The organism is Burkholderia sp. BKH01, from assembly GCF_025685725.1.
Classification (GTDB): Bacteria; Pseudomonadota; Gammaproteobacteria; order Burkholderiales; family Burkholderiaceae; genus Burkholderia; species Burkholderia pyrrocinia_C.
The window spans coordinates 111,206-168,876 of the sequence record NZ_JAOTQT010000003.1; the positions used below are offsets into that span (position 1 = coordinate 111,206).

46 protein-coding genes and 2 pseudogenes (2 of these 48 running past the window's edge) are annotated in these 57,671 nt (G+C 66.4%); 21 read left to right on the forward strand and 27 right to left on the reverse strand.

The genetic code is table 11. From position 1 onward, the window contains the following. On the forward strand, positions 1 to 282 hold the final stretch of the coding sequence (locus OEJ37_RS06145) for a YebB family permuted papain-like enzyme (protein ID WP_175917326.1). 408 nt of this gene lie to the left of the window's left edge; 282 of the gene's 690 nt are visible here — the last part of the coding sequence; its start codon lies beyond the left edge, outside the window; it ends in the stop codon at positions 280 to 282. 83 nt (positions 283 to 365) lie between these two features. Here the strand turns inward: OEJ37_RS06145 and OEJ37_RS06150 are convergent, their stop codons facing one another. The 3 genes from OEJ37_RS06150 to OEJ37_RS06160 are packed head-to-tail and all read right to left on the reverse strand — an operon-like array spanning position 366 to position 1,558. Beyond that, positions 366 to 653, reverse strand: coding sequence for a helix-turn-helix domain-containing protein (locus OEJ37_RS06150; RefSeq protein ID WP_138849857.1), 288 nt, complete (start codon positions 651 to 653; stop codon positions 366 to 368). Continuing rightward, on the reverse strand, positions 640 to 894 hold the full coding sequence (locus OEJ37_RS06155) for a type II toxin-antitoxin system RelE/ParE family toxin (RefSeq protein WP_411859245.1): 255 nt from the start codon (positions 892 to 894) through the stop codon (positions 640 to 642). The genes OEJ37_RS06150 and OEJ37_RS06155 overlap by 14 nt, the downstream gene beginning before the upstream one ends. Before the next feature lie 31 nt (positions 895 to 925). Then, positions 926 to 1,558: a LysE family translocator gene (locus OEJ37_RS06160; RefSeq protein ID WP_175917327.1), complete on the reverse strand. Its 633-nt coding sequence runs from the start codon at positions 1,556 to 1,558 to the stop codon at positions 926 to 928. 429 nt (positions 1,559 to 1,987) lie between these two features. Between OEJ37_RS06160 and OEJ37_RS06165 the strand changes: the two genes are divergently transcribed. The 3 genes from OEJ37_RS06165 to OEJ37_RS06175 all read left to right on the forward strand — a co-directional run bounded on the left by OEJ37_RS06165 (position 1,988) and on the right by OEJ37_RS06175 (position 10,748). Then, positions 1,988 to 3,625 (forward strand): ShlB/FhaC/HecB family hemolysin secretion/activation protein, encoded by a 1,638-nt coding sequence (locus OEJ37_RS06165; protein WP_263343849.1) that lies wholly within the window; start codon positions 1,988 to 1,990, stop codon positions 3,623 to 3,625. 63 nt (positions 3,626 to 3,688) lie between these two features. Beyond that, entirely contained in the window at positions 3,689 to 7,054 is a 3,366-nt protein-coding gene (locus OEJ37_RS06170) for a GLUG motif-containing protein (RefSeq protein WP_263343851.1), read from the forward strand. A 589-nt stretch (positions 7,055 to 7,643) separates the two neighbouring features. Next, positions 7,644 to 10,748, forward strand: a complete 3,105-nt coding sequence (locus OEJ37_RS06175; protein WP_263343543.1) for a hybrid sensor histidine kinase/response regulator — start codon at positions 7,644 to 7,646, stop codon at positions 10,746 to 10,748. An 83-nt stretch (positions 10,749 to 10,831) separates the two neighbouring features. On the opposite strand, the gene OEJ37_RS35050 is transcribed toward OEJ37_RS06175, so the two are convergent. After that, positions 10,832 to 11,098 (reverse strand): hypothetical protein, encoded by a 267-nt coding sequence (locus OEJ37_RS35050; protein WP_411859239.1) that lies wholly within the window; start codon positions 11,096 to 11,098, stop codon positions 10,832 to 10,834. Between the two features lie 274 nt (positions 11,099 to 11,372). Between OEJ37_RS35050 and OEJ37_RS06185 the strand changes: the two genes are divergently transcribed. Both OEJ37_RS06185 and OEJ37_RS06190 read left to right on the forward strand, forming a co-directional pair. After that, positions 11,373 to 12,041, forward strand: coding sequence for a response regulator transcription factor (locus OEJ37_RS06185; protein ID WP_263343546.1), 669 nt, complete (start codon positions 11,373 to 11,375; stop codon positions 12,039 to 12,041). 181 nt (positions 12,042 to 12,222) lie between these two features. Continuing rightward, positions 12,223 to 15,315: a hybrid sensor histidine kinase/response regulator gene (locus OEJ37_RS06190; protein ID WP_263343547.1), complete on the forward strand. Its 3,093-nt coding sequence runs from the start codon at positions 12,223 to 12,225 to the stop codon at positions 15,313 to 15,315. A 253-nt stretch (positions 15,316 to 15,568) separates the two neighbouring features. On the opposite strand, the gene OEJ37_RS06195 is transcribed toward OEJ37_RS06190, so the two are convergent. Genes OEJ37_RS06195 through OEJ37_RS06235 form a run of 9 tightly spaced genes read right to left on the reverse strand, consistent with a single transcriptional unit; the run spans position 15,569 to position 26,117 of the window. After that, positions 15,569 to 15,820, reverse strand: coding sequence for an acyltransferase family protein (locus OEJ37_RS06195; RefSeq protein WP_317891520.1), 252 nt, complete (start codon positions 15,818 to 15,820; stop codon positions 15,569 to 15,571). After that, positions 15,817 to 16,959: a hypothetical protein gene (locus OEJ37_RS06200; protein WP_263343548.1), complete on the reverse strand. Its 1,143-nt coding sequence runs from the start codon at positions 16,957 to 16,959 to the stop codon at positions 15,817 to 15,819. Before OEJ37_RS06200 ends, OEJ37_RS06195 begins: the two co-directional genes overlap by 4 nt. Further along, positions 16,949 to 18,232: a polysaccharide biosynthesis protein gene (locus OEJ37_RS06205; RefSeq protein WP_263343549.1), complete on the reverse strand. Its 1,284-nt coding sequence runs from the start codon at positions 18,230 to 18,232 to the stop codon at positions 16,949 to 16,951. Before OEJ37_RS06205 ends, OEJ37_RS06200 begins: the two co-directional genes overlap by 11 nt. A 17-nt stretch (positions 18,233 to 18,249) precedes the next feature. Next, the gene (locus OEJ37_RS06210; RefSeq protein WP_174416755.1) at positions 18,250 to 19,404 is read right to left on the reverse strand and encodes a polysaccharide pyruvyl transferase family protein; all 1,155 of its coding nucleotides are present in this window, start codon (positions 19,402 to 19,404) and stop codon (positions 18,250 to 18,252) included. After that, on the reverse strand, positions 19,401 to 20,654 hold the full coding sequence (locus OEJ37_RS06215; RefSeq protein ID WP_263343550.1) for a glycosyltransferase family 4 protein: 1,254 nt from the start codon (positions 20,652 to 20,654) through the stop codon (positions 19,401 to 19,403). Before OEJ37_RS06215 ends, OEJ37_RS06210 begins: the two co-directional genes overlap by 4 nt. Further along, on the reverse strand, positions 20,651 to 22,948 hold the full coding sequence (locus OEJ37_RS06220; protein ID WP_263343552.1) for a polysaccharide biosynthesis tyrosine autokinase: 2,298 nt from the start codon (positions 22,946 to 22,948) through the stop codon (positions 20,651 to 20,653). Before OEJ37_RS06220 ends, OEJ37_RS06215 begins: the two co-directional genes overlap by 4 nt. Positions 22,949 to 22,952: 4 nt before the next feature. Further along, on the reverse strand, positions 22,953 to 23,483 hold the full coding sequence (locus OEJ37_RS06225; protein ID WP_263343553.1) for a low molecular weight protein-tyrosine-phosphatase: 531 nt from the start codon (positions 23,481 to 23,483) through the stop codon (positions 22,953 to 22,955). Further along, complete coding sequence (locus tag OEJ37_RS06230; RefSeq protein WP_263343853.1) at positions 23,480 to 24,649, reverse strand: polysaccharide biosynthesis/export family protein; 1,170 nt, start codon at positions 24,647 to 24,649, stop codon at positions 23,480 to 23,482. Before OEJ37_RS06230 ends, OEJ37_RS06225 begins: the two co-directional genes overlap by 4 nt. Positions 24,650 to 24,701: 52 nt before the next feature. Then, positions 24,702 to 26,117: an undecaprenyl-phosphate glucose phosphotransferase gene (locus tag OEJ37_RS06235; protein ID WP_263343554.1), complete on the reverse strand. Its 1,416-nt coding sequence runs from the start codon at positions 26,115 to 26,117 to the stop codon at positions 24,702 to 24,704. A 617-nt stretch (positions 26,118 to 26,734) separates the two neighbouring features. Between OEJ37_RS06235 and OEJ37_RS06240 the strand changes: the two are divergent. After that, positions 26,735 to 27,475 (forward strand): annotated as a pseudogene (locus OEJ37_RS06240) (response regulator); the annotation flags it as partial. Here OEJ37_RS06240 and OEJ37_RS06245 read toward each other — a convergent pair. The 7 genes from OEJ37_RS06245 to OEJ37_RS06275 form a co-directional block, all read right to left on the reverse strand. After that, the gene (locus OEJ37_RS06245) at positions 27,456 to 28,577 is read right to left on the reverse strand and encodes a fimbrial protein (RefSeq protein ID WP_263343556.1); all 1,122 of its coding nucleotides are present in this window, start codon (positions 28,575 to 28,577) and stop codon (positions 27,456 to 27,458) included. The pseudogene OEJ37_RS06240 and the gene OEJ37_RS06245 overlap by 20 nt on opposite strands. A 96-nt stretch (positions 28,578 to 28,673) precedes the next feature. Beyond that, positions 28,674 to 31,295 carry a fimbria/pilus outer membrane usher protein gene (locus OEJ37_RS06250; RefSeq protein ID WP_411859240.1) on the reverse strand — a complete coding sequence of 874 codons (2,622 nt, stop codon included), beginning with the start codon at positions 31,293 to 31,295 and terminating at the stop codon, positions 28,674 to 28,676. Positions 31,296 to 31,399: 104 nt separating this feature from the next. Beyond that, positions 31,400 to 32,140, reverse strand: coding sequence for a molecular chaperone (locus OEJ37_RS06255; RefSeq protein WP_411859241.1), 741 nt, complete (start codon positions 32,138 to 32,140; stop codon positions 31,400 to 31,402). Positions 32,141 to 32,254: 114 nt separating this feature from the next. Next, positions 32,255 to 32,839 carry a fimbrial protein gene (locus tag OEJ37_RS06260; protein WP_263343855.1) on the reverse strand — a complete coding sequence of 195 codons (585 nt, stop codon included), beginning with the start codon at positions 32,837 to 32,839 and terminating at the stop codon, positions 32,255 to 32,257. A 1,195-nt stretch (positions 32,840 to 34,034) separates the two neighbouring features. Continuing rightward, entirely contained in the window at positions 34,035 to 34,367 is a 333-nt protein-coding gene (locus OEJ37_RS06265) for a DUF2322 family protein (RefSeq protein ID WP_006749392.1), read from the reverse strand. A gap of 180 nt (positions 34,368 to 34,547) precedes the next feature. Then, positions 34,548 to 34,676: a hypothetical protein gene (locus OEJ37_RS06270; protein WP_263343559.1), complete on the reverse strand. Its 129-nt coding sequence runs from the start codon at positions 34,674 to 34,676 to the stop codon at positions 34,548 to 34,550. Continuing rightward, entirely contained in the window at positions 34,676 to 35,377 is a 702-nt protein-coding gene (locus tag OEJ37_RS06275) for a flavin reductase family protein (RefSeq protein WP_263343560.1), read from the reverse strand. Before OEJ37_RS06275 ends, OEJ37_RS06270 begins: the two co-directional genes overlap by 1 nt. A 283-nt stretch (positions 35,378 to 35,660) precedes the next feature. Here OEJ37_RS06275 and OEJ37_RS06280 point away from each other — a divergent pair, with 283 nt between their 5' ends. Next, a complete protein-coding gene (locus OEJ37_RS06280; protein WP_263343856.1) occupies positions 35,661 to 35,987 on the forward strand; it encodes a thioredoxin family protein in 327 nt (108 codons plus the stop codon). Between the two features lie 10 nt (positions 35,988 to 35,997). Beyond that, a complete protein-coding gene (locus OEJ37_RS06285; protein WP_263343562.1) occupies positions 35,998 to 36,417 on the forward strand; it encodes a secondary thiamine-phosphate synthase enzyme YjbQ in 420 nt (139 codons plus the stop codon). 75 nt (positions 36,418 to 36,492) lie between these two features. On the opposite strand, the gene atsR is transcribed toward OEJ37_RS06285, so the two are convergent. Genes atsR through OEJ37_RS06300 form a run of 3 tightly spaced genes read right to left on the reverse strand, consistent with a single transcriptional unit; the run spans position 36,493 to position 39,724 of the window. Continuing rightward, entirely contained in the window at positions 36,493 to 38,304 is a 1,812-nt protein-coding gene (gene atsR / locus OEJ37_RS06290) for a hybrid sensor histidine kinase/response regulator AtsR (RefSeq protein ID WP_263343564.1), read from the reverse strand. Position 38,305: 1 nt separating this feature from the next. Next, entirely contained in the window at positions 38,306 to 38,809 is a 504-nt protein-coding gene (locus OEJ37_RS06295; protein WP_174416741.1) for a molybdopterin-dependent oxidoreductase, read from the reverse strand. A gap of 42 nt (positions 38,810 to 38,851) precedes the next feature. Further along, positions 38,852 to 39,724, reverse strand: a complete 873-nt coding sequence (locus OEJ37_RS06300) for a helix-turn-helix domain-containing protein (protein WP_174416740.1) — start codon at positions 39,722 to 39,724, stop codon at positions 38,852 to 38,854. 398 nt (positions 39,725 to 40,122) lie between these two features. Between OEJ37_RS06300 and OEJ37_RS06305 the strand changes: the two are divergent. Further along, a pseudogene (locus OEJ37_RS06305) lies at positions 40,123 to 40,502 on the forward strand (hypothetical protein). 249 nt (positions 40,503 to 40,751) lie between these two features. Then, entirely contained in the window at positions 40,752 to 40,898 is a 147-nt protein-coding gene (locus OEJ37_RS06310; RefSeq protein WP_263343871.1) for a hypothetical protein, read from the forward strand. A gap of 199 nt (positions 40,899 to 41,097) precedes the next feature. Here OEJ37_RS06310 and OEJ37_RS06315 read toward each other — a convergent pair whose 3' ends face one another. Beyond that, positions 41,098 to 42,114 (reverse strand): 1-aminocyclopropane-1-carboxylate deaminase, encoded by a 1,017-nt coding sequence (locus tag OEJ37_RS06315; protein ID WP_174416738.1) that lies wholly within the window; start codon positions 42,112 to 42,114, stop codon positions 41,098 to 41,100. Between the two features lie 198 nt (positions 42,115 to 42,312). Between OEJ37_RS06315 and OEJ37_RS06320 the strand changes: the two genes are divergently transcribed. From OEJ37_RS06320 to OEJ37_RS06330, 3 genes are all read left to right on the forward strand, one after another. Continuing rightward, positions 42,313 to 42,813, forward strand: a complete 501-nt coding sequence (locus tag OEJ37_RS06320) for an Lrp/AsnC family transcriptional regulator (RefSeq protein ID WP_152861772.1) — start codon at positions 42,313 to 42,315, stop codon at positions 42,811 to 42,813. Between the two features lie 110 nt (positions 42,814 to 42,923). Further along, positions 42,924 to 43,427, forward strand: a complete 504-nt coding sequence (locus OEJ37_RS06325; RefSeq protein ID WP_263343568.1) for an antitoxin Xre/MbcA/ParS toxin-binding domain-containing protein — start codon at positions 42,924 to 42,926, stop codon at positions 43,425 to 43,427. Beyond that, the gene (locus tag OEJ37_RS06330; protein ID WP_263343570.1) at positions 43,424 to 43,897 is read left to right on the forward strand and encodes an RES family NAD+ phosphorylase; all 474 of its coding nucleotides are present in this window, start codon (positions 43,424 to 43,426) and stop codon (positions 43,895 to 43,897) included. Before OEJ37_RS06325 ends, OEJ37_RS06330 begins: the two co-directional genes overlap by 4 nt. 60 nt (positions 43,898 to 43,957) lie before the next feature. Here the strand turns inward: OEJ37_RS06330 and mdeB are convergent, their stop codons facing one another. Beyond that, a complete protein-coding gene (mdeB, locus tag OEJ37_RS06335; RefSeq protein WP_263343572.1) occupies positions 43,958 to 46,690 on the reverse strand; it encodes an alpha-ketoglutarate dehydrogenase in 2,733 nt (910 codons plus the stop codon). 149 nt (positions 46,691 to 46,839) lie between these two features. On the opposite strand from mdeB, the gene OEJ37_RS06340 reads away from it, so the two are divergent. The 6 genes from OEJ37_RS06340 (at position 46,840) to OEJ37_RS06365 (ending at position 54,012) form a co-directional block, all read left to right on the forward strand. Beyond that, positions 46,840 to 47,367, forward strand: a complete 528-nt coding sequence (locus OEJ37_RS06340) for an Lrp/AsnC family transcriptional regulator (RefSeq protein WP_006749407.1) — start codon at positions 46,840 to 46,842, stop codon at positions 47,365 to 47,367. Between the two features lie 248 nt (positions 47,368 to 47,615). Further along, positions 47,616 to 49,337, forward strand: coding sequence for a ubiquinone-dependent pyruvate dehydrogenase (poxB, locus tag OEJ37_RS06345; protein WP_263343575.1), 1,722 nt, complete (start codon positions 47,616 to 47,618; stop codon positions 49,335 to 49,337). 283 nt (positions 49,338 to 49,620) lie between these two features. Then, positions 49,621 to 50,211: a class I SAM-dependent methyltransferase gene (locus OEJ37_RS06350; RefSeq protein WP_174416732.1), complete on the forward strand. Its 591-nt coding sequence runs from the start codon at positions 49,621 to 49,623 to the stop codon at positions 50,209 to 50,211. 154 nt (positions 50,212 to 50,365) lie between these two features. Then, a complete protein-coding gene (locus OEJ37_RS06355) occupies positions 50,366 to 51,799 on the forward strand; it encodes an alkaline phosphatase (RefSeq protein ID WP_174416731.1) in 1,434 nt (477 codons plus the stop codon). 32 nt (positions 51,800 to 51,831) lie between these two features. Beyond that, on the forward strand, positions 51,832 to 53,223 hold the full coding sequence (locus OEJ37_RS06360) for an alkaline phosphatase (protein ID WP_263343577.1): 1,392 nt from the start codon (positions 51,832 to 51,834) through the stop codon (positions 53,221 to 53,223). A 33-nt stretch (positions 53,224 to 53,256) separates the two neighbouring features. Continuing rightward, positions 53,257 to 54,012 (forward strand): hypothetical protein, encoded by a 756-nt coding sequence (locus OEJ37_RS06365; RefSeq protein WP_263343579.1) that lies wholly within the window; start codon positions 53,257 to 53,259, stop codon positions 54,010 to 54,012. 153 nt (positions 54,013 to 54,165) lie between these two features. Here OEJ37_RS06365 and OEJ37_RS06370 read toward each other — a convergent pair whose 3' ends face one another. Then, positions 54,166 to 55,305, reverse strand: a complete 1,140-nt coding sequence (locus tag OEJ37_RS06370) for an acyltransferase family protein (RefSeq protein WP_263343858.1) — start codon at positions 55,303 to 55,305, stop codon at positions 54,166 to 54,168. A gap of 278 nt (positions 55,306 to 55,583) precedes the next feature. Continuing rightward, positions 55,584 to 56,735: a porin gene (locus OEJ37_RS06375; protein ID WP_174416728.1), complete on the reverse strand. Its 1,152-nt coding sequence runs from the start codon at positions 56,733 to 56,735 to the stop codon at positions 55,584 to 55,586. Positions 56,736 to 57,307: 572 nt separating this feature from the next. Between OEJ37_RS06375 and OEJ37_RS06380 the strand changes: the two genes are divergently transcribed. Further along, positions 57,308 to 57,671 carry the start of an ABC transporter substrate-binding protein gene (locus OEJ37_RS06380; RefSeq protein WP_174416727.1) on the forward strand. It continues 674 nt past the right edge of the window, so only the first 364 of its 1,038 coding nucleotides appear in the window; its start codon is at positions 57,308 to 57,310; the stop codon falls past the right edge of the window.

Below are 57,671 nucleotides of genomic sequence, written 5' to 3' on the forward strand. Positions count from 1 at the left end.
ACGGGCTTCAATCTCGCGTCGCGCCGGCAGTTCTGTTCGCGTTTCGTTCGAGAAGTGGTGCGTGACGCGACGCGGATCGCGCTCGGCGACGTCGAAACCTTCGACATGCTGCTGCACCGGAACCCCGATCATCCACTTGGTTTCTGGAAGATCTGGTACTTCGGCCGGATTCCGTGGCAGCGCCGCACGGTGACGCCGGCGAGCTTGATGGGCAGTCGGGAACTGCATGTGGTGGCGGATACGCGCGATCGTGCCGACGACGCGTGCGCGGGCGGGGATTAGATGGAACGCGCGGCAGGCGGGCCGTCAGTCGCTCGCTCGAGGAACCGACGGCCGGTTCAATCATGCCCGGGCCCTGGTGCGACTCAGGCGAAAGAGATCACGAGTTTCTTTCCGCAAGCAGCCGCATACTTGCGCAGCGTGTCGATCGATGGAGAGTGCTGGCCTGTCGCGAGCGCGCGTTCGAGCCGCGTGACGGCAGGCGCCTTCGTGCCCATGCGCTCTGCCACATCGGCCTGCGAAAGACCGGCGGCTCGCCGGGCGGCCAGCATTGCGTCGAGCAGCGCGAATTCCTCGCGGTTCAGCCGGTCGTATTCGGCGCGTACCTTCGGATCGGACAATGCGCGCTCGCGCAGTGCCTTATAGGTTGCCATATCGAATCTCCTTCAATCGGCGGCGCGCGGCTTCCAGCTCTTTCCGCGGCGTTTTCTGCGTCTTCTTCACGAAGCAGTGAAGCATGACGATCCGCCGGTCGACGGCCGCACAGTAAAACACACGGGCGATACCTTCCAGGCCCTTCAAGCGCATTTCATACAACCCGTCGCCCATCGGCCTGGTGTGATGTTCGTGTTTGCCTGTTGCCTGAATTCGACTAGTTGTCCGAATGGATATCAGGCCTGCTCATGTGCTTCGGGAGGCGGCGAGATCAGTTCCGTCCCGCCACCGCGAGTCGCGCCGCGAGCCCCACGAACACCGTGCCGAGCAGGTATTGCGGCAGCTTCGACGGACGGCGGCGCGCGCCGATCCGTTGGCTCAGCCGGCTCGCGGACAGAATCACCGCGCCGTTCACGACGAGCCCGATCAGGTTGAGCACCGTCGCGAGCACGAGAATCTGCACGGCGATCGAGCCGTGTCCGGGCCGCACGAACTGCGGGAACAACGCGAGCACGAACAGCGCCATCTTCGGATTCAGCAGGTTCGTCGTCAGGCCCTGACGGAAGATCGCGACGGTCGAGTGCCGGCGCTGCGACGCGACGGGCGATAGTGCGGTCGCGTCCGAGCGAAACGTCTTCCACGCCAGATAGAGCAGATAGGCAGCGCCGGCGAAACGCACGAGGTCGTATGCGATCGGTACCGCGAGAAAGAGTTGCGACAGCCCGAGCGTGGCGGTGAGCGCATGACAGTAGGTGCCGGCCTGAATGCCGGCGAGCGTCGCGAAGCCCGCGCGCCGGCCCTGGCTCACGCTGCGGGATGCGATCAGCAGCATGTCGGGGCCCGGCGTGGCCGTCAGCGCCAGACACGCGCCGGAGAACAACGCGAGCGTGGAGAAGTCGATCATGGGAATCCTTTTTGCGTGAGCGGCGTAAAAAGGAATGCCACTTTAGGCGTGCCGCTGCAGGTGGTCAACCGTGCTCGCGCCAGGATCCGACCGACGGCCGACTTGCTTCAATCCTTTCGATAAAGCGAAAGCCGTTTTTGCCATTCGGGCATGTCGCACGGTTGCGCCAGCAACCAACAATTCTGTCGCGAATTTTCGTACGTGATCTAAATACATGCGGAATGTCTGTCTGTAGCATTCGGCGATTGAGTCACAGCCGGCAAGTGCCTTGCCGGTCAGGTCCGAATGTATTCCATGTGGGTAGATCCTATGCAAGTCGTCGACCGCCGTCGGGCCGACATCGGTAGCGTCGAAGCGACGCGGTCGCGCGAGGCTGGTTCGCGTGCGGTGCTGCGCGACGTCGGCGTGGTCGTGTGGGTCCGCCGCGCAATGTGCGTGGCGCTGCTCTGCGGCGGTGCCGCGAGCCTGTTCGAGCCGGTCCATGCGCAAGTGCCGGATGCGGGGCGAGCGATGCGCGATATCGAGACGCCGCGGCCGGATCTGCCGCCGGAAACCGCGCCCGAGCTGACGATCGCGCCGTCGGAAGAGGCCGCCGGGAGCGCGCCCGAGTCGGGGCCTCGCGTGCTCGTTCGCGCATTCGCGCTCGACGGCAATACCGTGTTCGGCAACGACGAGTTGCAGTCGCTCGTCGCCGATCTCGCCGGCAGCACGCTGGGTTTCGCCGACCTGCAACGCGCCGCCGCGCGCATCACTGCCTACTATCGCCGCCATGGCTACGTGCTTGCGCGCGCCTATCTGCCTCGCCAGGACATCGACGACGGCGTCGTGCGTATCGAAATCGCCGAAGGACGCTACGGCGCAATCACGATCCAGAATCATTCGCGCGTGCTCGGCGCCGCGCTGCGCCAGCCGCTCTCGGCGCTGCATCCTGGCGATGTCGTACGCGGGTCCGATCTCGAGCGCAGCCTGTTGCTGCTCGACGATCTGGCCGGCGTCGCCGCGCGCGGCACATTGCGTCCGGGCGATATGCCCGGCACCACCGATCTCGTCGTCGACGCCGACAAAGGGCCGTTCGCGTCCGGATCGCTCGAATTCGACAACTTCGGCGACGCAGCGCTCGGGCGCTACCGTGTCGGCGGCAGCGTCGACGTCAATTCACCGCTGCGGCTCGGCGATCGCCTGAGCCTGCGCGGGCTCGTCAGCAACGAGTTGCAGCGCTACTACCGTGCCGGCTACCAGCTACCGGTCGGGCCCGCGTCGACGCGAGTCGGCGTTGCGTATTCGTCGCTGCGCTACCGGCTCGGCGGAGCGTTCTCGGATCTCGATTCCAGCGGGCGTGCGAGCGTGCAGACCGCGTACGTGACGCAGCCGCTCGTGCGCGCGCGAAACCTGAGCGTCACCGCGCAGATCCAGTACGAAAACAAGAACCTGCGCGACGACTATGGCGTGTTCGACATTCGGCGCGACAAGAACGTCGGCCTGTGGACCTTCGGCGTCAGCGGCAACAGTCAGGACGGCTGGCTGGGTGGCGGCCGCAACGGGTTCTCGGTGATGTTCGGCGTCGGGCGGCTGCGCAGCAACGATCCGTTCGAAGCGGATGCGCTGAAGAAATCGATCGGCAGCTTTACGAAGCTGAATGTGAGCGCGCTGCGGGTGCAGGCGCTTGGGCGCCGGTTCGAGTTGTACACGCAATTCAGCGCGCAGCTCGCGTCGCGCAATCTCGACGAATCGGAGAAATTCAGTCTCGGCGGCCCGTACGGCGTGCGCGCCTATGCGCTCGGCGCCGGCAGCGGCGACCAGGGCTGGCAGGCCAGCGCGGAGTTGCGTTATCTCGTCGCGCCGGGATGGCAGGTCAGCACGTTCGTCGATGCCGGGCGCGTGCAGGCCGACAAGTACCCGTGGACGCAAGGGCGAAACATGCAGCACATGCAGGCCGGCGGTGTCGGCGCGAGCTGGCTCGGCGCGAAGCGCCAGGTGACGCTGACGGCCGCATGGCCGCTCGGCGCGGCGTTCGGCTCGCCGACCCGCGCGCCGAGCGTATGGGTTCAGGCCGCTCAGTATTTCTGAGCGCGCATGATCGGTCCGTCCGGCAGGGCGGGTTTTATAAGGCAGATTGAAGAGGATACCAAAATGAACAAGGCCTATTCACTGGTGTGGAATGAAGCACAGGGTGGCTGGTGCGCAGTCGGGGAAACGGCGCGCCGTCGCGGCAAGTCGGGCAGTGGCAAGCGCCTGCTCGCGGCGGGCGTGTCGCTGCTGGGGCTGGCGGCGGCGTCGGGAGCATACGCGCTGCCGACGGGCGGCGAGATCATGTCGGGGCAGGCTGACATCGCGAAGTCGGCGGACAACAAGACGATGTCGATCAACCAGCACACGGACAAGCTGATCACGAACTGGCAGGACTTCAGCGTGGGCAGCGGCGAGCGGGTGTCGTTCCGGCAGCCGACGAGCCAGTCGATCGCGTTGAACCGGGTGGTCGGCGCGAACGGCAGCCAGATTCACGGCCAGCTGGACGCCAACGGGCGCGTGTTCCTGGTGAACCCGAACGGCGTGATGTTCGGCGCGGGCGCGCAGGTGAACGTGGGCGGTCTGGTGGCGTCGACGCAGAACCTGTCGGACGCCGATTTCCTGGCCGGTCGCTACCGGTTCGCGGGGACGTCGGGCCAGTCGGTGGAGAACGCCGGAACGATCACGGCGGCGGACGGCGGCAGCGTCGCGCTGCTGGGTGCGCGGGTGTCGAACACGGGCGTGATCCGTGCCCAGATGGGTCGCGTGGCGTTGGGCGCGGGCAATGCGTTCAACGTGAACTTCGACGGCAACGGGCTGCTGAACCTGCAGGTGGAAGGCGGGGCAGTGGACGCACAGGCGCACAACGGCGGCCTGCTGAAGGCGGACGGCGGGGAAGTGCTGATGACGGCGCGCGCGGCAGGCGATCTGCTGGGTTCGGTGGTCAGGAACAGCGGCACGATCGAGGCGAAGGGCCTGAGCAGCCGCGCCGGGAAGATCACGCTGGACGGCGGCGACGTTCAAGTCGGCGGGAAGCTGGACGCGAGCGCGCAGGATGCATCGACGGCGGGCGGCACGGTGACGACGCGCGGCGAGCGCGTGGCGGTGTCGCGCGACGTGCAGGTGGATACGCGTGCGGCGTCGGGCCGTACCGGCCTGTGGACGATCGAGGCGGCCAACGCGTCGGTCGGCGGTAACGCCGATGTGGCGATCGACGGCGAGACGCTGTCGCGCAACCTGGGCACGACGAACGTGGCGCTGACCAACACGTCGGGCGACCTGACGGTGGGCGACGCGGTGAACTGGGCGAGCGACAACGCGCTGACGCTGACGTCGAAAAAGGGCAGCGTCGACCTGAATCAGTCGCTGACGGCGAGCGGCGCGAACGCGGGCGTGACGATGAACGCGGCGCAACAGATCCGCGTCGGCAACAAGGTGACGCTGACGGGCGAAAACGCGAGTCTGGCGCTGAACTCGGGCAGCGGCCATACGCTGACGGACGACGCCGTGGTCACGCTGTCGGGGCGCAATGCATCGTTCTCGGCGAACGGTGAAGCGTATCGCGTGATTCACGATCTCGCGGGGCTGCGCGCCGTCGACGGCGACATGAAGGGCCGTTACGTGCTGGGTAACGCGATCAATGGCGGCGGTTCGCAATTCCGCAGCCTCGGCGGCGATCGTGCGGCGTTCGGTGGCGTGTTCGACGGCCTGGGCAATACCGTCCGCAACCTGTCGGTCTCGAATCCCGACAGTGCGGTCGTCGGGTTGTTTGCGGTCAACAGCGGCCGCATCGCCAACCTCGGGCTGGAGAAAATCACGGCGCGTGCGCCGGCCGGGTACACGAGGTCGCCGGTCAGCGTCGGCGCATTGGCCGGCTACAACACGGGTGACATCACCAACGTAAAGGCGAAAGATGTCGTGGTGACCGGTTATGGCCGCGCGATCCTCGGTGGTCTGGTCGGCAGCAACCTCAGCGGACGGATCGATCGCGCTTCCGTTTCGGGCCGCGTTGAAGGCGGCAAGGACGCGCTGTACGTCGGCGGTCTGGCTGGCGAAAACCGCACGTCCCTTTGGCCGGACTATCGCGACGCGACCATCAGCAACAGCCACGCCGACGTAACGGTCATCAGCGGGGCGAGCGGCGTCATCGGGTCGGGCGGCGATACGGGCGGTCTGGTCGGGATCAACCGGGGCGTCATCACGGCGTCGACGGCAGCGGGCAGCGTCAGCGCCCTGGCCCGCGGCGCGCGCGTCGGCGGCCTCGTCGGCTTCAACGAAGGCGGGGACAAGGCGGGGCGCATCGAGGCCTCTTCGTCGACCGCGAGCGTACGAGGCGGTCATGACGCGACGGCAGGCGGCCTCGTCGGCTACAACGCCGCGTTGATCGAGGCGTCCGCCGCGACAGGTGACGTGATCGTGGGCGACAACAGCACGGCGGGCGGCCTGGTCGGGGAAAACCGCGGCAAGATCGCCGCGTCGACGGCTGGCGGCAAAGTCGTTGCGGGTGCATCGGGTGTGGTCGGCGGGCTCGCCGGCGTCAACCGTGCGACGATCGTGGCGTCGACGGCAAACGGCAGCGTTCAGGCGGGCAACGCCGCGGTGGCAGGCGGGCTCGTGGGGTTGAACGAAGCCACGATCAGCGCCTCCACTGCGAACGGCAACGTCTCGACGGGCGCCGACAGCCAACTGGGCGGCCTCGTCGGCCGTAACAGGGGCGATGCCGAGATACTCGCATCGAGCGCACATGGCAGGGTGGACGGGCGTAACAACGTGAAGGCTGGCGGGCTCGTCGGCTCGAACCTCGGCAAGGTGGACGGTTCGTCGGCCGACGGCGCGGTCAAGGTCGGCGCGCAGAGCCAGGCAGGCGGTCTCGTCGGCGAAAACCACGGCACCGTGGCCGCCTCCTCGGCGGACGGCAACGTATCCGCGGGCATGGACAGCATCGCAGGCGGGCTCGTCGGCATGAACTTCGGCAAGGTGGCGAGCGCCCGCGCAAGCGGGGCCGTGAACGTCGCCGGAAGCGGGGGCAGGGCAGGCGGCCTGGTCGGACTCAACTGGGGCAGCGTGTCGTCGTCGAGCGCGTCGGGCGACGTCGTTTCGGGCGCCGGTAGCTACGTCGGCGGCCTGGTCGGCCATAACTTCACGATTGCATCGATCGATGCGTCCGACGCCTTCGGTTCGGCGAAGGGCGGCGATGGCAGTTCGGTCGGAGGCCTCGTCGGCAAGAACGACGGCAAGATCGCGGCGTCGTCGTCGTCGGGCGCGGTGTCCGGCGGGCGCAATGCACGGCTGGGCGGCGTGGCAGGCGAAAACTTCGGCAACGTCGATTATTCGAACTCGAGCAGCCTTGTTGCCTACACGGCCGGCTACGACCAGCTCTATGGCGGGCTGGCCGGCGTCAACTTCGGCCGGATGCGCGGCAATGGCGTGAGCGGAAACGCGGCGGCGGTGCCGCTCGCGGGCCGCAATTTCGGCTCAATCCGGAACTGATCGGTCCCGTTCCGGGAGGCTGGGTTCGTTGCAGTGACGCCCGCCTCCCGGGCGCGTCGCGTTGTCGCGACTTCGATCCGACGCCCGTTCGGCATAGGTGCCGGACGGGTTGGCCGACCGGCGATGGCGGCACGTGCGCCATCGCCGGTTCGGTCTTCGTCGCAACGATGCTTTTCAAGGGTTCTTCACGTCGATCCGCGAAGAACCCTTTCCTTTGGCGGCGAGCCGGGCACGGCCGGAAAATCGCGGGGCTGTCGGTATTCAGTGCCGTCGTTAGCATCAAGGTAGCCACGCGACCGGGCTATCCCAAAAAATTCCAGCCAATTGTGTCGCCTGAGCGGCTAACCCGCCGAACGATCTGTCAACGCAACGCGAAACGACCGACCCGGATTTACCGCGTTAAAGTTCGTTCAAGTCCGAAAGTGCTGAGCCTTTCGATTTGACGTGTACGAAATGGTTCGTACGATGCGGACACCCCGGCGGGCCTTTGGCATGATCGGAACTCCCCTTTTTCCAAGTGTTTCCCCTGACGATCACGGATGTCGGAACAGCGTTGTTCCGGCTGCGTTCGCGATCGTCGCCGCGCGCCATGTCGCAGAGCCCGCTTCAATCCCTTCGTCGTTACCAGAGCATTTCGGTGTTCGGTGGCGGCATCGTCGTCACCGTCCTTGTCCTGATCGCTTGCGGTCTCGGGATGGCGTCGATCGTCTCGGGCTATGTCGAGGGGGCGCGGCGCAGCTACCTGAACGGCGTGGAGCAGACGCTCAACGAAATCCAGGTGAGCGAAACCTCGTTCCGCAACGGCGTCGCGAACGCGCAACTGATCTGGCAGGAGGCCAGCGATGTGCCGGCGGCGGTCGTCGATGAATTCTTCCTCAACGACCAGCGCGTCGCGACCCGTCCGCATCCGTCGCTCGTCGTCGGCGTGCCCGGGCAAACCGGCGATCGGGCCGAGGTCGCGCGCTATCTGTCGCTGTCGGTCCTGCTGGCACGCATCTGCGCGGCCAGTTCGATCAATCGCGGGCGCACGCTGGAGGGCTACCACTACAGCACGCGCACCGGTTTGTTCGCGCTGATACCCCATCGGAACCGCGACGATCCGGCGCTGGTTTCGCCGGAAAGCCGCGCGCGCGTGCTGGACGCGCTGCGCGTCGATTTCGAGCGCCCGTATCCAGGCATCGCCGATGCACGCCCGCACGTGCGCTGGCTGGCGCCGTTCACCGATCCCGTGTCGGGGCAGCCGCGCATCCGGCTCGCGGCCGAGGCGCGCGACAACGGCAAGCCGTTCGCGGTGCTCGTCACCGAATATCCGACCGATTACCTGCTGTCCTGGCTCGCCGACTATCGCCCCGAAGGCATGTTCTACATCACGACGGCCGATGGCCAGCTCGTCACGATGGATCCCACGGCGGGCGAAACCGGCCGCGTGGAAAGCCTGCTGAAGCTGAACCCGTGGCGGGGCGGCGCGTCGTCGTCGAGCGCGCCGGTGTTCCGGGACGGCTTCCTGCTGTTTCACGGCAAGCTCGAATCGACGGGCTGGACGCTTGCCTATGCGCTGTCGTGGACCGACATCGCGGCCGGCGTCGCGCGCTCGGCCGGTACGCTCGGCGCCGCGACGCTACTCGCGCTCATGGTCATGTGGGGTTTGCTGCTGCGCTTTCATCGGCGAGAGTTCGTGCCGCTCTACGCGCACTCGCAACGCGTGTTCGACAGCGAAGCGCTGTGCCGCAGCGTGATCGAGATGGCGCCGATCGGGCTTGGGCTGATCGCGCGCGACGACGGGCGTTTCATGCTGGTGAGCCCGGCGCTGACGGACATGGTCGAGCGCATGGGCGGCGACTATCACGCGCTGTCGAGCCAGGTGGTCGACGCCTGGCAGGCGCGCGGCGATGAGGGCGGCGTGCAGCACGACGACCTGCTGCTGGGCGACGTGCAAGCCACGCGGCAGCACCTCGAATTCATTGCGTGCGGCGCTCGCTATCAGGGCACGGACGTGCTGATCGCCGCGGTTGCCGATGTGACTGCCAAGCGGCAGCTCGTGCAGCAGCTGGAAGAGGCCGTGCGCGCGGCCGATTCGGCCAATGCGGCGAAATCGTCGTTCCTCACGGCGATGAGCCACGAGATCCGCACGCCGCTGAACGTGATCCTCGGCAACCTGGAACTGCTCGAGCGCTCGGCGCTCGACGCGGTCCAGCATGACCGCGTGCACACGCTGCGGGCGTCGGCGACGAGCCTGCTCGCGCTCGTCGGCGACATTCTCGATTTCTCGAAGATCGAGGCCGGCGCGATGTCGGTCGAATCGATCGAGTTCGACGTGATCGAGACGGTCGAGCGCGAGTTGAACGCGTTCGCGACGATCGCGAAGGCGAAGGGCTTGCAACTGTTCTGCGAAATCCATGCGTGCAGCACGCAGCAAATGCGCGGCGATCCGACGCGGCTCGCGCAGGTGCTCCGCAATCTGGTGAACAACGCGCTCAAATTTACCGATACGGGCCGCGTGACCGTGCGAGTTGCTGTCGTCGCCGGGGGGCACGACGCCCCCGAATTGTCGATCGAGGTCGAGGATACCGGCATCGGCATCGCCGCCGAACATCGGTACAAGTTGTTCAAGGCATTTTCGCAGGTCGACACGTCGATCACGCGGCGTTACGGCGGCACCGGCCTCGGGCTTGCGCTGTGCAGCCGGCTCGTCGCTGCGATGGGCGGCCGCATCACGGTGGAGAGCGAGACGGGCGTCGGCAGCCGTTTCAAGGTGCTTCTGCCGCTCGGCATGGACATCGTCGCGCTCGACCGGCCGCGCGCGGCTCGCGCACACGCGCTGGCGCTGATTGCCGCGCATCCCGAATGGTGCGATTTTGTATTGCCGCATCTACATGCATGGGGATTCGACGTCAGCGTGTACGACAGCCCGTCGAGTCTGCCGGCCGGCATGGCACGACGCGGCGCGGTCGTGCTGTTCGGCGATTCGGACACGTGGTCGCGAGCGGATCTGAACAGCCTGAGCGATTGCGCACCGCTGATTCTCGCGATACCCGACGGCCCGCTCGAACCGTATCGCGCGGGCGACACGGTACGCGTGTCGAGTTACTCGCTCCGCGGTTTGCGCGCCGCGTTGGCGCTCGGCGGCCAGATGGGCGATGACCGCGGGATCGATGCCGTGTCGGGCGACGGCCCGCGGCGTGACGCTTCGCATGCTCGCGATTCGGCGACGGCCGCAACGTCGCGCGACGCGACCGCGCACGGCAGTCGCGCATTGCGCGTGCTCGTCGCAGACGACGAAACCATCAACGGCTCGATTTTCAGCGAGCAACTATACGCACTCGGCTGCACGGCAGCCGAGGTCGGATCGGGGCGCGCGGCGCTCGAATCGCTGGCCAGCGACGACTGGGACGTGCTGCTGATCGGCGGGGATCTGCCCGACATGCGCGCGCACCAACTGGCCGAGGCGGCACGCGGCGTCGATGCCGCGTGCGACGTACTCGTCGTGACGTCACATTTGACGCCCGAAGGCATGCACCGCTGCACGACGGCCGGTGTCCGGCGCGTATTGACAAAGCCCGTGACACTCCAGCACTTGCGCGGCGCGCTTGCGCATGCATGGCAGCGACGGGCCGCGACGTCGGCGCAGGACGCATGCGTGGCCGCTTGCCCGGCGGGCCAAACCCATCATGAAACGGAATTGCATGACAAGTAACCGACTGCATCGAACGTATCAACGCGTATTCGAGACAACAACAACGGCAGGGTGCCGACGCACGTCGCGCGGCAGATTTCAAATCAATACTGGAGGGGAACATCGTGCGCCATGTAGGGAAGATATTCGCACTGTTGCTCGATTTCGCCGCACTTTCTGAGAAGTCTCGTCGGGAATTCCTGACGATGATGAACGAGTTCTTGCTCATGTCGCCGGTTCAGCGGCGACGTACGCTTATCGAGTGGAAACATAGGGTGGATGGCAACCCGCATGACCTGCCCGGCGATTCGAACCGCCAATAGCGCGCCGGGTTGCAGCACGGCCGCGCTACGCGTGAGCGCGGCCGGCATCCCGTAACGGCGCCAAGCGGTCGTGCGCTTCGGCAAATCTGCGCGGCGCGGTCGCGCGGACACGTCGTGCGCGTCGCGCGCGCTGACGCCGGCGCACACCGTCCGCCGCGTGGCCCGCGCCGATTGCAGGGCAAACCGGGATTTATCTTAAAATTGAGGCACTATTTGTCCGGTGCGCCGAATACGGCCAGCCATCGACACGATGGCGCGAGCATGCTCCCCGTTGCGGCGGGGGACCGGATGCGTGACTGAAAAGCCTCGGGGAAACAGGAACATGGACGAATTTTTTGTGCGCGTGATGGTAGCCGACGATCATCCGGCGTCCGCGCTCGGCATGTCGCAGGCGCTGCAAGGCAACAGCACGATCAAGCTCGTGGGCACCGTTTCGAACTCGACGGACCTGGTCGCGGCGCTCGACGCGCAGCAGAGCGATGTGCTCGTGCTCGACTATGTGATGCCGGGCGGCAAGTACGGCGACGGGCTCGTGCTGCTGTCGTTCCTGCAGCGCCGCTATCCGGCGCTGCATATCGTGACGATCACGATGATCGACAATCCGAGCGTGCTGCGCGCGATCCACAAGCAGGGCGTGAGTTGCATCCTCAGCAAGTCGGACGCGATCTCGCACCTGATCGGCGCCGTGCATGCCGCGTACGTCGGTGCGAACTACATGTCGCCATTCATCAAGCAGGCCCTGCAGGACGTCGAATCCGAGCCCACCACTCGCGCGCTGACGACGCGCGAGATCGAGGTTGTCCGATTGTTCGGCGCCGGCTACACGGTGGGCGAGATCGCCGCGCAGCTCCATCGCAGCAAGCAGACCATCAGTTCGCAGAAGTCGAGCGCGATGAAGAAACTCGGGATCGTTCGCGACGCGGATCTGATCCGCTATAACGATGAGCAAAAGCTCGCGGGCGCGTCCGACGGCGATGCGTTGCCGACATGACGATCGCGGGGGCTGGCTGCCGCTCCGGATCGGCTTCGGGCCAGATGCCGCCGAAGTGACGCATTGCGCGTGGGCCGACGCCCGCGGCGCGACGCGGTTACTTTGCTTTTCAGGACGCCGATGCGCCGGTATCGGCGAATGATGCGGTATTCCCCGCCGCGAGCGACGAGATCGATAGAACATGCCTGCAAAGCTGAAAAGACTTGTATCTCACGCCGCCGTTGCGGTGCGCAAGCCATTCGATCCGGGGCGCGTCCGGCGGCAGCAGCAGTTCCTGCTGTACGCAAGCGGCGCGGCGATCTCGGTGTTCATTCTGGTGTGCGCGGCACTCGTTCTGCTGCTCGACGTCCAGGAGTCCCTCGAGCGTTTTCGTGTCGAGTTCATGGAGCGCAAGGCCGGGCTCGTGGCCGAACTGGAGGTCATGAAGGCATTGCAGAATCGCTATGTCGGCGACATGGAGCTGCATTGGGCGAGCGTCGCCGAAAATTCGCCGAGCCTGGCTGGGCCACTCGAGGGCAAACGCGGCAGGCAGATATTCGTCGGGCAAACTGGGCGAGTGGCGATCGCCGCATTCGCCGACATCCCGTCGACGGATGCGTCGAACACTCATTTGCCCTACCTCGCGCGTTTTTTGGAACCGGTCGAAGTGACCGGCGTCCTGCCGCCGCCGCAATCGGCCGATCCGGGGTTGTCCGCTTATCTGATCGATCCGAACGGCGATTTTCTCATTGCGACGGGGTACCCGCTGGCAAAGCGAGCACTCGCGCTGCCGGCCGGTTTCGACATTAAGGCGCTGATCAGGCAACTGCGGCCGAAGAACGACGGCGAGTCCGTGCCGGCGACGCTCGCCACCGCTCCCGGCAGCGACGCGATCGTGCTTGATCGGCGATTCGATCCGGTGCTCGGGCGCTCCTTGCTGCGGCTTGTGAAAGGCGTGCATGGCGCGCACGGCGGGCTGGTCGCCTCGTTCGTCATCAACAGCCGGCCGCAGATCGACGAGATGCTGCGTTCGCCGGAAGCCGGCAAGGACTATGCGCTCATCGATTCCGCGGGCAATCTCCTGATCGGCCGGCAACCCGCCAGCACGATGGTGGCCCGCGCGCTCGAACTTGCCCGTCAGCAGCGTGACTGGAAAACGGCCGCACATCGCGTCGGCGTGAACTTCCTCATCAGCGACCGGATACCGGAGTCGGACGAGGTCGTGATGGCGACCTTCTCGTGGCGCAGCGTGCTGAGCGACATCGCGCTGAGCCTGAGCGTAACGATCGGTTGCGGGCTGTTCGCAATCGGGCTGCTGTGGGTTGCAATCGTGACGTTCGACAGGCGGGCGCTGCGCCCGGCGAATCGGCGGGCGATTCGCCTGATCGAAAGCGAGGCGCTCAACCGGACGCTGATCCGCACGGCGCCGGCCGGGCTCGTGCTGCTGTCGTTCGTCGACGGCGAAGCGATCGTGCGCAACGACGCGCTGATCGCGTACGAGCGGGACGTGTCGGGCGAGCCGCTCGGCAAGCGCTTGTGGCGCGCGTACCGGGACGGCGCGCCAGCCGGCAACGCGCGTGGGCGCGTCACGCGAGAGCTGGCCGTCGAGCGCGCGGGATCCGGCACCGTCTATCTCGACGCGCACATCGTGCGCACCCGGTATCGCGGGATCGACGTGCTGCTGTGCACGCTGCTCGACATCACGGCCCGCAAGCAGGCGGAGGAGAAGCTGCGCGAGGCGAGCGAAGCCGCCGAGCTCGCGAACAAGGCGAAGTCGACGTTTCTCGCGACGATGAGCCACGAGATCCGCACGCCGCTCAACGCGATCATCGGCAACCTGGAATTGATGGAGCGCGCACAGATGGCGGCGCCGATGCGGCGCCGTCTGGGGACGATCATGTCGTCGTCCGATGCGCTGCTGCGCGTGATCAACGACGTGCTCGACCTGTCGAAGGCCGAGTCGAACCAGATGGTGCTCGAAAGCATTCCGTTCGACCTGCGTCGTGTCGTGAACGACGTGGCCGCGATCTTCCGCCCGCTCGCGGATGCGAAAAACCTGGCGCTGACGTGCCGCATTGCCTCGGATCTCGCCGACGGTTACGTGGGAGACTCGACCCGGCTGCGGCAACTGGTCTCGAACCTCGTCAGCAACGCGATCAAGTTTACGAAGCGAGGCGGCGTGACGATCGACGTGCGGCTTGCACAGGCGGGCTCGGCCGGCCGTGGCGTCGAAATCGCCGTCAGCGATACGGGTATCGGCATTCCTCAAGACAGCCTGCCGACCCTGTTCGACGTCTATGTCCAGACCGATGCGTCGATCTACCGGCGCTTCGGCGGCACGGGGCTCGGGCTGCCGCTGTGTCGGCGCATCGTGACGCTGATGGGCGGCGAACTGAGCGTCGACAGCCGTCTTGGCGAAGGCACGGTTTTCGTGGCGGCGTTGCCGCTGCCCGAAGCGCCGTCCGGCTGGCGACACGAAGCGCCGGAACCCGGAACATTCGCGGATACCGCGCGCGGGTACGAAGCAGACGCGGAATCCGAAGCGGGTGCGGAGGCTGGCGCGGAGGCCGACGATGACGAACCGCTGCGCGTGCTCGTTGCCGAGGATCATCCGGCAAGCCGTGCATTGCTGCGCGACCAGCTCGACGCGCTGCGCTACGACGCGACGATCGTATCCAACGGCATCGAGGCGATGCGCGCGTTCTTCGAGCGGCCGTACGACGTCGTGCTGACGGATCTGGGCATGCCGGAACTCGATGGCTTTGCGCTCGCGAACTTCCTGCGCGAGCAGGGCGCGCGCGTGCCGGTGATCGCGATGACGGCGCACGCGACCGACGAGGATCGCCGGCGCTGCGAACAGGTCGGCGTGGCGGAGGTCGTGCTCAAGCCGCTGTCGATCGAGACGCTCGATGCGACGTTGCGGCGGCATGCGGGACGCGACGCGGTATCGCCCGCACCGGCGCACGAGCGAGTGCTGGTCGCGCCCGCGATGACCGACGAAGTGCGGCGTACGCTGCACGACGCGACGCTGCATTCGCTCGCGGCGATCGGCGACGGGCTCGCGAGCGGCGACGCCGATACGCTTCGCATCGAACTGCATTCGATGCGCGGCGGCTTCGCGCTGGCGGGCGACGCCGGCGCGCGCGACGCGTGTGCACGCGCCGAACACGCGATGCGGGACGGCGGTCCGGAAGCATTGAAATGCGTGTGGGATTCGACCGAGGAAGCAGTACGGCTGGCACTCGGACGGCTGTTGGCGGATGACGAGCCGGGCTCGCGCGTGGCGGGAAAATAGGCCGGAGTATCGATCGTCGGTTCGAAGGTGCCGGGCTTCGCGCCGTGCAGCGCCTTTTCGACATGCCTGCACCGTCCGGGCAAACGTAGTCACGAACGCATGGCTCGGCCCCTCGCTGCAACAGTCGCACGAAATGTCGTGGAAGGATTCTGTCGCCCTAATTGATCATTTGGACATGCTGGCGATTCGCGTCATTTGCTCGGACGGATCGGATTTCAGGTTTAGTATTTATCACGTTTCTATAGGACGTCCTTTAGTTTTCGCCCCATATTCGTTTTCGCACCAACCCTGGCACGATCCGGATCAGGCGCTTCACGAGGAAATCGCGCCCATCGTGCGGCGCGACGCACGACATGATGAACCCGCTGATCACGAAGAAAACGTCGACACCGGCCTGCCCGGGCGGCAGCACGTGCAGGTGATAGGCGACAACCGCGAGCGCGGCGAGCGCCCGCGCGCACTGGATGTTCAGGTAGATGGGCTGGCGTCGCGTGTTCGCGCTCACATGCCCCCCCGGACCGAGCGTCGCGAAGGCAAGGTTGCGGACGGTGGCGCGTCCGCTTCGACGCCGCTTGCGACGACGCCGCCGGCGCCCGGCATGGACGCCGGGCGACCCGGCCGGCGTACCAGGCGCGCGACGCCGGCGAACTGCATCGCGCACAGCAGCGACACGCTCGACAAATGGCGGGTGTAACTGCCGAGATCGGGCTCGAACAGCATCGACACGGCGACATGGCCGATGACGAGCGACGCGAGCACGTCGCAGGCTAGCTGGCCTTCGCCACGCGTGCGACGCCACACGGCGGCCAGTGCGATCCAGACAAACCCCTGCATCGCGATTTCCTTCGGCCCGGGCGAGAACAGCACGGGCAGGTTCAGCCGCAGCGTCGCGTACAGGTAATCGATGCAGAACGCGAGAAACGACGTCGGGGCGACCGGATTGTGGAAGCTGGTGCGCGCGCCGTACGGCGAACCGTACGCGAGGTAGTCCGCGGCCATGTCGCGCGGATGCAGCAGCAGGTAATACGCGTCATTCGGCAGCAGCACGAGCACGAGCGGCGCGGCGAGCGTCAGCAGCGTCCTGCGGCGCCACGTGCCGCGCCGGAACAGCAGCACGGCGAGCGCGATCACGAGAATCAGCGCGAAATAGCTGCGCACGATTGCCGCATAGGCGCCGTACAGCACGACCGCAGCCGCGATCGCGACGAGCGCCGGGCGGCGTTGCGCGACCCTGGCCAGCACGATCGCGATCAGTACGACGAGCGTGTCCTTGCTCGCGACGAACAGGTTGAAGAACACGCAGGGCACGAGCAGCACGAGGCTCGCCGCGAGCGAACCGATGCGGCGCCCCTGCGCGATCATCAGGCAGATGAACAGCGCGCCGACCGCGGCGGTGAACGCGTGGGTGCCGCCGATGCCCAGCATCGCGTAGAGCTTCGCGACGGCGTCGAACGAGGTGCCGTCGTAGCTGCTCGATCCGCTGATCTGGCTCTGGATCTTCTCCGCGTCGCGGAACACGTATTCCGGCAGGAACGTGCCGGCCTTCGCATAGACGATCCAGTAGAGCAGCACGGCCAGCGCCGCGATCGCGCGGGTCAATCCGCGGCTGAGGATCGGCCCTGCGTCAATCAGCTTATGCAGCATCGGATACGCTCCTCCGGATCGCGCCGGCCGCGTGGATTCGCTCGCCGCGCGGGACGATCGTCGCCAGCGCGGCGACGATCGCGATGCTGGCCGTCAGATGCGCGAGTGCCGCGCCGGTCGTGCCGTAACCCGCGATCAGGTACCACGCGGCCGGCACGCAAACCACCGCGACGCCTGCCATCGCCAGCATGACGGCGACGCCGGCCCGCAACGCGATCGCGGCCGCCCACAGCACGTCGACGGCCGCGCGCAGCACGAACGACGCGAGCAACACCGCCAGCAACGCGACCTCGTGCGCGCCGGGCCGTTCGTTCGCGAGCCGGAACAGGTCGTCGTGCACGATCAGGATCGCGACGGAAAGCAATGCCGCCAGGCCCGCACTTGCCGCCACCGCACGGCGAAGCCGACGACGGAATTCGGCGGGATCGACCGCGAGCACGCGCACGAAACCGGGCGCGGCCGTGGCGACGACCGCCGCGAATGCGACCGTCTGCACGCCATTGGCGACCGACCACGCGAAAACATAGCGGCCGAGCGCGTCGGCATTCACGTGGCCGCTGGCGACGAAGCGTTCGGCATACTGCAGGATCGACAGCAGCCCGCCTGCCACGTAGAACGGCAGGCCGCGCAGCCAGACCTCGAACATGGCGCGGGCCGCCGGCGCGCGCGCGATTTGCCCCGCGTGGCGGGCCCGGCGCGCAAGCACGCCGATGCGTTGCCACGACACGGCCACGACGCACGCATTGCACGCGAACCACAGCGCGCATACGGCTTCGATCGAGCGCACTGCGCCGGAAAGCAGGCCGGCGCATGCGATGCCTGCCCATGCGCCGGTGCGGACGAACAGCAGCAACGAGCCCATGCGCGGGCGGTGCAGCGAAAACATCCATGCATTCGTTTCGAATGCCGCGTGTTCGGACAGCGCAACGAGCAGGACGCACCAGAGTACGCGCGTCGACAGGCCGAATTCGCCGGCCGGAAAGACGGCGAGCGATGCGATCGCGAGCGACGTGCAGGCCAGCAGATAAAGCCCGCCGAACAGGGTGCCCAACCTGCGCGCCTCGCCGATCGCGGGCAGCGGGTCGCTCGCGCTCAGTCGACGGTTGAGTTCCGTGCTGAAGCCGAGCCCGAGCACCTTCGATGCGACGACGGACACGGCGACCGCGAGCCCGTAGACGGCGACCGCATCGAAGCCGAGCGTGCGCGCGATGACGATCGTCAGGCCGAATTTCAGGCCGAGCGCGGCGAATCTGAGGGCGAGTCGAATGAGCATGGGCAGCGTCCGGATCGTCATGCGTATCGAGCCGCGCGCAACGCGTCGACCACGTGTTCGCGCGCGGTGCGAATCCGGTCGAGCCCTGTCCGGGCCGACTGCCAGAATGCGGTTGCCGAGCCGTCGGCGAGGATCTTGTCGGCGACCGCGTCCGGATCGAACGCCGCGCCGTTGACGACCCAGTCGTCGAGATGCAGGTCCGCATAAGCGCCGAAGCCCTTGCGCTCGTAGCTGACGTGGAACGCCGGCACGCCTTGCAGTACGGATTCCAGCGCGCCGTGCAGGCGCACCGAGACGACCCAGTCGGGCACGTCGTGCGCGAGCAGCGTCTTGAGCGGCACGAGCGCGTCCTGGATGCCCATGTCGCGGTAGTACGCGGCGTCGTCGTTGCCGCGGCAGGCACTCTGCACCGCGAACGAGACGCGGCAGCGCGGGCGGACGCGCTCGATCAGCCGCGCGACCGACGCGGCGTAACGCGCGCACTGCAAGCGGCTCCACGCCGGTGGACGACGCAGTACGAATGCGATGTGGCGCACGCCGTCGCCGGTGCGTGCGGCCCGCTGCAGGATCGTGTCGCTGCGGCGCTCGAAATCGAGCACCGCGAGATCGGGCGCGCGCCGCGTGTTCGCATTGGCCGACAGGAACGCTGACGAGCGGTCGTCCCGCACGAATACCGTGTCGAACGACGCGAGCAGGCGGCGCAGGTGCGTGCCCACGGGCCACGCCGGCCGCGCGGGGCCGATGCTTTGCGGCAGGTACACGGCCGGTTTGCCCGAGGCCTTCGCCGCGCGCATCTGCAGCAGGTGGCCGGCCTCCAGCTTCAGCGCCTCGCGGCAATTGCGTGCGCGCAGATAGCCGCCGCCGACGCCGACGATCAGATCGACGCGGTCGAGCAGGCGTCGCAAGTCGTGCAGCCGCCCGTTCGCGCGGACGGGCAGCACGAAGCGGGCCGCGCCCGTCATCCGGCTCGCGCCGTGGTCGGCCAGCACGGGCGCTCCGCTGACGTCGTCATGGGCGGGAAACGAAGCCGGATCGGCCGCGACGATCGAGATCCGGATCGCATCGCCGAATGCGTCGCGCAGCAGCCTGACGGACAGATCGACCAGCAGGCCGTCGCCGGAATTGCGCGCGCTGTACGCATGCAGCAGCGCAACGTGGGTAGTCGGGATCATTTCGGCTCCTGGTGAACCACGCTGCGGTAGAGCGCGAGCGTGCGCCGGACCATCGCGGCGGCGGAATAGTGTTCGAGTGCGTGCGCGCAATTCGCGCGCATTCCACGTCGCAACGCCGGGTCGTCGGCGAGCGTGACGACGGCACGCATGAAGTCGGTCGTATCGTCGTCGTTCGGCACCACGAGGCCGATGTCGTGCGAGCGGATCAGCTCGGCCGCGCCGGCCACGTTCGACGCGACGATCGGCACGCGCGCGGCCAGCGCCTCGAGGCAGACGTACGGAAAGCCTTCATAGCGACTCGGCAGCGCAAAGAGGTCGAACGCGGAGAAGTAGCGATTCGCGCCGTCCACGGCGCCGACGACGCGCAGGTTCGGCGGCACGTCGTCGGCGTCGGGGCCGGCTGCCGTGTCGAAATCGCCGGGGCCGATCGCGACGAACTGAACCGCGTGGCCGCACCGTCGATAGACGCCGCGCGCGATGCGCACGAGCCGATCGACGCCTTTTTGATGCTCGAGGCGGCCGACGAAGCCGACCACGACCGCATCGCGCGGCAGGCCGAGCGCGCGCCTCGCGTCGTCGCGCGGTATCAGCCGCGGCTGCGTCACGCCGTTGACGATCGTGTCGATGCGGGCGTCCGGAATGCCGAGCGCGTCGTGCAGATGCGCCGCCTCGTCGCGCGAGACCGCGACGATCCGGCTCGAGAGCTGGCCGCCGAGCACGCGTTCGACCGTGCCGTAGAAGCGGCGGCGCCAGCCGCGCAGCGACGGATTCAGCGTATACACCGCGTGCGGCGTATAGACCTGCCGCCAGGGGCCGATACACAGGCGTGCGATCGCGCCGGCCTTCGAACTGTGGCTGTGCACGATGTCGGGACCGATGCGCAGCAGATGCCGGTAGAGCCTGGCGACGGCAATCGCGTCGCGCCACCCGACCGCGCGCCGCATCGGCACCGCGTGAACGGACCGGCAATGCGCGAGCACGCCCGCATCGAGAATCGATGCGTCGAATCGCGGGCCTCGCGGAACGATCAGATGCAGCTCCACGCCGTCGCAAGCGCTCAGGCCGCGGATCAGATCGGCAAGATGGGCGGCGACGCCGCCGCCCGCGGCTTCGACGACAAGCGCGATGCGAAGGCGCGGATGCTGGCCGGGCGCCGTGCGTGCGGGGCCGGGCGGCCGTGCGAGGGCGGGCGCTCGAGGGGCGTCCGTGGCGGGACGCGCGTTGCGCCCGAGATCGATCGTGTCGCTCATCGTGAGCCTCCTTGGCGAAGCCGTGCCGTCAGCGCACGCAGTGCGCGGCGTGCCGGCGATGCATGGGTTTCGCGACGCGGCGCGTCGCCGTATCGCGTATAGCGGTAGGCGCCGTAGCGGCCGCCGTAACGGCCCGCGCGCGGGATGACGCCGTTGAGCAGCACGCCGGCTGTCGCGATGCCGTTGTGCGCGAGCTGTCGCGCGGCTTCGCCCAGTTCGGCGAGACGCGTCGCGCCGGCGCGGGCGACCAGCAGCACGGCGCCGGCATGCCGGCCGAGCACGACCGCGTCGGCGACCGCGAGAATCGGAGCGGAATCGATGACTACCGCGTCGTAGCGCGCCGACCATTCGTCGAGCAGCGCGGCGATCCGCTCGTCGGCGAGCAGCACGTCGGGGTTCGGCTGCAACGCGCCGGTCGAGATGAAGTCGAGGTTCGGCACGACGCTCGCGTGAATCGCGTCGTGCGACACGATGTCGCCCGACACGATCTCGGCGAAGCCGCGCTCGCGCCCGACGCCGAAATAGTCGTGCAGATAGCCTTTGCGCAGATCGCCGTCGACGAGCAGCACACGTGCGCCGTTCGCGGCGAGCAGCGCCGCGAAATTCGCGGACACGAACGACTTGCCCGCGCCAGGCGCCGGGCCGCTCAGCAGCAGCACGTTGTTGCGTGCGCCCTGCATCGCGTAGCGCAGCGCGGTGCGCAGGCTGCGCAGGCTTTCGATCGCCGCGTCGTGCGGTTCGCGCACGCTCAGCAGATGCGGGCCCGGCGCGTGGGCGGCCATCCGGCGTGCGACATGCCGCTGCTCCTGCGAATCGGGAATCGTCGCGTAGACGTTGATGCCGAGGTGCCGCTCGATTTCGTCGGCGCTGTCGACGCCGCCGAACAGGAAATCGCGCGCGAACGCGAGCCCGACGCCGAGCACGAAGCCGAACAGCGCGGCCGCGCCGATCACGATGGTCCGCTTCGGGCGAACGGGCTCGTCGGGCACGGTCGGCGCGTCGACGAGCCGCACGCTGCCGGTCCGGCCCGCCTTCACCAGCTCGAGCTGCTGTGCGTTGCCGAGCAGCGCGGTATACAGATCCGTGTCGACCTTTACGTCGAGCATCAGCCGCAATGCGTTCTGCTGGAGATCGGGCAGGCGCTTCACCTGCTGTTCGACGTCCTGCTGCTGGCGGCGCAGCGTGCCGATCTGCGCGTCGATCGCGATCATGTCGGGGTGGCCGGACGCGAAGCGCGTGGCCATCTCGTCGCGCTTCTGCTGCAATTCCAGCAGGCGCGTTTTTGCGTCGGCCGTCTGCTGCAGCACCAGCTTCGCTTCCTCGGTCAGGTCGACTGCGCCGTGCGCGTTGCGCATGTCCGTATAGCGCTGCTCGGCTTGCTGAAGCTGCTTCTTGAGGATCGGCAGCTGAGTGTTGAGGAACGCCAGCGACTGCGCGGCATCGGCGGACCGGCGCTCGATGTGCTGCCGGACGTAGTGGCTCGCGATGGCCTGCAGCGTGGCCTGCACGCGCTGCGGATCGGGGCCGCGCAGCGTCGCGACGATCACGCCCGACTGCTTGACCTTCTCCTGTACGTCGAGCGTGCGGCGCAGCGTGTCGATCGTCTCCGCGCGCGACTGGCGCACGATCGTGAAGCGCGTGCCGGGTTGCGCGTCGACGCGAGCGAGCTCGACGACGAGCGCGCCATCCGCCGTGCGGAACGTTTCCGTCCGGCCATGCTGCCCGACGACAGGCGCGGAGAGGCCCGGCCCCGACAGCCGGTAGCGCCCGCCGTCGAGCACCGTCAGTTCGAAACGGTCGCCTTCGAGCGGCTTCGGCACGTCGAAGCGGGGGAGATCGGCGCGCTCGTTGCCCCATGCATAACCGCCGAGGCCCAGCACGCCGGGGCGCGAGACGTCCGGGTTGAAACGCGAGATGAAATCGCCGACGACCGGAAAGCGCTTCGGCTGCACGTCGATATAGCTGCGCAGATCGTCGACGGCACGCGTGACGACTAGCCGCGAAGCGAGGATCTGCGCTTCGGCCGCGGCCGTCGACTTGACGTCGAACAGCGACGACACGTCGCCGAGCAGGCTCTTTGCGGCGGACGTGTCGCCGCTGTCCTCGATCTGCAGCAGGATGTCGGCCTGGTATTGCGGATGGCTGAGGAATGCGTACAGCGTGCCGGCGCCGACGCATGCGGCGGTGACGCACGCGATCAGCCAGCGATGGGAGACGAACGTGTCGATCACGCCGGCCAGCGTGATCTCGTCGGCATGCTCGGGCATGCGCGGAGGGGGAGAGCTTGACATCATCGGTTCAGTCCGGAAATCGTGAGGAAACGGCAGGCGGCTGCGAGGTGGCGTCTGCCGAGGCGATGGGCTGCGTGGCTGACGCGAGGCGCGCACACCAGTCGTCGACGCCGTGCTCGATGAGCCGCAGGCTCTGCTCGAACAACGGGCGCGTGCCGCAATACGGATCCGGCACGTCGAAGCCCGGACGTGCGTGGCCCGGCGCCGGGCAGAATTCGCCGAGCATGAACACGCGGCCCAGCAGCGACGGATGACGGCGCTCGAGCGCGCGCTTCTGTTGGCGCTCCATCGTCAGGATCAGGTCGGCTTGCGCGCAGAGCGGCGGGGTCAGCAGGCGCGCGCGATGCGTGGCGATGTCGAGGCCGCGCTCGCGCATCAGCGCGACGGCGAATGGCTCGGCGGGATGCCCGACGAGCGCGCCGAGGCCGGCCGACTGCACGTCGACGCCCGGCAGGCGCGCGCGGAACAGCGCCTGCGCCATCGGGCTGCGGCAGATGTTGCCGACGCACACGACGAGCAAGGTGGCGAGCGCGCTCATTTGATGGCGAGCGCCGCGGCCATGGCGCTGGAGTTGACACCAGGCAGCAGCAGGCTCAGCACGCGGCTGAAGCGCACGAGGCTGTTGCCGTCGACATAGACGATGTCTTTCGGCTGCAGCTCGAACTCGTTCGCGAGGACCATCGACACCGGCGAGCGCGCGTCGAGGTGGAACACTTGCGGGCTGTCGGTCTGCGAGCCGCGGATCACGAACAGTTGTGCGGCGTCGGCCGTGTTCGGATTCACGCTGCCGGCCTGCGACAGCGCGTCGGACAACGTGAGCCCGCCGTCGCGCAGCGGCAGCGCTAGCGACGGCTTGTTGACCTCGCCCATCACGTAGACGCCGTAATCGCTGCGGCTCGGCACATGCAGCAGATCGCCGGCGGCGAGCACGATGTCGGCCGGATTGCGGCCCTGGCGCAGCATCTGCGTCAGGTCGAGCGGATGCGAGACGCCGTCGCGCACGAGTGTCATCCGGCTCTGGTCCGCTGCCGGATTCAGGCCGCCCGCGCGGCCGAGTGCTTCGTAGAGCGTCATCGGCACATCGTTGACGGGCTGGTTGCCGGGCGCGCGAACTTCGCCGTCGATGTAGACCTGCTTCGAACGGAACGACGCGACGCGCAGCGTGACCTGCGGATTGCGGTAAGCGCGCGCGAGCGCATCGACGACGCGCGTTCGCGCGGCGTCCGCGGTGAGGCCCGCGACGTGCACCCGGCCGGCGAACGGGAACGCCAGGTTGCCGGCCTGATCGACGACGAACCCGGTGACGGGATCGGCGGCGTGCGGCGCGTTCGGCGTCGCCGCGCCTTGCGCGGCTGCCAGCTCGGGGTGATCCCATACGGTAATTTGCAGCACGTCGCCCGCGCCGATCCGGTATGCGCCGGGCGATGTCGTCAGCAGATCGACTTGCGCGGCCAGTTGCTTTGCCGCCTGCGCCTTCAGTTGGCGAATCAGGTCGGGGCGGATTTTCCGGATCTCGTAATGCGGCGCTTCACCGTCGGGCCGCGCATCCGCCGCGGACGGCGGGAGCGGCTCGACCATCCGCATGCCGGGGGCGAGCGCGCAGGCGGACAGCGCGACGCTGAGCGTCGCGATAGACAGTATCGGCAACAGGCGGGCGCCGCGTGGGCGCGCGGCTCCGGTCCGCGCGTTTGCGGCGGATTCCATAGGCATGGTTTTCTCCAGGAGTGGGCGTCGCGTGGCGGCGCCTCATGCGTGATCAATACGCGTTGTGATGTGTCCAGCCGCGCGTGATCGTCGCGACGACGATGCGCATGTCGAGTGCGAACGACCAGTTGCGCAGGTAATGGAGATCGGCTTCGACGCGGCGCTGCATCTTCTCGATGCGATCGGTTTCGCCGCGCAGGCCGTTGATTTGCGCCCAACCGGTGATGCCGGGCTTGACGCGGTAGCGATGGATGTAACCGTCGACGATCGTCTGGTACAGGTTGTCGTGTTCGAGCGCGTGCGGACGCGGGCCGACGACGGACATCTCGCCGCGCAGCACGTTGATGAACTGCGGCATTTCGTCGAGGCTCGTGCGACGCAGGAACGCACCGATGCGGGTCACGCGCGGATCGTTGAGGGTCGCTTGTCGCACGCTGCCGTCGACGGCAGCGTGAATCCGCATCGTGCGGAACTTGTAGATCGCGAACGTCTTGCCGTCCGCGCCCTTGCGTTGCTGACGGAACAGCACGGGACCGGGCGAAGACAGCCGGACGGCCGCCGCGATCGCGATCAGCAGCGGTGCCGTGCCGACCAGCACCGCCGCCGCGAACAGTCGATCGAAGATCGCCTTCTGAACCAGCGCGCGCGGCGACAGCGGAGACGCGACGAGGTTGATCGCCGGCGCGCCGACCAGTTCGACCATCGTGCCGTCGAACATCGCGAGCTGGCTGATGTCGGGCACGAGGCGGACGTTCACGAGGTCGTGCCGGAATGCATCGAGCACGCGAACGACGGCGCCGGTCTCGGTGATCGGCAGCGCGATCCAGACTTCCGGGATCGCATGTGCCCGCACGTGCGCGGCGAATGCGTCCAGCGTGGGAAGGACATCGATGCCGTTCGCACCGGGTTGCGCGGGGCGATCCGGATCGAACACGGCTGCCGCGCGATAGCTCGCCGACGGCGATTGCGCGATCCGTTCGAGCACGGCGGCGCAATGCGCGCCGCCGCCGACGATCGCGACTTGCCTGGTGCGTTCGCCCATATGGACGATCCGTTCGAGTGACGCGCATGCGACGAGCCGGGACGTGACGAGGGCGATGCCGCTCGCGGCCGCCCAGAACAGGAACCCGTTCAGCGGCACGGGCAACGCGCCGCGTATCGCGAACATGACGATTGCCGAGCCTGCGAGCGCGAGCAGCCATGCAGCAACGGTCAGGATTGCGACGCGATATTTCGCGCGGTGGTGCGGTGTGCGCGCCACGCCGAACGCCGGGAACAGGACCATCGCGAACGCTGCCGTGCTGGCGACGATCGCCACGCCGTTGGACGGATCCACGCCGTTACCGGGAAAAAACCAGGCCGCCACGGCCGCGCCGACCGCGATCAGCGTGATGTCGACGATGCGTGCGAGCAGCCCGTGGACTGCCGGCGGCGCTGCGGAGTGCCGCTCTTCGAGTGCCGTATGCATATATCCTTCGCTACTGTTTTATTTGACATGGCGTGCGCCGCCCTGCGAGCGACGCAATGCGTCGCCGCCGCGGAGTGCCGCGTGGTGCCGATGCTTCCGTTTCACGGGAAGGGTTGATGCGGGGAGCGCGTGCTGCCCGCCTTATCGATCGGTCGCGATGCATCGCATGGCGGCATTCTTGAATGCGGTTGAATACGGCCTGATAAATGCAACGCGTCTGAGTCAACTGAACCGGTTTCAATTTTCGTCAACCGGGGAGGTGATTTAAATGGGATGCGTACTAAATGACCTTTCAGAGAACTGGTACGTGTACGAATGCGATGAAGCGGAGTTTTCGGGATGCGTGTGCCGCGCAAGACCGGGCGCCGATCGCTCCAGCTGTCGGGGCGGGGTTCGGAGAAGTGCGCCGGCATGGGCAAGGGGCGGGAAGGTAGTGGGCGATGCCGGGACGGCATGCGGTTTCGGCGACGGGCGAAGTGCGATACGTCGCTAAAAGTCTGGCGCCGACAAGTGATGGATGAGGTGATTCGCCGGCGGCGGCGATCGCGAGCAGGCGACCGACGTTCGGGGGTGCGCCGGGGTAGTTGTGTGCATCCGAAGCGGGTGCAGAGGCTGGCGCGGAGGCCGACGATGACGAACCGCTGCGCGTGCTCGTCGCCGAGGATCATCCGGCAAGCCGTGCATTGCTGCGCGACCAGCTCGACGCGCTGCGCTACGACGCGACGATCGTATCCAACGGCATCGAGGCGATGCGCGCGTTCTTCGAGCGGCCGTACGACGTCGTGCTGACGGATCTGGGCATGCCGGAACTCGATGGCTTTGCGCTCGCGAACTTCCTGCGCGAGCAGGGCGCGCGCGTGCCGGTGATCGCGATGACGGCGCACGCGACCGACGAGGATCGCCGGCGCTGCGAACAGGTCGGCGTGGCGGAGGTCGTGCTCAAGCCGCTGTCGATCGAGACGCTCGATGCGACGTTGCGGCGGCATGCGGGACGCGACGCGGTATCGCCCGCACCGGCGCACGAGCGAGTGCTGGTCGCGCCCGCGATGACCGACGAAGTGCGGCGTACGCTGCACGACGCGACGCTGCATTCGCTCGCGGCGATCGGCGACGGGCTCGCGAGCGGCGACGCCGATACGCTTCGCATCGAACTGCATTCGATGCGCGGCGGCTTCGCGCTGGCGGGCGACGCCGGCGCGCACGACGCGTGTGCACGCGCGGAGCGGGCGATGAACGACGGAGGTCTGGACGAAGTCGGGCGTGTTTGGCCCGACGTTCAGGCCGCAATCGAGCAAGCAATCGGCCGCTTGCGCCGGCCCGGCCCGAATGAAGGCATCGCTACTGATACGAAAACGTAATCGTGCTGAGTGCACTCACGGAGCCCGGCTTGATCGTTTCCGCGACCTTGACGTATCTGGCCTCGAACGGCACTGAAATCTGGGCGTTGGCGGTGGAAGATTTGCCGACCATCCACTGATTCGTATTTCCCTTGGCAGACGAATCCGGCCCGAAGCTCAACGGGGTGCTCTCGCCTTTTTTGAGGATTTGAATCCCGACACCGGCCGCCGTCGAACTGGGCGCAAGGCTCAGGGCGCTGCCCGTATTCGCGGGATTTGTCGCATCGGTCAATGTTGCGTGAACACTGACGTTCGCATCGCAGTTCAGGCCGACAGAGAACGGCGCCGACCGGGCGGATGCCACGTCACCGGGCGCCTTGAGGCTTGCCGCTACCAAGGTTGGCAGCGTGACCGAATTGGTTGCGCCGGATGTGACTTTGCACGCCCTTGCCGTCACATTCGTGCTCAGCGAGGACATAGAATTCGATGCGCTACTCCCTGCAAGAAGCGCACCTTGATACTTCAGCCTGTAGTTGAAAAGCCTGGTCGCATTGGAGGTGTAAGTTCCCGTCACGAGCGGACCGGCAGAGACAAGCGTCACCGATGCGTAAAGACCACCTCTATCCCGTGTAGAAACCGGGATGGAAAGTTCGCCGTCTACAAGTGGTGCCGCAGGGGGATCGTAAAACCCGTTAGATCGTACTTCAACTACAAAGCCGATCCCGGGTATACCGGTTTCGAAAACTGCAGCGGCTTTTCCCGTGCTCGTTTTGTACGTTACATTCGGAATGACCTTTGCGATCGGGGTTAAGACATATTCGTCATACTGACATACCAGGCTAGAATCAGCGGCGACACTGGCAGCATTCGCGCCACCGGTGGTCGAATTCGGAAATTTCCCCCCCAAAGGAATTTCGTCCTGGGTCACACTGACTTTCCCTGGGAGAGTGGGCGTGGTCCACTGACCAGTGCCCCACAATTCGCAAACAGAATGCGCGGATTCAGAAAATGCAATCGAGCACAGCGCCAGGCATTGCATCGTGATTCGCATTACGGAGCGATTCGACGCGCGTAGCACGCCCACGCGCAGGTCCGTATTTCTCGCCGCATTCATCCATTTCATAATATCTGTCCCGTTAGACCGAAAACGATTTCGAAACTTTCGCAGGCTTTGCCGTCAGCGACGTTCGAGCGCTTGCGCAGTGATGATTGCGCAACGTCACCGACGCGCCGATGCCACGCGATTCGACACGGCCGGCGCATAGCTGGCGACCTCGCTCGCCACGCACGGCAGTTCAAGGCTCTGGGGCGGCTGGTAGGTCCCGGTGCGCTTGCGTACCGGCAGCGAATACGACAGCGTGCACACCGACTTGCCGTGACCCGCTTCCCACTGCATCTTCAGTTCACCCTGATCCACGAGCCCGCGCGCGAGCAGCTTGCCGCCCTGGCCGACCGTGCCGATGTCCTTGCCGTCCGCATCGGTCACGGTCGCGCCGAACGGTACCGGCGAGCCGTCGGCCTGCCGCGCGCGAATGATCGCGGAGCGTCCGTATGCCGTCTTGAACTTCAGCATCGGCACCGCGCCCGCCAGCGGCGCGATGCGCTGGCTCGTTTCCTTCAGTTCGACATCGGTCGACAGCCCCTTCGGATCGATGCCGATGTCGTTCATCGCAAACGGCGTCAGGTACGGCACGACCGCATAGCCGCGCCGGTCGATTCGCACGCCCGACGTATTGGTCACGCGCGCGCCTTCGGCATTCGGTGCCTCGATGATCGCGAAGGTCTCCGATAGCGGCTGCGACAGCGTGATGCCGCCGCGATGCGCGACGATCGCGCCGCGCGCGCCGGCCGAGAACTGCTGATAGTCGGCGGCTGCGCTGACGCTGCCGCTCAGTTCAGCGACCGGGCCGCGGTACTGGATGCTCGCGCCGCCGTTGGTCTGCGACGTGCCCGACGAATTGCCGTGGTTCACGTTCACGCCGTACGACAGGTTGTTGTCGACGCCGAGCGCGCCCGACAGGCTCGTTTGCGCCTGTGTCGAGCCGCGGGTGTCGCGGCTGAAGCTGGTCGCGAGCGTCATGGGCCGCGCCTTGCCGAGCGGAATCGACAGGTTTGCGTAGTACATCGTGCTCGACCGGCCCCATGCGTCGCGCTGGCGCGTTGCCGACACGTTATACGCGACGTTGCGGAACGTGTTGTTGTAGCCGACCGTGAAGTTGACGTCCGACCCGCTGCGGTTCCAGTAGGTCGACGCCGATGCGGTTGCGTTCAGGCTGCCGCCACGGGCGCCGAGCGACTGGCTCACCGTCAGCGACGCGCGGTTGCGCTGCCGGGACACGCTGGTCGATCCCGCACCCAGTTTCGTCTGGTCGCGCGCGAGCATCGCGTCGTTCAGCGCGAAGAAGCCGTTCGTCGAATAGCGATACGCGGCGATTGCGACGTTCGTGCCGGTCGCCGCGACGGCCTTGGCGTAGCTGATCCGGAAGCTCTGCCCCGAATAGCGGCGCTCGCCCGGAATCGACGTCGTCGCATGCGTGACGTCCACGCCGACCGCGCCCAGCGACGTGTTCAGCACCGCGCCTGCCATCGCGGACAGATAGCCTTGCGCGAACGTCACGCCGCTATAGCCAGTCAGCAGGTTCGTGACGCCACGCTGCCAGGTCGCCTGCGCGAAGTACGGCGTGGTGTTAGGCAGGTTGCGTACGACGCCCGTCGTGAAGCTGTAGCGATTCTGGCCCGGGCGCAGCGACAGTGGCACCGCCGCGTACGGCACGGAAAACGAATGCACGGAACCGTCGGCTTCCGTCACGCTGACCTTCAGGTCGCCGCCGTAACCGGTCGGATACAGGTCGTCGATCACGAACGTGCCCGGCGCGACGGTCGTCTCGTACAGCGTCGCGCCGTTCTGTGTGACCGTGACCTTCGCGTGGGTGTTTGCGACGCCGCGTACGACCGGCGCATAGCCGCGCTGCGATTCAGGCAGCATGCGGTCGTCGGTGTACAGGCGCACACCTCGGAACGACGTCGAGTCGAACAGATCGCCGGACGTGTACGCGTCGCCGACGATCAACTGCGACGACCACGCGGTCAGGTCGCGCTGCAGGTAAGTCGAGACGTTCTCGTACTTCCTGCGGCCGCGATCGTCCCAGCTGAACGAGCCGTTATGACGGAAGTGCCAGCGTCCGACGTTGATGCCGCCGTCGACGCCGACATAGCCCTGCGTGCTTTCTCCCTGGCCGCCGGTACGCGAGTGATACACGCTCGCGTTGTAGCCGAGCATTCCGACCGGGACGCCCTCGCTCCACTGGTCGGGGCTCACGTAGCCGCGTGCCTGCCGCCGCATCGAGATTTGCGGGATGCTCAGATCCAGCCGCTGCTCGTTGAAGTCGTAGCTGACCGACGCTTCCTGAATGGCCTGACCGATACGCAGGCACGCGCCGTCCTCGTCAAGCGTTGCGCGCACGTCCTGCGGCAGCTTCGACAAATCGACGCCGATCAGCTCGAACTGCGCCTTGTCGAAGCATGGCTGCGCATCGACCGTGTTCGGCGCGCTCTTGAACTGCAATTCGACGCGGCCGGTCCAGTTGCCGTCGACATAGACGTCGGGTTTGTACAGGCCGGCCAGCACGACGTTGCGACGTCCGTAGCGCGACACGTCGATCGCGCCGCTGCCGTTGTTCAGGAAGCCGCCTTCGAACTCGACCTGCGCGAAATCCGTCTGCGCGACCTGCAGTTCGCCGGCATCGACCTGTGCCGCATGCGCGTGCGTCTGCCAACCCGCGATGATCGTGAGAAGCAGCGCGCAGACCGGCTTCAGTTTCGGTTCAGTCTCCGCCTGCATGCTCGGTTGCCGCTTCTCCATCATTTGATCTTTCCCGTCAGTATTGAGTTGAGTGTTCGCCTCGGATCGAATGGCCTGGCTGAATCGGCCGCGCGCGCATCACCTCATCGGGACACGGGAGCCTCGTTGGATCGGTTGCCGCCCCAGTCGTCGAAGCTGCTGTACACGACCGTCCCGCCGGTTGCGTCCGCGTTCGTCGAACCCTTGACCGGGAACGAAGCGGTTTCGCCCGGGCGCACATAGCCCACGCCGGCGTCCAGCGTCTTGCCGTTCGCATGGAGTGCGATGCCGCCGAGGTTGACGACGTATGGCGTCGGATTGGTTGCCTTCAGAACCAGCCGGTTGTCGGGATCGGCTGCGATCTTCCAGGTGAGCTGACGTGGCGCGTCGGCTGGATTTCCCGGCAGCCCTTCGGGCCGGTACATCAGCTTCACGCGTGTGCGAAATGCGATCATCAGGCGATTTCTATCGTCGTCGGCCGCCGCTTTCGGCGGCACGTCGAGCACGTTCAGCCAGAACAGCGACTCCTTGTCGGCCGGCAGCGCTTCGCCCGAATAAAGGATCCGGAGGGTCTGCCCCTTGCCGCCCTCGAGCCGGAAGATCGTCGGCGTGATCACGAACGGCACGTCGATCTGATCCGGTGCGGCACGCTCGTCGCCCTTGTCGATCCACGTCTGGACCAGGGCCGGCGCCTTGCCGTCGTTGGACAGTTGCACCGTGACCTCCTTGTCGGCACCCGGAAATACGACCCGTGTGCCGGAAAGCGTCACGCTCGCCTGTGCGCTCATGCAGGACAGGGCGGCCATCAGCAGCGCGAGCAAGCGATAGGGGGGGGCAAGCTTCATCATCAGCCTCCTTATGTTATGTAGTCCAAATAAATCAATCAGGAAATCGAGAGAGCCGATCCGGTGAGCCAGCCTCATCCGGAGGCCGGCTCTGTCACTCAATCAACCGATTGCTCAGGGATAGATCAGCGAGTAGGTGACGTGCGAATTCGCCGTCCCGCCGGTCACGTCGCCGGTTGCGTAGTACTCGGCCGAATACTGCAGCGTCGCGGTGCCGGCCGTCGTGTCGATATTGACGACCTGCGAGTTCTGCGCCGAGGATTCGGCGCCGACCTTGATCGGCTCGTACTTGTCGTTCAGGATGCTGATTTCGACGTTCTTCGCTGAGTCATCGCCCGTCAGCATCAGACGGCCAGTCGCGAGGTTCACGGTCGTGCCCGGCTCGAACGCCACCGCCACCTTGTTGACCGGCGCCGGAATCGTCGTGCCGCCCTCTTCCTTGTCCGTCGTGCAGCCCGTCAGCGTGAGTTTGAACGGCGTACGACCCGCAGTCTTGCCTGCCCCGGTGAGCATGTTGGTCGATGCCGTCGGCAGTGCGACCTTCAGATCGTTGACACCCTCGTTGATCTTGCAGGTCGACGCGACGACCGAGCCCGTGAAATTGATCCGGCCGTCCGCCGCATGCGCTGCCGAAGTTGCCGCGAGGCCGGCTGCGACCACGAACAGGGAAAGTGCGGAAGTGCTTTTCGCGATTTTCATTGATTGAGTTCCAAACGATGGTTTAAAGGTGATGAAAGCGCGCATGAGATCCGTCTTGCGGAGGGGGTATGAGGTGAATCTCAATGTTTGCATTTCGATACGTATTTTCCTGATGCGAGACAAGACGGGAAATCGGACGACGCTTAAAGCGAAGCCTTAAATAGTCGTACAAGTACTAAATTGATGAATTTCGATGGGAATCGTCAGGTGGACTGCATGAATTGTTAAATCCGGGATGCGGGGCCGGGCGCGCTTTCGAGCGCGTGGCTCATCCCGGCAGACCCTGCTCCCTGTACGAACGATGGGTCTGCATCGGATTACGATCGGAAGATGGGTATCGGCCGGATGCGAAGGTAGCTAATGAGATTTCGGAGAGGGATCCGTGGTTGCGTTGCCGGCTTGTCGGCATCGCCCGAGCGCATGACGTTGCGGTTAGGCGCAGCGACCATCGGCTTGTTGGATCGCGTGTATCGCATGGCGGCATACTTCAAGGTGATTGAATGCGACCTGATAAATGCGACGCATCTGAGTCAACTCGGCTCAACGGGATTCAATTTCGTTAACCGGGGAGACGATTTGAATGGGACGTGTATTAAGCGGGTCTGTCGACCCTTGTGACATGGAAAGCTGCGAGGCGGCGTTTTCCGGATGCGAGCGGCACGAAAGACCGGACGCAGATCGCGCTGGGGATCGGAGCATTGCTCGGCGAAGCACGCCGGCATGGTAGTAGCCGATGCCGGGCCGGCACGCAGTTCCCGCAGCGGACAGTACACGCTTGGAGTACGTGTGTGCGAAGCGTCGCGAAAAATTCGACGCCGACGCGCGATGGCCGAGGTGATTCCTCGGCGGCAGCGCAGGCGATCTTCGCGAGGTTTTGTCTAAATCAGGACAACCGATCGCGAACACGACGACTGGCGTGCGAGGCTGTCATCGATGATATGAATGCGGGCGCATGCGTCATGGCATTCGCGGGGAGCTATGCCGTTCGCCAAGCCGGGCCGACACGCGGCGGGCAACTGCGTGTACCCGACGAAAGCGAAGTGTCTTTGCTGACGCGTGAGTGTGCTCGATCAGGCACGACTGAATTGCGGTGGCTCTGCGGGCGGGACGACGATGCGGCACGCATTGGCGCCCATTGAAGAGAGGCATGAACGTGCCACGCATCCATCTACGGCATCACGGTCCCGCCTGTCGCTCAGCCCTTCGCGACGACGTCGATGCGCAGCGCGTCGCCGCCGGCCGCGATCGCGAGCAGGCGGTCGACATTCGGGTGCGCGCCGGGGCGGTTGCGTGCGTCGGCGGTGTGCTCCGCAAACACCGCGAGGCCATGCTCGGCAGCCTTCGCGTCGAGCGCGCCGAATGCCTGCTTCAGGTAGTGGTAGACCGCGAGCGAGCCCTGCTTGCCGGGCTGGTTTTCGATGCTGGCGACCACGTCGCCGTTCGCGCCGACGAGATCGATGCGCGCGATGCCGTCGATGGCCGGCAATTGCGCGAGGTTGTCCTTGAATACTGGGGTAGCTTGAATCACTGAAAACACTCCGTCGGTTCGGTCATGGGCCAATGAGCGTGGCCGGCCGTATTTTATCCGATCGGTTTCGGCGCACCGGCCGGCGCGGCCGAGCCGGTCGCGCGCCACGCGAGCGCCGCGCACGCGTGCCCGCAAGCATCGCGATCGGCAGCCCGGCCGCGCCGCTGTGCCGCACGCGGTTCAGATGCCGAGTGGGCGTGAGCGCTCGGCCGAATCGCGCCAGATCACGCGGACGATCGGGCGCGACGCGGGAATCAGCAGGCCGGCGTCGGAATCGACGAGCGCGCGGCCCGCGACATCGCTTTTCATCACCGCCCGGCGCCAGCCGGCACGCCCGCATCGCGCGAGCGCTCGATGTCCGGGCTGCGATACGCGCGCTCGGGAATCTCGGCGAGCCGCGACGCATGCACCTGCCGTGGTTCCAGACCATAGAATTTCTGGAAGCTCATAATCAGCGGCGACCATTTGTCCGGATCGATGCGGTCTTGATGACCATCCATCAACAGGTCGGGATGCACGTGCACGCGCTGGATGCGCACCTCGAACACCGTGATCTTCCCGCGCAGGTCCGGTGTTTCATCGGCGAGGCCGTGCGTGGCCGCGACGACCGCTTCCAGGTGAATCGGGCATTCGAGCGCACGCGGCGGCCACACGGTTTGCGATGGCGTTTCCGCCAACCCCGCCGTGCCGAACTTGTCGGGTTCGTACACATAGCCTCTCGCGCGCTTCGATTCGGGCACCGGATGCGTGCCCGTCGTCCGTGCGATCCGGTCGACCGCGTGCGCCTGCGCGGACGACGGCAGGTTCAGCACGCATTCGCCGGTACGCATCAGGTTGCGGGTGGTCTGCGAGCTGGCGGCGATGCCGATCACCCCGCGCCAGCCGAGCCAGAACGCGGACGAGATCGGCGCGAGATTTGCTGTGCCGTCCGGGTTCAGCGTGCTGACCAGCACGACGGGCGTGCCGAAATAGAGGATGTTCGGTTCGGTGACGCGATGCGGAGCGTTCATGGTCGGGGCCTTCGCTTCGTTGAGGGATCAGTTCGCATGCTGATCCTGTCGCGGCCGCGCGGCGCTCCGATTCTTGTCGTGTCATCCGGAGATCGGCTGCGATGCGGCGACGCACGAAAATTGCTCGCGGAGCCGCGCTTGCAACGCGCGGCAACGGCGCGAGCATGCGGCGCGCGAACGGCCATCAGCGCATCGGCACCGCGCATGCTTTTCCGCTACAGTAAGAAATCGCAGGCCGCGCGCCGCCGCGCGGTCATTTCCGGAATTGCACATGAGGGCCCCGATGGACACGCTGCAACGCTATACCGCCAATGCGCCCACGCGCGAGGAAGTCGATGCACTCTCCGGTTCGACCGTCATCGAATTCGGCGCGAACTGGTGCGGCATCTGCGCGGGCGCGCAACCGGCGATCGTCGAATCGTTCGCCGCGCATCCCGCCGTGCGCCACCTGAAGATCGAGGACGGTCCGGGCCGACCGCTCGGCCGCTCGTTCCGCGTCAAGCTGTGGCCGACGCTGGTGTTCCTGCGCGACGGCGTCGAGGTCGCGCGCGTCGTGCGGCCCGCCGATGCGAAGCAGATCGAAGTCGACGGCTTCGCCGCACTGGCCTGACGTCACGATCATGCAACAGGCCATCCAGCACATCGGCGTCGACGCGCGCGGCAGCGGCCTCGTCGAGTTCACGCCGCAGGTGCGCGCGTTCGTCGACCAGCAGTCGATCCGCACGGGCCTGCTCACCGTGTTCTGCCGCCATACGTCGGCTTCGCTGCTGATCCAGGAGAATGCGGATCCGTCGGTGCGGCGCGATCTCGAACGCTACTTCGCGACGCTCGCGCCCGAGGACGAAAGCCGCTACGAGCACGACACCGAAGGCCCCGACGACATGCCCGCCCATTTGCGCACGGCACTCACGCAGGTGCAGCTGTCGATTCCGGTCGAGCATGGCCGCATGTTGCTCGGCACCTGGCAGGGGATTTATCTGTTCGAGCATCGTCGCGCGGCACACCGGCGCGATATCGTGCTGCATCTGATCGGCGAATAAGCGGGAGCGTGAGCGGGAACGCATGATGCAGCGCCGGCGCGCGATGCCGTGTGCGTTTGCACGCGGCGCACCGCTTCAGCCGAGCAGCTTCTCGACCAGGGCGCCGAGTTCGCGTAGGTGTACGGGCTTCGGCAGGAATGCGTCGAATACCTGCTTGTTCTCGCGCAGCGCGGCCGATTCATAGGCGCTGACGCCGAGGATCGCCGGATGGCGGCCGTCGTCGCTCGGCTGCGCGACGGCGCGAATGCGCTGTGCGACCTCGAAGCCGCTCAGGTCCGGCAGTTCGAGATCCAGCACCACGATGTCGTAGTGGCCCGTGCCGAAGCGCGCGACGCCTTCCTGGCCGGTGCCGCACAGATCGGCGTCGATGCCGAGCGCCGACAGCATCGCGCCGAGCGTTTCGCGTGCGTTGTCGTTGTCGTCGACGACCAGCGCGCGTCGGTCGCGATGCGCGGCGGCCGCGGGCCACGCGGGCACTTCGCCGGCGGCCTCGGTGAAGTCGGGTACTTCGACGGGCAGCGTCACGATGAATTCGCTGCCTTCGCCGACCACGCTGAGCACGTCCACATGCCCGCGCAGCGTCGTGACGATCTCGCGCACGACGGCGAGCCCCATGCCGATCCCGTCCACATGTAGGCCGACCGCGTCGTTTGCGCGGTAGAACGGCTCGAAAATCTTCGATAGGTGCTGCTTCGCGATGCCGGCGCCCGTGTCGCGCACGGCGAGCTTCAATTGCTTGCCGGCCGGCGCGTCGGCGAGCGCGATCGATACCTTGATCGACCCGCCGAGCGTGTATTTGACGGAATTCTCGATCAGGTTCGACAGCACTTGCCGCAACAGCTTGCGATCCGAGCGGATCGCAAGATCGTGCGGCGCGACCTGCTGCGTGACCGCGATCCGCTTGGCCGCGATCTTCTCACGCAGCGGCTCGATGACTTCGGCCAGCAGCGACGCCATGCCGACCGTTTCCAGTTCGGCGAGCCGCTTCGTCGAGCGCAGCTTGATGTAGTCGGTCAGGTCCTTGACGAGCGCTTCGAGCGACAGCGCGGAATTCTGCAGCCGCCGGATCGTCTTCAGGTTCGCGTCGGACTGCGGGCGCGCGAGCAGGATCTCGATCGACCCGCAGATCGCCTGCAGCGGCGTGCGCAGCTCGTGGCTGACCATCCCGAGGAACGCGTTCTTCGCCTCGATCATCTCGAACGCGCGATCCGACGCCTTGCGCTCCGCGTCGAGCGCTGCGTCCTGCCGTTCGAGCAGGTCGTCGCGCGTGCGCATCGTATAGAACAGCAGCAGGAACAGCGCGCACAGGATCACACCGAGCACGATGCCGAGGATCAGGATCGCGCGCTGCTTTTCCTTCAGCTGATGGAACGTGAAATCGCGCTGCGCCATCTCGATCGCGCGGAAGTCATTCGCGAGGCCGTTGACCTTCGGCCAGTACGCATTGACCTCGTCGATCACCTGCCGCGCGTTTTTCGGCGCACCGCGCAGCAACGGCACGTCGCGCTTCAGGCGCGTCATGAATTCGCCGAGCGCGTCGATTTCGTTGCGCGCCCGCGGAATGCGCAGCCAGTATTGGGATACCTCGGACGGCCGCTGCAGAAACCCGAACGATACCGACAGGCTGTCGAGCTGCATCTGCAGGCGATCGAAATCGTCGTCCTCGTGCGTCGCGTAGAGGATCAGTTGCCGGTCGAACCGCGTATAGACGTTGCGGTATTGCGCGGCCGTCCAGAACACGCCTTCGCGTGGCCCTTCGAGCACGCCCTCGTTGACCGAGGTTGCGAGGAGGTCCCACAGCAGGAACGCCCACGCGGCGAATCCCGCGATCCACAGCGACCCGAGGACCAGAATGATTTTTCTGTTTTTCCGTCGCGGCCGCGTCATTTCACTTCACGGTCAGGCCGATGATCTGCCACGCGAACTTGGCTTCGCCGAGCGGCGTCTTCAGCTCGTCGGGATACTGGTCGCGCGGATACATGATCCACAGCGGGCCGTAGTTGTCGTTGCCGAGTACCTTGCCGTTCATCGTTCGCGCGAGAATCACGCCGTACTTGTCCGCATCGGACACCGGAATCGTGAACGTGTATTCGTCGATGCAGCGGAATTCGATCTGCGTGCCGTGCGCGCCGACGGTCTTCAGCACGTCGGACAGGCGCGGGCCGGTGAAGGTCGCCTTCGGCGTCCAACTCGTCGACGTGACGATCGTATGCTGCGGCAGCGCCATCAGCGCCTGCTCGGAAAACACGTACGCCGTCTTGCCCTGCTGGTTGCTCTTGTCGATCTTGCCGTCGACGGTGAACGTAAACGACGAAGCCGCCCATGCCGCGGCGGCCATGCCGAGCAGGCAGGCCGTCAGCAGGCTCTTGGTCCAGATGGTCGAAACTCGCATGTCTTTCCCTCGGTCGTGTCCTTGTGATGTTTCGTTGTGGTCTCAGCTCGCGGCGGCCACGGCCGGCAGCGCGATCTTCAGTTCGCGCGCCACTTCGGCGAACAGGATCGGCAGGCGCACCGGCTTTTCCTCGCAGCGCGCGTTGTAGTGCGACACGATGTGCGCGATTTCGTCTTCGCTGGCTTCTCCGGTCGAGATCTTGCCGGTCAGCAGGAAGATCGGCGCGCCGCTGTTCTCGCTGGAACGGATGCCGCGCACGAGATTGGCGGCCGTCTGGTCGCCGAGCATCCAGTCGAGGATGTAGCCGTCGAAATCCTCGACTTCCAGCGCCTTGCGGAACGTGGCGCCGTCGAAGTACGGGATCGCGTTCACGCCTTTCTCGATGAAATATTCACATACCGTTTCGGCGACGTCCCGGGAATCGTCGACCACGGCGATGCGTGCCGCGTACACGTTCGGCTGGGTCGAGCGCAACTCGACGACGTCGACCGGATACGTGCGCCCTTCGCGTGCGTGCTGGCGCTCGGTGACGATCCATTCGCCTTGCCACTGCAGCGCGACGAAATCCGTTTCGATCTGGCTGCTGGCCTTCGTCGAGATCGCGGCCCGGCAGCGGAAGCGCCGCGACTCGATCACGAGCGTCGCGTCGATCATCTCGGCGGCGGCCGGCTGCGCGCCCTTGTCGTCGAGCAGGATCGCGGGCGGCACGCCGAAGTGCGTCGCGATGTCCTGCAACTGCGACAGGTTCCACGGGATCAGGCCTTTCATCTTGCGCGTGACGACCGAGAAACTGAGGCCCAGCACATTCGCGATCGTCGTGTTGTGACTTCGCGGCGGAATGCCGTTCCGGTTCAGGAGGTCGCGCACCTTGTTGGCGGTAATGAGATCGACGTTGGCCTGCTCGCTGTTGGACATCTCGACGGGGTCTCCAGAGGGTTTGGGCGAGGAAGAGCATATCAAAAGTGACGCGTCACGCAAACTTTGAAAACGCGAAGGACCTTGACATGCCATTTTTCTCCATTATTATTGCTCACCACGTCACTATTGTTTATCGCGTCATGTTTTGAGATCGGTGCCGGCCACAGTCGGTACTGCAAAAAGCGTCGGCAATGAAGCAGTGACTGAACGATTCGAAGAGAGAGCCTGAGAGAGCCTTGGATAGCGTGTCGGCGTTGGCGGATTGTATCCGCCGCGCCGCGCGCGACCGGGTTGCGAGCCGAGCTCGCGGGGGTGAAAAGCTCGAAGAATTGCTGCGCAAATAAAACTCGAGGAAGGTACCACGGTACCGCCGTTTACTTGCACCGGGGCTGCCGTTGCTGTTGGCCGCGTGCGGCAGGATCCGTCCGTGACCGGCAATACGGTGCGGACCTGCGACGACACCGGTTGTTCCGATCGTCCTGAAGATCAGGTCTCGTACCAAAAGAAGGACGATGCGGAAGATCGCGAGGACGCGCGCATCGTCGCGCCGAAGCAGGCCGCGAAGGCCCAGCCGAAGGCGGCCCACGATCTCGGCCTGCGTTATTTCCGCGGCGACAAGGAATCGCAGAAGCTGCTCGAGCTCGCGCGCAAGGCGAAGAAGGAAGACGAAGAAGACTGGAAATGGCGCACGCAATGGCGTGACGTCTATTACGGCTACTGGTACTCGGGCTATCCGTACTACGGCGTCTGGAATCAGACGCACTGGTACTACTGACCGGGCCGGAAGCAACGGGGGCGGCAGCGGGGAGACCACCATCGCGCCACGCCGGGGGTTTATCGAAGTTCGCACGGACGCATAAGCCGAACAACGACTCTATCGATCGATAACGACATGAAGATCAACCTTTCCCGTCGTCTCGCTCAAGGTGCGCCGCCGGTCGATTTCCGTACATGACTGTCCGTGCGTGCGGTGCTGTCCGCGCGTACCGGCTTCGTTCGTCGTTTCCGTTTCGAGGTGACTCCGATGAAAGCCGTTGCATTGATCGCATTGACCTGTCTGGGCGATCTCGCGCTCGGCACGTCGATCCCGGTGACGGCGTCGTTCTATTTCAAGCCGGCGAACTGCACGGGCTTCCTGTGCACGACGCTGAATCCGCTCACGCAGAACTGAGCGGGCGCGTCAGGCGCAGCAGCATCATGCGGGTCATTCACGGCTGAATGGCCCGCATGAGCCGAATCGAGTGCCTCAGGTGCGCCACGTTATCGGTGGACGTACCTTTAGCCGCCGGCTTGCCGGCGGCATTTCATTTGCGCGTGCGCCGATCCGGCACGCCCGGAACGTCGCGTGCCGACTACCCGCGGAAATCACGTCACCCGTTGCGGAAAATCTCCGCATACGCACTCAACGCCGGCACGCCGCCCAGGTGCGCATACAGCACCTTCGAGCCCGGCTCGAATTCGCCGCGCCGCACCTTGTCGATCATCCCGTGCATCGACTTGCCTTCATAGACGGGATCGGTCAGCACGCCTTCGAGCCGCGCGCACAGCCGGATCGCCTCGAGCGTGCCGTCGTTCGGCAGCCCGTATTCGGGGCCCGCGTAGCGCGTGTCGAGCACGACATCCTGCTCGTCGATGCGACGCCCGAGCTCGACGATTTCAGCCGTATGCCGCGCGATGCGCGTGATCTGCGCGTGCGTTTTCTCCGGCGTCGCCGACGCGTCGATCCCGATCACGCGATCCGCGCGGCCGTCGGCCGCGAAGCCGACGACCATCCCGGCCTGCGTGCTGCCCGTCACCGAGCACACGACGATGTAGTCGAACTTGAAACCGAGCTCGGCCTCCTGCTGGCGCACTTCTTCCGCGAAGCCGACGAAGCCGAGCCCGCCGAGCGGATGCTCGGAGCAGCCGGCCGGAATCGGATACGGCTTGCCGCCCGCCTGCCGCACGCTTTCCATCGCTTCTTCCCAGCTACGGCGGATGCCGATGTCGAAGCCGTCGGCAACGAGCCGCACGTCGGCGCCCATCATCCGCGACAGCTGGATGTTGCCGACCCGGTCGTACACGGGATCTTCATAGTTGACCCAGTGCTCCTGCACGAGCACGCATTTCATGCCGAGATGCGCGGCAACGGCCGCGACCTGACGGGTCTGGTTCGACTGGACGCCGCCGATCGACACGAGCGTGTCCGCGCCCTGCGCGAGCGCGTCGGGGATCAGGTATTCGAGCTTGCGCGTCTTGTTGCCGCCGAACGCGAGGCCGCTGTTGCAGTCCTCGCGCTTCGCATACAGCTCGACCTTGCCGCCGAGGTGCGCGCTCAGGCGCTTGAGCGGCTGGATGGGTGTGGGGCCGAACGTCAGCGGATAACGGGGGAAGCGTTGCAGGTTCATCGACTTTTGTCTCCGGAAAGGCGGGGTTGGCGCGGGCATCGGTGCGTTCGGGAGGGGCCGGCACGCCGTGTCCCGATGGAAAAATGATAGGCAAGCACGCGCGAAATGAGCTTGCGAAATAAATATCGTCGGCCTACGTTGATAACGAATCGAATGCTTATCAAGCAATTCGAGTTCGAAAAAATCGAGGAAGACGCAATGAAATTAACTGGAAGACCGGCGGCGCCGGGCGATGCAGCGCCCGCGCTCGATCGCATCGATCGCGCGATCCTCAGGCAGCTTCAGCAGGACGCGTCGATCTCGAACGTGAGCCTCGCCGCGAAGGTGAAGCTGAGCGCGCCGGCGTGCCTGCGGCGCGTCGAGCGGCTCAAGGAAATGGGGATGATTCGCGGGATCGTCGCGCTGCTCGATCCGAAGCCGCTCGGGGCCGGCATGCTGGTCGTGATCGGCTTCGTGCTCGATCGCTCGACGCCGGAAGCGTTCGCCGCGTTCGAGAAGGCCGCGCAGAAGGTGTCGGGATGTGTCGAATGCCACGTCGTGACGGGCGAGTTCGACTACTTCATGCTGGTGCGCACACGCGACAACGAAAGTTTCAACCGGCTGCATGCGGAACAACTGATCTACCTGCCCGGCGTGCGGCAGGTGCGCTCGTTCATGGTGCTCAAGGAGATCCTGTCGACGCATGCGTTGCCGGTGTAGCGCGGAGCGTCGTCGATTCCCATTGGCCTGGGCTATGCCGTTTGGTTAATTGAAAATTCCCGTTTGGGTGTATACAATGAGAATTCAAATTAGCCCATTTGGGAGTCGCCATGACAGCAACCACACCTGCGGCCCGTCAGCCTGCCAAGCGGGCTGCCGCATCCCGCGCCGCGACGCCGGCGGGCGGCTCGAACGGTTTGGGCGCCGGCAAGGGCGATTTCGACACCTTTGGCCGGATGGCGCCGATGTTGCAGCGGCGCGCGATCGCGGAGGGTTTCGACGCGGTCATCATCGAGCGTGTCGCGCGCGAGTTGCTCGGCGTGCCGGTTCAGTCCCTCTTGAGCGCGCTGAGCCTGCCCAGCTCGACCATTCTGCGGAAAATTGCCAAGCACGACCGGTTGTCGCAAGGCGAATCCGATCGCGTTGCGCGCGTGCTCTACGTACTGGATCTCGCCACCGATCTGTTTGAGGACAGCGAGCGCGCAGCGGCGTGGATGAGCCGGGCGAACGCAGAGCTCGACGGTTTGAAGCCGCTCGAAGTGCTCGACGTACAGCCCGGCTACGACCGGGTGCGCGACATTCTGAACCGTGCGCAGTTCGGGGTCGGCGCGTGAGGTTGTATCGTCTCGCGAAAGAACGAAAGGGGCACTACCTGGCCGACGACCTGAGCGGGAACGGCGCGGCGATCGCCGGTGGCCGCTGGAATCCTCGCGGCATGCGGGCGCTGTACACCTGCTGCCATGCGTCGACGTCGTTGCTCGAGTCACTCGTCCATATGTCCGGCTTGCTTCCCGCTGGCGGATTTTTTTTAGTGACGCTGGAAGTGCCCGACACCGTCCATGACAACGCGTACCAGCCGGACCTGCCGGACGATTGGGCGGTACTGTCGCAGGATCCGGAGTCGACTGCCCGGATCGGGCGGGTCTGGCTTGAAGCGGGCGATCAGTTGGCGATGCGCGTACCGTCAGTCGTCTGCCCGACCGACTTCAACTTGCTGTTGAACCCGCTGCATGCGGATTTTGCTTCGAGTGTGAAAGTGATCGGCAAGGAAGCGTTCGCGCTGGATCCGCGCCTCTTCGGCTAGTCGGCCGTATTGTTTTGGTCGACGAATCGTCGTCGGCTGCTGCGCGGTCGCGTCGTCCGGTCAGCGCTGCCATGGCGCGACGCCTGGATATGCCGACTTGCCGAGACGCTCTCGCGCGTCGCGCACGATAGTCGCATCGAGTTCTCCGTCATCCGCCAGCGCCTTCAGCGCGGCGAGCACGATGCTCGCGCGATCGACCTCGAAGAACGCGCGCAGCGCGTCGCGCGTGTCGCTGCGGCCGAACCCGTCGGTGCCGAGCGTCACGTAGCGGCGCGGCACGTATGCGCGGATCAGTTCGGGCACCGCGCGCACGTAGTCGGTCGCGGCGATCACGGGCCCGCGCGTCGTGGCGAGCGCGGCGGTGACGTACGGCGTCGACTGCGCGTCGTCGTCGAGCCGCGTGCGACGCTCGGCTTCCATCCCGTCGCGTTGCAATTCACTGAAGCTCGTGACGCTCCACACGGCGGAATCGATGCCCCAGTCGTCCTTCAGCATCCGCTGCGCGGCGAGCACTTCGCCGAGGATCGCGCCCGAGCCGAGCAATTGCACGCGTGCCGTTGCGCTCGAACCGGACGGCAGCCGGTGCATGCCCTTCAGGATGCCTTCGCGCCGCGCGGCCGGCTCGTCGTCGGGCATCGAGGGCTGCGCGTAGTTCTCGTTCATGACGGTCACGTAATAGAACACGTCGCGCTGCTGCTCGACCATCTCGCGCATGCCCGCATCGACGATCGTCGCGACTTCGTATGCGAACGCCGGATCGTACGCGCGGCAGTTCGGGATCGTCGACGCGGCGAGGTGGCTGCTGCCGTCCTGGTGCTGCAGGCCCTCGCCGCCGAGCGTCGTGCGGCCCGACGTCGCGCCGATCAGGAAGCCGCGCGAGCGCTGGTCGGCAGCGGCCCAGATCAGGTCGCCGATGCGCTGGAAGCCGAACATCGAGTAGTAGATGTAGAACGGCAGCATCGGCAGGTCGTGCACGCTGTACGACGTCGCGGCGGCGATCCACGACGAGATCGCGCCCGCTTCCGAAATACCTTCCTCGAGGATCTGGCCGCGTGTGTCCTCGCGGTAGTAGAGCATCGAGCCGAGGTCCTCGGGCTCGTAGCGCTGGCCGAGCGGCGAGTAGATGCCGACCTGCCGGAACAGGCTGGCCATGCCGAACGTGCGCGCTTCGTCGGCCACGATCGGCACGACGCGCGAGCCGATGTCGCGATCCTTGATCAACGCGGCGAGCATGCGCACGAGCGCCATCGTCGTCGACATCTCGCGGCCGGCCGCGTCCAGCGCGAACGCTCCCCAGGCCGGCATCGAAGGGACGGTCAGCCCCTTCGATGCCGCTGTCCGCCTTCTGGGCAGATAGCCTCCCAGGGCAGCCCGGCGGGCATGCAGGTAACGCATTTCCGGGCTGTCTTCCGCTGGCTTGTAAAACGTCAACTGTTCGACGTCGCTGTCCGACAGCGGCAACCGGAAGCGGTCGCGGAACGCCTTCAGATCGTCGACGTCGAGCTTCTTCTGCTGATGGGTCGTCATCCGGCCCTGGCCGGCCGCGCCCATCCCGTAACCCTTCATCGTCTTCGCGAGGATCACGGTCGGCTGGCCGCGATGCGCGAGTGCGCGCGCATACGCGGCGTGCAGCTTGCGCGCGTCGTGGCCGCCGCGGCGCAGGCGGTCGATCTCCGCATCGGTGAGCTGTGCGGCGAGCGCTTCGAGCGCGGGATCCTGGCTGAAGAAGCGCGCGCGGTTGTATGCGCCGTCGTTCGCGGAGAAGGTCTGGAACTGCCCGTCGACCGTATTGGCGAACGCGCGTGCGAGCGCGCCCGCGTGGTCGCGCGCGAACAGCGGATCCCAGTCGGAGCCCCACAGCACCTTGATCGTGTTCCAGCCGGCGCCCGCGAACTGCGCTTCGAGTTCGTCGATCACGCGGCCGTTGCCGCGCACCGGGCCGTCGAGCCGCTGCAGGTTGCAGTTGATCACGAACAGGAGGTTGTCGAGCCCCTCGCGCGCGGCGAGCGACAGCGCGCCGAGCGATTCGGGTTCGTCCATCTCGCCGTCGCCGAAAAAGCCCCACACGGTGCGGCCCGCGGTGTTCGCGAGGCCGCGATGCTGCAGGTAGCGCATGAAGCGCGCCTGGTAGATCGCATTGATCGGGCCGATCCCCATCGAGCCGGTCGGGAACTGCCAGAAATCGGGCATCAGCCACGGGTGCGGATACGAGCACAGGCCCGGGCCGGCGATTTCGCGGCGGTAATGCTTCAGGTGATCCTCGGTGAGGAAGCCTTCGAGATATGCGCGCGCATAGACGCCCGGCGACGAATGCGGCTGGAAGTACACGAGATCGCCGCCGGCCGTGCCGGATGCGTCGCCGGTCGCGGGCGACGCCGCGCGGAAGAAGTGGTTGAAGCCGGTCTCGAACAGGTCGGACGCCGATGCATAGCTCGCGATGTGGCCGCCGAGTTCGCCGTACGCGCGGTTCGCGCGCACGACCATCGCGAGCGCGTTCCAGCGCAGCGCGGCCGACAGCCGTTCCTCGAGGTCGAGGTCGCCCGGATACGTCGGCTGCTCGGCGAGCTCAATCGTGTTCAGGTAGCGCGTGACGGGCGTGCGCGGTGACGCGAGGCCGGTTGCGCGCGCATGCTCGGCGAGCCGGTCGAACAGGTATTGCGCGCGGTCGCGACCGACGTGCGCGACCACCGCGTCGAGCGCGTCGAGCCATTCGGCGGTTTCTTCCGGGTCCGCATCGGTGCGCGCGAGGGCCGCGCGCTGCGCGTGTTCGATACCGTTCGACAGATCCGTCATGCGAGTCTCCCGCGCGCCGTCGGCGGCACGCATCAATGGGACTCATGCTACGCGTCGATCCGCAAAATATGCGTCTGAATTCATTGGGAATTTGCCGCCGGATAGTGTAAATATTCCGGAATCGTCGCGAGATCAGGAATATTCAGACTATGAGCGCCTCCCCCAAGCGGCTCGACCGCATCGACATCGGCATCCTGAACCAGCTTCAGCAGAACGCGCGGATCACGAACGCGGAACTCGCGCGCGCGGTGAACCTGTCGGCCACGCCGTGCTTCAACCGCGTGCGCGCGCTGGAGAAACTCGGGCTGTTCCGGCAGCAGGTCACGCTGCTCGATCCCGAGCCGCTCGGGCTGCGGATCAACGTGTTCATCCAGGTCAGCCTCGAGAAGCAGGTCGAGGACGCGCTGCAGCGCTTCGAGGAGGCGATCTCGCAGCGGCCCGAGGTGATGGAGTGCTATTTGATGTCGGGCGACGCCGACTATCTGCTGCGCGTCGTGATGCCCGACATGCGCACGCTCGAGCGTTTCATCATCGAGCGGCTCACGACCATTCCCGGCGTGTCGAACATCCGGTCGAGCTTCGCGCTGAAGCAGGTGCGCTACAAGACCGCGCTGCCGCTGCCGGCGGCGGGGCTCACGCTCGTCGATCCGGACGAGTCGGCGTCCGACTGGAGCTGAGCGCGGCGCCAGCCAGCCTGTCCGTTCGCCTGCGCGACGGTGACGAGACGATGACGAAACGATGTCACCGGCCGCGCGGCGCGGCGACGGATCGAACCAATCGCGTGCGTGCGCCTCATACGGCGGTCGGCCCGGTTGCACCGTCGCGACGCGGCGCGGGCCAGGCGCGTATGCTCGTCCGGTCGGCGAAACGTGCGAACGCACGGCCGGTTCATGCATGTCTCGATCAATCAACGAGTGAGGGCGTGATGGCAAGACAGACGATGGCGGAATACCTGGCGAAGACGCTGGCGGCGGCGGGCGTCGAGCGTATCTGGGGCGTGACGGGCGACAGCCTGAACGGCCTGTCGTTCAGCCTGGCCCAGATCGGCTCGATCCGCTGGATGCACACGCGGCACGAGGAAAGCGCCGCGTTCGCGGCCGGCGCGGATGCCGCGTCGACCGGGCGGCTCGCGGTGTGCGCGGGCAGCTGCGGCCCCGGCAACCTGCACCTGATCAACGGGCTGTACGACTGCCACCGCAATCACCAGCCGGTGCTCGCGATCGCCGCGCACATCCCGTCGACCGAAATCGGGCTCGGCTACTTCCAGGAAACCCATCCGCAGGAGCTGTTCCGCGAGTGCAGCCACTTCGCGGAGCTGGTGACCAACGCGTCGCAGTTCCCGCGCGTGCTCGCGCGCGCGATGCGCACCGCGATCGAGGAACGCGGCGTCGCGGTGATCGTGCTGCCGGGCGACATCGCGCTCGGCGACGGCCCGGAAGAGGCGCCGGCGTGGAGCGAATCGGCGCCGCCGTCGATCCTGCCGGCCGAGGCCGATCTCGACCGGCTCGCGGCCTTGCTGAACGGCTCCGACGCGGTCACGCTGCTGTGCGGCAGCGGCACGCAGGGCGCGCACGACGAAGTGGTCGCGCTGGCCGACACGCTCGGCGCGCCGGTCGTGCATGCGCTGCGCGGCAAGCAGTTCGTCGAATGGGACAACCCGTTCGATGTCGGAATGACGGGGCTGATCGGCTTCAGTTCCGGTTATCACGCGATGGAATCGTGCGACACGCTGCTGATGCTCGGCACGGATTTCCCATACCGGCCGTTCTATCCGTCGAACGCGAAGATCGCGCAGATCGACTGGAAGGGTTCGCAGCTCGGCCACCGCGCGCCGCTCGCGCTCGGCCTCGTCGGCACCGTGAAGGAAACCATCGCCGCGCTGCTGCCGCGCCTGACACGCAAGACGCAGCGGCGCTTCCTCGAGAATGCGCTGAAGCATTACGCGGCCGCGCGCAAGGGGCTCGACGATCTCGCGGTGGCCGAGCCGCCGGGCCGCGCAATCCATCCGCAATACCTGACGAAGCTCGTCGACGAAGTCGCGGCCGACGACGCGATCTTCACGGCCGACGTCGGCACGCCGACGCTGTGGGCCGCGCGCTACCTGACGATGAACGGCAAGCGGCAACTGCACGGCTCGTTCAACCACGGGTCGATGGCGAACGCGATGCCGCAGGCGCTCGGCGCGCAGGGTGCGCATCCGGGGCGGCAGGTGGTGTCGCTGTCCGGCGACGGCGGGCTGTCGATGCTGCTCGGCGATCTGCTGAGCGCGCGCCAGCTCAACCTGCCGATCAAGATCGTCGTGTACAACAACAGCCTGCTCGGCTTCGTGTCGATGGAGCTGAAGGCGGCCGGTTATCTCAATACCAACGTCGACCTGAGCCCGACCGATTTCGCGGCGATCGCGAAGGGCGCGGGTATCTTCAGCGTACGCGTCGAGCATTCGGAGAACGTCGAGCAGGCATTGCGCACGGCGTTCGCGCACGACGGGCCGGCGGTGGTCGACGTCGTCACGTCGAAATACGAGCTCGCGATGCCGCCGAAGATCGAGATCGCGCATGCGAAGGGCTTCAGTCTGTTCATGCTGCGCGCGATCCTGAGCGGGCGCGGCGACGAGATCGTCGAGCTGGCGAGAACCAACCTGAGGTGAGGTGGTGCCGCGCGCGATGCGGCGTGCCGTTCGTTCCCGATCGGTCACGCTGCTTCGCTCCCGTCGGCGGCCCACTCACGGATACGGCGGCGCAGGCTATTAGGGACAATCTTCACGTCGCCTTAAGTTTGCGTTTCCTAGAATCGATTTGATCGTCGCTCTTCCTGCGACGGAACGATTCGTCCAGGAGGATGCACGTGAAAAAGCCCCGTGTCGCCGCAGCCCTGTTCCACGAAGCCGTCGGCACGTCGAAGCCGACGGCGCAACCGCTCAAGGCCGGCCAATGATCTGGCCAAACGTGTGGCGCGTCTCGGCACTGTTCGTGCGCGAGTGGGTCGGCCGCCCGGCCGCGGTGGGCGCGTTGTGCCCGAGTTCGCGGCATCTGGCGCGCGAGATGGCCGGCGCGGTGCCGGACGGCGACGGGCTGGTCGTCGAACTCGGCGGCGGCACCGGCGCGATCACCGCGGCGTTGCTCGAACGCGGCGTCGCGCCACGGCGCCTCGTCGTGGTCGAGCGTTCGCCGGCGTTCGTGCAGCACCTGCGGCGACGCTTTCCGGATGTGTCGATCGTGTGGGGCGATGCGCGGCAGCTCGAGCGGCTGCTGCCGCCCGCCGCGCGGGTCGATGCGATCGTGTCGTGCCTGCCGTTGCGCACGCTGCCGCGCGAGGACGTGACGGCCATCGTCGATCAATGCCGTCGTGTGCTGTCGGCCGATGGCGTGATGGTTCAATTCACCTACGACTTGCGCTCGCCCGGCCGTCATCCGCTGGGCGATTCGGCATTTGTCGCCTGCGGCAGTCGTATCGTCTGGGCAAATATTCCGCCCGCGCGCATCGTGACCGTGCGCAGCGCCGCCACCGAACACGCCGATTGACGCGGCCGCGCGCGGGGCGCCCGGACACGGCGCCGTGCCGGTTTCTTTCATAGGTCATACAGATCCTTCCAATTCCCATTCATCTTGCCGTCACATCAGGTTCCTACCATCGCCTTTCATTTCGAAAGCAGCAACACCGGGGGGAACCGGCAACATGAATCGAATCAAAATGGCGGCGCTGCTGTGTGCCGGCGCCTTTGGGCTTGCCGGATGCAACAGCGACGACGGCCCGACCAGCTCGACGCCCGCGCCCGTGCAGGCGGCGGCGCGCAACGTGATCTTTTTCCTCGGCGACGGCATGGGGATGACGACGCTGACGGCCGCGCGCATCTATGCGGTCGGTGAAGACGGCGCGCTCACGATCGACACGCTGCCCGAATCCGCGTTCGTGAAGACCTATTCCAACGATGCACAGGTGACGGACAGCGCGCCGTCGATGTCGGCGTACATGACCGGCGTCAAGACCAACAACGAAGTGATCTCGATGTCGCCCGACACGAAGGCGATCGAGCCGACCGCCGGCCTCACCGGCAACTGCGGCGCGAGCAACGGCAAATCGGTGTCGACGCTGCTCGAGATCGCGAAGGCGAAGGGGATGGCCACCGGTGTCGTGACGACCACGCGCGTCACGCACGCGACGCCGGCCGCGACCTACGCGCACGTGTGCCATCGCGACGCCGAGAACGACATCGCGGCCCAGCTCGTGCCGGGCGGCGCGGGCTACAACGGCGCGCTCGGCGACGGTGTCGACGTCGTGCTCGGCGGCGGCACGCAATTCTTCGTACCGAAGGACGGCGGCGGCAAGCGCACCGACGGGCGCAACCTCGTCAACGAACTGAAGGCCAAGGGTTACGCGTTCGCGCAGAACCGCGACGACCTGCTGGCCGCGGATGCGACGAAGAGCGGGAAGCTGGTCGGCCTGTTTTCGTCGAGCCACATGAGCTACGACCTCGATCGTGGCGCGACGAAGGAACCGAGCCTCGCCGACATGGCGACGCGCGCGCTCGACGTGCTGCAGAACAACCCGAACGGCTATTTCCTGATGGTCGAGGGCGGCCGGATCGATCACGCGCTGCACGACACCAATGCGAAGCGCGCGCTGCAGGACACGGTCGCGTTCGACAACGCGATCAAGGCGACGCTCGACAAGGTGCGCAAGACCGATCCCGACCTGAAGAACACGCTGATCGTCGTCACGGCCGATCACGATCACACGCTGGTGCTGAACGGCTATGCGGCGCGCACCGGCAAGACCGAAGCGGGCAAGCCCGGCGTGCTGGGCGTGCTGCGCAGCTATCAGACGGGCGCGGTCGCGAAGGACGCGGACGGCGCGCCATACACGATCATCGGCTTCGGCAACGGCGAGAACCGCGTGCAGGGCAGCCGCGCGGGCACCGCGCTCACCGACGCGGTGACGGGCGCCGACGATTATCGCCAGGAGGCGGCCGTGCGGATGGACAAGGGCAGCGAGACGCACGGCGGCACGGATGTGTTCCTCGGTGCGATCGGCCGCGGCGCGGATGCGTTCCACGGCGTGATCGAGAACAACAAGGTCTTCGAGCTGGTGCGCAACGCGGTGCAGCTTTGAGCGCCGACAACACGGGTACAGGGGAATACAGGATGTCGACCATCAAGTGCATCGCGGCGGCGTTGGCCGTCGTGGGTTTCGCATGCGGCCCGGCGCAGGCCGCCGGCCAGGCGAAGAACGTGATTTTCTTTCTCGGCGACGGCATGGGGCCGACGACCGTGACGGCGAGCCGGATCTACAAGGTCGGCGAGTCGGGGCAACTGACGATGGAGAAGCTGGCCCGCACCGCGCGCGTCAAGACCTTCTCGAACGACGCGCAGACCACCGACAGCGCACCGTCGATGGCCGCGTACATGACCGGCGTGAAGATGAACAACGAGGTGCTGTCGATGTCGTCCGACGCGCGCGCGGTCGCGCCGGGCAGCGACGCCAACGGCAACAAGACCGTCAACAACTGCGCGCCGGGCAACGGCCAGCCGGTCGCGACGCTGCTGGAGCTGGCGAAGGCGCGCGGCAAGGCGGTCGGCGCGATCACGACGACCGAGCTCACGCACGCGACGCCCGCCGCAACCTATTCGCACATCTGCCATCGCGATGCGCAGTACGACATCGCCGCGCAGGCGGCGCCGGGCGGTGCCGGCTACAACGCGGCGCTCGGCGACGGCGTCGACGTGCTGATGGGCGGCGGCCGCAATCACTGGACGCCGTTCGATCCGGTCGCGAACAAGCGCGGGCGCGCCGACGGGCGCAACCTGCTCGACGAGATGAAGACGAAGGGCTACACGGTCGTGGCTACGAAGGATCAGCTCGCGCAGGCCGGCAACGGCAAGCTGGTCGGTTTGTTCAGTTCGACGAGCCATCTCGAGTACGAGCTGGATCGCGTCGCAGGCAAGGGCGAAGGGCCGACGCAGCCGAGCCTCGCGGACATGACGTCAAAGGCGATCGACGTGCTGTCGAAGAATTCGAACGGCTATTTCCTGATGGTCGAGAGCGGCCGGATCGATCATGCGCTGCATGGCACCAACGCGAAGCGCGCGCTCGAGGATACGGCGGCGTTCGACGAAGCGATCCGCGTCGCGCTGTCGAAGGTCGACCTGTCGAACACGCTGATCGTCGTGACGGCCGACCACGACCACACGATGACGATCAACGGTTATTCGAAGCGCGGCAATCCGATTCTCGACATCAGCCGCAACTATCGCGACGGCCAGCCGAGCAAGGATGCCGACGGCAATACCTATACGACGCTGGTGTTCGGCAATGGCGCGAACCGGCCGAACGTGCGCGCGCCGGTCGATTCGGCCACGGCGATGAACGACGCGTACCTGCAGGAAGTCGGCGTGCGGATGGGTAGCGCGGGCTCGGAGACGCACGGCGGCGGCGACGTGATGCTGTTTGCCGACGGCGCGGACGCGAAGGCGTTCAAGGGCACGATCGACAACACGAAGGTGTTCGGTCTCGTGCGATCGGCGTTCGGTTTCTGATGCCGGCAGCTTCATGATGAACGGGAACCTCCGATGAAACGTCACTTCCTCTGCGCGCTCGCGTGCGGGCTGGCCGTGCTCCCCGCTTTTGCGGCGGCGGATCTCGATGCGGTGCTGCTGCACGAAAGCCGCACGGTCACGGCCGACGGCGTGACGCGCACGACGATGTATCGCGAACGGATGGTTCGGCGCGACGGGCACGTGTGGGTCGAGCGCCTGCTGCCCGTCGCGGCGGCGGGCGGCGGGCATGACGACGATCACGACCATGACCACGACGCGGGCCGTGTGCGCCAGGACCCGTTGCGCGCCGGCGTGCAGCCGGCCGCAGCCCATGCCGGACACAAGCATTTCAACTTCCAGGCAGCCGCACGTCACGTCACGTACGACGGCAAGACGGCGCGCATCGAGTATGTGGACGCGGCGACCCGCACGGTCGTCAGCGTGCCGCCGGCCGAGTACGAAACCACGGGCTTCGACGGCTCGTGGGACAACGCGTACTACGTGACGCCGCCGTCGCAGCTGAAGCGGCTCGGCGCGGCGAAGCCCGGCGATGCGCCCGGCACCCGCTGGTACGAGCAGGCGGTCGACACGCCCGGCGCGCGCGGCGTGAACCGGATCCTGTGGAGCGAACGGCTGCAGGCGCCGCTGTCGGTCGAATACCGGAGTGCCGACGGCCGTGTCGTGCGCAAGCTGACGCTGACGCAGGAGCAGGCTGCGCGACGGGCGCCGTTGCCGTGGCAGGCGCTTGCCGGTTATGCGCACAAGGAATACGCGGACTACCTGGATTGACCGACGCGCGACCGATGACGCGGTCGCGGTCGATCGAAGATTCGCAAGCGAGGCTTGCGGTCAGGGCGGCCGGTATCGTCGTGCGATACGGCCGGGGCCTGGCCGGTTTTTTTCCTTTTCCAGCCGCATCCGACGGGGAGCGCCGACGAAGCGCTAGAAGCGCGCGCCGTTCGGCACGCGCGCCACGGGCCGCGACGCGACCCGTTTGATGACGCGGTCGAGCGGTGTCGCATAGCCGCGCGCGATGACCGCGCTCAACCCGGCCGACAGCACCAGATACGCGACGAGCAACGCCAGCTTGCCGTCACCATGCGTGGCAGACGGCGGCCAGAACGTGCGCAGCGTGCCGAGCACGATCAGGTGGAACAGATACAGCTCGTAGCTGAGCCGGCCGCTCCAGCGCAGCGGCGCGAACGCGCGGCCATGCGCGCGTTCGTGTTCCGCATGCGCGCCGATCAGCAGCACGCCGGTGCCGAGCGCCATTGCGGATACCCCGATCACATGGCTTTCCGCGATCGGCCACGCGAGATAGAGCGCCGTCATTGCCGCTGCCGCGAGCCATTGCACGGGCGCCGCCGCGAGCGCCTGCCAGCGCGCGCGTTCGGCGAGCAATGCAGTGCAGCAGCCGATCGCGATGCCGTCGAAGCACGCGAAGTACGCATAGAGGAAGCCGCCTTCGTCGCCCGGATGCGTGAAGCGGTACACGGGGCCGATCGCGGCAATCACCAGCCAGAACGCGATCAGCCGCGCGTCGCGGCGCAGCGCGATGCACAGCAGCGGAAACGACAGGTAGAACACCTCCTCGACCGACAGCGACCACAGCACGCCGAGCGCGTAGTTGACCCATCCGTACGCGCCGATCAGCACGTTCATCCAGAACGTGAGCGACGCGAGATTCACGAGCCAGAACGACACGGCGACGCCCTGCGGCGCATGGTTCGTGAAGATCGGCACGCCGGCCGCCGCGAGGCCGTTGACGAGCGCGAGCAGCAGGAGCAGGCACGGGACGATGCGCGCGATGCGCGACACGTAGAACGCGCGCGCGTCGAGCGCGCCGAGGCTGCCCCAGCGGCGGCGCGCATTCGACGTGATCAGGTAGCCCGAGATCGCGAAGAACATCGTCACGCCGTAGTTGCCGTTGCGCACGATTGCATGGACCGTGTCCCAGCCGAGCACGCGCGCAAGCGCCGTGTCGCGCAGCGGATACGCGATGTTGAAGTGATGCAGCAGGACGAGCAGGATCGACACGCCGCGCAGCAGGTCGATCCGCGCGTTGCGCGGGCCGGTGCTCATTGCGGCCTTGCTGGCGGCGTAGGCGAACTGCACGCGGTGCCAATGCTTCAAGCGACACTCCTTCGAATGGGGCGGCACACAGTGTATCGGCGGATCGCGGACTGTCGACCTGTCACGGTTGACGGGGCAGGCTAGCGGCTTCTATCGATTCGGGCGGGCCAATCACGCATTGCCGCGCCCACGAAAAAGCCCGCCGGCAGGCTTGCGCTTGCGGGCGGGCAAAGACACCCCGGCAGACCGGCGCGGGTGTCGCGTGAAGAACGGAGAACCGGGTTGCGTCAGAACTTGTGGCGCAGCGCGAGGCGCACGGCCACCTGGTTCGATGTCGACGACGGTGCGTCGGTGCCGGGGATGAACGCCTGGTCGAGGATCGAGTTCGTCTTGTCGCCGGCGATATGCTGGTACGCGGCCTGCACGTACACGTCGGTGCGCTTCGACAGGTTGTAGTCGGCCATCAGCCCGACCGAGTGAATCTTCGGCTTCGCGTCGCCGGTCGACGCGTCGTACTTCTCCAGCGACAGCACGTACTGCGCGCCGACCATGAACGCCGGCGTGATCTGGTATGCACCGTTCACCTCGAAGTTCTGGTACTTGATCGCGCTGACCGTCGCTCCCGGCGCGATGATCGCGCCCGGCGTGCCGAGGTAGCCGTTGCCGGTCGGGTTCTTGTAGTTCGAGTTCGTATACGCGAAGCCGACCGTCGCGGGCCCGAACGTGTAGTTGATGCCCGCGCCGAACACGCGCATGCGCTCGGCGATGTAGCTCGCGTCGTTCGCGGTGATCGCGCCGGCCGAGCCGTCGCCCGGATGGTTCGCCTGCAGGTACGCGGCGCCGATCAGCAGCCCGTTGTTCTGGTATTGCGCGCCGAAGCTGTACGCGCGGTTGTCCGAGAAGCTCGTGCTGTTGCTGAAGCTGTATGCGCCGCCGAACTGGAAGCCGCCGAAGTTCGGGCTCGCGTACTTCACCGTGTTGTCGAGCCGGAACGAGTTGTCGGTGTTGTCGTTGTCGAACGGGTGCGCGAGCAGGTAGCCGCCCCAGTTGCCGTTGGCGGTGGTCGGCGCGAGATAGTCGACGACGGAATCGTACTGGCGGCCGAACGTCAGCGTGCCGTACTGCGCCTGGCTCAGGCCGACGTACGCCTGGCGGCCGAACATGCGGCCGCCCTGGTTGAGCCGGCCGCTGTTCACGTCGAAGCCGTTCTCGAGCTGGAAGATCGCCTTCATGCCGCCGCCGAGATCCTCGCTGCCCTTCAGGCCCCAGCGGCTGCCCTGCGCGTAGCCGCTCGCCATCTCGTAGACGTGGCCGGTGCCGACGTTGTTCGTGTAGTTCAGGCCTTCGTCGATCACGCCGTACAGCGTGACGCTGCTTTGCGCGAACGCGGGCGACGCGAATGCGGCCGTTACGGCGAGCGCCGTCAGTTTCTTGTTCATTGAGAGATCTCCGGGGTATCCAGCTGGTATCGGTTGTCGTGAGCGCGTCCGGCGAGGCGCGTCCCGTCATCCGGGGCGACCCGGCGCGGCGCGCGCGGCGCCGGAAGTGCGCAATGCACGGCAGCGCGGCGACCGGCAGCGTCGGGTCGTGTCTCCTCCGATGACACCGCGCATTCTTCCCAAGCCGAAAAGGAATCGAAAGCGAGTAATTTCGATGGATGGGATCGGGTTCGCCGATGGGGGCGCGACGGGTGGTCTCGACAGTCGAAACCGCACGCGTGGAGCCGCGGTTCGACGCCGGCCGGGCAACCGCCGGGCGTGGTCGCGACACGGCCCGCGCCGGGCCGCGCGCGGGCTCGTGAAATCGGTCGAGAGGCCCGTCCGGCGGGCCTGACGGGGCGCCCGGCGATCGATTGGCGCTGCCGATTGCAATGATCGGAATTACTCGTTTCCCTAAACAAATTGGCGGTTGAAACATGCAGGCTGACCGGACGTGGAGGGATTCGCGATGCGCCGGTCGCCGCGCATGCCGCGACGCACAAACAACAGATTCGATTTGGAGACGACCCACCATGCAGATTCGACGACTGAAAACGGTCCTTCTCGCCGCCGCGGCGATCCTGTCCGCGCCCGCGGCCCACGCGGCCGGCGGCGCGTGCGCCGACGGCAAGACGGTCCATTTCGCGGGCATCACGTGGGAGAGCGGGTCGTTCGCGACCGAGGTGCTGCGGCAGATCATGGAGAAGGGTTACGGCTGCAAGACGGACGTCGTGCCGGGCAGCACGGCCGCGACGGAAACGGCGCTCGCGCGCAACGACCTGCAGATCTGGGCCGAGCAGTGGACGGGCCGCAGCGAGATCACCGCGAAGGCCGTCGCGTCGGGCGCCGTGAAGCTGATCGGCGACACGCTGCCGGGCGGCACGACGGAAGGCTGGT

What these genes read in the sequence shown, in the direction of transcription:
- OEJ37_RS06205 (WP_263343549.1), bottom strand. Translation starts at nt 18,232, where the DNA reads ATGCTCATTCGACTCGCCCTCAGATTCGCCGCGCTCGGCCTGAAATTC.
- OEJ37_RS06325 (WP_263343568.1), top strand. Translation starts at nt 42,924, where the DNA reads ATGACAGCAACCACACCTGCGGCCCGTCAGCCTGCCAAGCGGGCTGCC.
- OEJ37_RS06175 (WP_263343543.1), top strand. Translation starts at nt 7,644, where the DNA reads ATGTCGCAGAGCCCGCTTCAATCCCTTCGTCGTTACCAGAGCATTTCG.
- OEJ37_RS06165 (WP_263343849.1), top strand. Translation starts at nt 1,988, where the DNA reads ATGTGCGTGGCGCTGCTCTGCGGCGGTGCCGCGAGCCTGTTCGAGCCG.
- OEJ37_RS06350 (WP_174416732.1), top strand. Translation starts at nt 49,621, where the DNA reads ATGATCTGGCCAAACGTGTGGCGCGTCTCGGCACTGTTCGTGCGCGAG.
- OEJ37_RS06150 (WP_138849857.1), bottom strand. Translation starts at nt 653, where the DNA reads ATGGCAACCTATAAGGCACTGCGCGAGCGCGCATTGTCCGATCCGAAG.
- OEJ37_RS06210 (WP_174416755.1), bottom strand. Translation starts at nt 19,404, where the DNA reads ATGATCCCGACTACCCACGTTGCGCTGCTGCATGCGTACAGCGCGCGC.
- OEJ37_RS06315 (WP_174416738.1), bottom strand. Translation starts at nt 42,114, where the DNA reads ATGAACCTGCAACGCTTCCCCCGTTATCCGCTGACGTTCGGCCCCACA.
- OEJ37_RS35050 (WP_411859239.1), bottom strand. Translation starts at nt 11,098, where the DNA reads ATGCCGGCCGCGCTCACGCGTAGCGCGGCCGTGCTGCAACCCGGCGCG.
- OEJ37_RS06275 (WP_263343560.1), bottom strand. Translation starts at nt 35,377, where the DNA reads ATGAACGCTCCGCATCGCGTCACCGAACCGAACATCCTCTATTTCGGC.
- OEJ37_RS06225 (WP_263343553.1), bottom strand. Translation starts at nt 23,483, where the DNA reads ATGAGCGCGCTCGCCACCTTGCTCGTCGTGTGCGTCGGCAACATCTGC.
- OEJ37_RS06355 (WP_174416731.1), top strand. Translation starts at nt 50,366, where the DNA reads ATGAATCGAATCAAAATGGCGGCGCTGCTGTGTGCCGGCGCCTTTGGG.
- OEJ37_RS06215 (WP_263343550.1), bottom strand. Translation starts at nt 20,654, where the DNA reads ATGAGCGACACGATCGATCTCGGGCGCAACGCGCGTCCCGCCACGGAC.
- OEJ37_RS06295 (WP_174416741.1), bottom strand. Translation starts at nt 38,809, where the DNA reads ATGCGAGTTTCGACCATCTGGACCAAGAGCCTGCTGACGGCCTGCCTG.
- poxB (WP_263343575.1), top strand. Translation starts at nt 47,616, where the DNA reads ATGGCAAGACAGACGATGGCGGAATACCTGGCGAAGACGCTGGCGGCG.
- OEJ37_RS06190 (WP_263343547.1), top strand. Translation starts at nt 12,223, where the DNA reads ATGCCTGCAAAGCTGAAAAGACTTGTATCTCACGCCGCCGTTGCGGTG.
- OEJ37_RS06285 (WP_263343562.1), top strand. Translation starts at nt 35,998, where the DNA reads ATGCAACAGGCCATCCAGCACATCGGCGTCGACGCGCGCGGCAGCGGC.
- OEJ37_RS06300 (WP_174416740.1), bottom strand. Translation starts at nt 39,724, where the DNA reads ATGTCCAACAGCGAGCAGGCCAACGTCGATCTCATTACCGCCAACAAG.
- OEJ37_RS06370 (WP_263343858.1), bottom strand. Translation starts at nt 55,305, where the DNA reads ATGAGCACCGGCCCGCGCAACGCGCGGATCGACCTGCTGCGCGGCGTG.
- OEJ37_RS06230 (WP_263343853.1), bottom strand. Translation starts at nt 24,649, where the DNA reads ATGGAATCCGCCGCAAACGCGCGGACCGGAGCCGCGCGCCCACGCGGC.
- OEJ37_RS06200 (WP_263343548.1), bottom strand. Translation starts at nt 16,959, where the DNA reads ATGCTGCATAAGCTGATTGACGCAGGGCCGATCCTCAGCCGCGGATTG.
- OEJ37_RS06360 (WP_263343577.1), top strand. Translation starts at nt 51,832, where the DNA reads ATGTCGACCATCAAGTGCATCGCGGCGGCGTTGGCCGTCGTGGGTTTC.
- OEJ37_RS06255 (WP_411859241.1), bottom strand. Translation starts at nt 32,140, where the DNA reads ATGAAGCTTGCCCCCCCCTATCGCTTGCTCGCGCTGCTGATGGCCGCC.
- atsR (WP_263343564.1), bottom strand. Translation starts at nt 38,304, where the DNA reads ATGACGCGGCCGCGACGGAAAAACAGAAAAATCATTCTGGTCCTCGGG.
- OEJ37_RS06245 (WP_263343556.1), bottom strand. Translation starts at nt 28,577, where the DNA reads ATGAAATGGATGAATGCGGCGAGAAATACGGACCTGCGCGTGGGCGTG.
- OEJ37_RS06320 (WP_152861772.1), top strand. Translation starts at nt 42,313, where the DNA reads ATGAAATTAACTGGAAGACCGGCGGCGCCGGGCGATGCAGCGCCCGCG.
- OEJ37_RS06260 (WP_263343855.1), bottom strand. Translation starts at nt 32,839, where the DNA reads ATGAAAATCGCGAAAAGCACTTCCGCACTTTCCCTGTTCGTGGTCGCA.
- OEJ37_RS06250 (WP_411859240.1), bottom strand. Translation starts at nt 31,295, where the DNA reads ATGCAGGCGGAGACTGAACCGAAACTGAAGCCGGTCTGCGCGCTGCTT.
- OEJ37_RS06220 (WP_263343552.1), bottom strand. Translation starts at nt 22,948, where the DNA reads ATGATGTCAAGCTCTCCCCCTCCGCGCATGCCCGAGCATGCCGACGAG.
- OEJ37_RS06160 (WP_175917327.1), bottom strand. Translation starts at nt 1,558, where the DNA reads ATGATCGACTTCTCCACGCTCGCGTTGTTCTCCGGCGCGTGTCTGGCG.
- OEJ37_RS06235 (WP_263343554.1), bottom strand. Translation starts at nt 26,117, where the DNA reads ATGCATACGGCACTCGAAGAGCGGCACTCCGCAGCGCCGCCGGCAGTC.
- OEJ37_RS06340 (WP_006749407.1), top strand. Translation starts at nt 46,840, where the DNA reads ATGAGCGCCTCCCCCAAGCGGCTCGACCGCATCGACATCGGCATCCTG.
- OEJ37_RS06170 (WP_263343851.1), top strand. Translation starts at nt 3,689, where the DNA reads ATGAACAAGGCCTATTCACTGGTGTGGAATGAAGCACAGGGTGGCTGG.
- OEJ37_RS06375 (WP_174416728.1), bottom strand. Translation starts at nt 56,735, where the DNA reads ATGAACAAGAAACTGACGGCGCTCGCCGTAACGGCCGCATTCGCGTCG.
- OEJ37_RS06280 (WP_263343856.1), top strand. Translation starts at nt 35,661, where the DNA reads ATGGACACGCTGCAACGCTATACCGCCAATGCGCCCACGCGCGAGGAA.
- OEJ37_RS06365 (WP_263343579.1), top strand. Translation starts at nt 53,257, where the DNA reads ATGAAACGTCACTTCCTCTGCGCGCTCGCGTGCGGGCTGGCCGTGCTC.
- mdeB (WP_263343572.1), bottom strand. Translation starts at nt 46,690, where the DNA reads ATGACGGATCTGTCGAACGGTATCGAACACGCGCAGCGCGCGGCCCTC.
- OEJ37_RS06270 (WP_263343559.1), bottom strand. Translation starts at nt 34,676, where the DNA reads ATGAAAAGCGATGTCGCGGGCCGCGCGCTCGTCGATTCCGACGCCGGC.
- OEJ37_RS06185 (WP_263343546.1), top strand. Translation starts at nt 11,373, where the DNA reads ATGGACGAATTTTTTGTGCGCGTGATGGTAGCCGACGATCATCCGGCG.
- OEJ37_RS06310 (WP_263343871.1), top strand. Translation starts at nt 40,752, where the DNA reads ATGAAAGCCGTTGCATTGATCGCATTGACCTGTCTGGGCGATCTCGCG.